General features: G+C 41.3%; 58 protein-coding genes (2 of these 58 cut by a window edge). 32 read left to right on the forward strand and 26 right to left on the reverse strand.

Annotated elements, in window-relative coordinates:
* Positions 1-682 carry the 3' portion of an SAM hydrolase/SAM-dependent halogenase family protein gene (locus SYN7509_RS0212350; RefSeq protein ID WP_009632370.1) on the forward strand. It extends 104 nt beyond the left edge of the window, so the window shows 682 of its 786 coding nt (coding positions 105-786); its start codon lies off the left edge, out of view; it ends in the stop codon at positions 680-682.
* 62 nt (positions 683-744) lie between these two features.
* Positions 745-1,548, forward strand: a complete 804-nt coding sequence (locus SYN7509_RS0212355) for a pantothenate kinase (RefSeq protein WP_009632371.1) — start codon at positions 745-747, stop codon at positions 1,546-1,548.
* On the opposite strand, the gene SYN7509_RS0212360 is transcribed toward SYN7509_RS0212355, so the two are convergent.
* The 3 genes from SYN7509_RS0212360 to trmD all read right to left on the reverse strand — a co-directional run bounded on the left by SYN7509_RS0212360 (position 1,540) and on the right by trmD (position 4,550).
* Complete coding sequence (locus SYN7509_RS0212360) at positions 1,540-1,995, reverse strand: NUDIX domain-containing protein (protein WP_009632372.1); 456 nt, start codon at positions 1,993-1,995, stop codon at positions 1,540-1,542. The genes SYN7509_RS0212355 and SYN7509_RS0212360 overlap by 9 nt on opposite strands.
* Positions 1,996-2,028: 33 nt before the next feature.
* Positions 2,029-3,510 carry a D-alanyl-D-alanine carboxypeptidase/D-alanyl-D-alanine endopeptidase gene (gene dacB, locus SYN7509_RS0212365; RefSeq protein WP_009632373.1) on the reverse strand — a complete coding sequence of 494 codons (1,482 nt, stop codon included), beginning with the start codon at positions 3,508-3,510 and terminating at the stop codon, positions 2,029-2,031.
* Positions 3,511-3,875: 365 nt separating this feature from the next.
* Positions 3,876-4,550, reverse strand: coding sequence for a tRNA (guanosine(37)-N1)-methyltransferase TrmD (trmD, locus tag SYN7509_RS0212370; protein WP_009632374.1), 675 nt, complete (start codon positions 4,548-4,550; stop codon positions 3,876-3,878).
* A gap of 328 nt (positions 4,551-4,878) precedes the next feature.
* Here trmD and SYN7509_RS0212375 point away from each other — a divergent pair, with 328 nt between their 5' ends.
* Together SYN7509_RS0212375 and cphA are read left to right on the forward strand one after the other, a co-directional pair.
* On the forward strand, positions 4,879-5,718 hold the full coding sequence (locus SYN7509_RS0212375) for a cyanophycinase (protein WP_369792310.1): 840 nt from the start codon (positions 4,879-4,881) through the stop codon (positions 5,716-5,718).
* Positions 5,719-5,883: 165 nt separating this feature from the next.
* Positions 5,884-8,568, forward strand: a complete 2,685-nt coding sequence (gene cphA / locus SYN7509_RS0212380) for a cyanophycin synthetase (protein ID WP_009632376.1) — start codon at positions 5,884-5,886, stop codon at positions 8,566-8,568.
* Positions 8,569-8,702: 134 nt separating this feature from the next.
* On the opposite strand, the gene tatA is transcribed toward cphA, so the two are convergent.
* A complete protein-coding gene (gene tatA, locus SYN7509_RS0212385) occupies positions 8,703-8,870 on the reverse strand; it encodes a twin-arginine translocase TatA/TatE family subunit (RefSeq protein ID WP_009632377.1) in 168 nt (55 codons plus the stop codon).
* 161 nt (positions 8,871-9,031) lie between these two features.
* Positions 9,032-9,175 carry a hypothetical protein gene (locus SYN7509_RS30130; RefSeq protein WP_009632378.1) on the reverse strand — a complete coding sequence of 48 codons (144 nt, stop codon included), beginning with the start codon at positions 9,173-9,175 and terminating at the stop codon, positions 9,032-9,034.
* A gap of 79 nt (positions 9,176-9,254) precedes the next feature.
* On the opposite strand from SYN7509_RS30130, the gene cbiT reads away from it, so the two are divergent.
* The gene (gene cbiT, locus SYN7509_RS0212395; RefSeq protein ID WP_009632379.1) at positions 9,255-9,857 is read left to right on the forward strand and encodes a precorrin-6Y C5,15-methyltransferase subunit CbiT; all 603 of its coding nucleotides are present in this window, start codon (positions 9,255-9,257) and stop codon (positions 9,855-9,857) included.
* Between the two features lie 135 nt (positions 9,858-9,992).
* On the forward strand, positions 9,993-10,856 hold the full coding sequence (locus tag SYN7509_RS0212400; protein ID WP_009632380.1) for a phosphatidate cytidylyltransferase: 864 nt from the start codon (positions 9,993-9,995) through the stop codon (positions 10,854-10,856).
* Here the strand turns inward: SYN7509_RS0212400 and SYN7509_RS0212405 are convergent.
* Positions 10,853-11,596: an LmeA family phospholipid-binding protein gene (locus tag SYN7509_RS0212405; protein ID WP_009632381.1), complete on the reverse strand. Its 744-nt coding sequence runs from the start codon at positions 11,594-11,596 to the stop codon at positions 10,853-10,855. The genes SYN7509_RS0212400 and SYN7509_RS0212405 overlap by 4 nt on opposite strands.
* A 17-nt stretch (positions 11,597-11,613) precedes the next feature.
* Between SYN7509_RS0212405 and SYN7509_RS0212410 the strand changes: the two genes are divergently transcribed.
* Both SYN7509_RS0212410 and SYN7509_RS0212415 read left to right on the forward strand, forming a co-directional pair.
* Positions 11,614-12,480, forward strand: coding sequence for a pseudouridine synthase (locus tag SYN7509_RS0212410; RefSeq protein ID WP_009632382.1), 867 nt, complete (start codon positions 11,614-11,616; stop codon positions 12,478-12,480).
* A gap of 12 nt (positions 12,481-12,492) precedes the next feature.
* Entirely contained in the window at positions 12,493-13,296 is an 804-nt protein-coding gene (locus SYN7509_RS0212415) for a helix-turn-helix domain-containing protein (protein ID WP_009632383.1), read from the forward strand.
* Positions 13,297-13,331: 35 nt separating this feature from the next.
* On the opposite strand, the gene malQ is transcribed toward SYN7509_RS0212415, so the two are convergent.
* Complete coding sequence (malQ, locus tag SYN7509_RS0212420) at positions 13,332-14,843, reverse strand: 4-alpha-glucanotransferase (protein ID WP_009632384.1); 1,512 nt, start codon at positions 14,841-14,843, stop codon at positions 13,332-13,334.
* Between the two features lie 155 nt (positions 14,844-14,998).
* Between malQ and SYN7509_RS0212425 the strand changes: the two genes are divergently transcribed.
* From SYN7509_RS0212425 to SYN7509_RS0212435, 3 genes are read left to right on the forward strand one after another with little or no spacing between them, the layout of a single operon-like run.
* The gene (locus tag SYN7509_RS0212425; RefSeq protein WP_009632385.1) at positions 14,999-15,430 is read left to right on the forward strand and encodes an NUDIX domain-containing protein; all 432 of its coding nucleotides are present in this window, start codon (positions 14,999-15,001) and stop codon (positions 15,428-15,430) included.
* A 6-nt stretch (positions 15,431-15,436) separates the two neighbouring features.
* Positions 15,437-15,826: a RidA family protein gene (locus SYN7509_RS0212430; RefSeq protein ID WP_009632386.1), complete on the forward strand. Its 390-nt coding sequence runs from the start codon at positions 15,437-15,439 to the stop codon at positions 15,824-15,826.
* A complete protein-coding gene (locus SYN7509_RS0212435; RefSeq protein WP_009632387.1) occupies positions 15,826-16,599 on the forward strand; it encodes an HAD family hydrolase in 774 nt (257 codons plus the stop codon). Before SYN7509_RS0212430 ends, SYN7509_RS0212435 begins: the two co-directional genes overlap by 1 nt.
* Here the strand turns inward: SYN7509_RS0212435 and SYN7509_RS0212440 are convergent.
* Both SYN7509_RS0212440 and tnpA read right to left on the reverse strand, forming a co-directional pair.
* Positions 16,580-16,897 carry a DUF4139 domain-containing protein gene (locus SYN7509_RS0212440; RefSeq protein ID WP_084610669.1) on the reverse strand — a complete coding sequence of 106 codons (318 nt, stop codon included), beginning with the start codon at positions 16,895-16,897 and terminating at the stop codon, positions 16,580-16,582. The two genes, SYN7509_RS0212435 and SYN7509_RS0212440, sit on opposite strands and share 20 nt — an antisense overlap.
* Positions 16,898-16,987: 90 nt before the next feature.
* Positions 16,988-17,395 (reverse strand): IS200/IS605 family transposase, encoded by a 408-nt coding sequence (gene tnpA, locus SYN7509_RS0212445; protein ID WP_009632389.1) that lies wholly within the window; start codon positions 17,393-17,395, stop codon positions 16,988-16,990.
* Positions 17,396-17,429: 34 nt separating this feature from the next.
* On the opposite strand from tnpA, the gene SYN7509_RS0212450 reads away from it, so the two are divergent.
* Positions 17,430-18,701: an RNA-guided endonuclease InsQ/TnpB family protein gene (locus SYN7509_RS0212450; RefSeq protein ID WP_009632390.1), complete on the forward strand. Its 1,272-nt coding sequence runs from the start codon at positions 17,430-17,432 to the stop codon at positions 18,699-18,701.
* Positions 18,702-18,765: 64 nt separating this feature from the next.
* On the opposite strand, the gene SYN7509_RS0212455 is transcribed toward SYN7509_RS0212450, so the two are convergent.
* Complete coding sequence (locus tag SYN7509_RS0212455; protein ID WP_009632391.1) at positions 18,766-19,578, reverse strand: SDR family NAD(P)-dependent oxidoreductase; 813 nt, start codon at positions 19,576-19,578, stop codon at positions 18,766-18,768.
* Positions 19,579-19,969: 391 nt separating this feature from the next.
* Between SYN7509_RS0212455 and crtW the strand changes: the two genes are divergently transcribed.
* The 4 genes from crtW (at position 19,970) to SYN7509_RS0212475 (ending at position 22,722) form a co-directional block, all read left to right on the forward strand.
* Positions 19,970-20,719, forward strand: a complete 750-nt coding sequence (crtW, locus tag SYN7509_RS0212460) for a beta-carotene ketolase CrtW (protein ID WP_369792312.1) — start codon at positions 19,970-19,972, stop codon at positions 20,717-20,719.
* A gap of 10 nt (positions 20,720-20,729) precedes the next feature.
* Complete coding sequence (thiD, locus tag SYN7509_RS0212465) at positions 20,730-21,530, forward strand: bifunctional hydroxymethylpyrimidine kinase/phosphomethylpyrimidine kinase (protein ID WP_009632393.1); 801 nt, start codon at positions 20,730-20,732, stop codon at positions 21,528-21,530.
* 148 nt (positions 21,531-21,678) lie between these two features.
* A complete protein-coding gene (locus SYN7509_RS0212470) occupies positions 21,679-22,185 on the forward strand; it encodes a hypothetical protein (protein WP_009632394.1) in 507 nt (168 codons plus the stop codon).
* Between the two features lie 198 nt (positions 22,186-22,383).
* Complete coding sequence (locus SYN7509_RS0212475) at positions 22,384-22,722, forward strand: P-II family nitrogen regulator (protein ID WP_009632395.1); 339 nt, start codon at positions 22,384-22,386, stop codon at positions 22,720-22,722.
* A gap of 33 nt (positions 22,723-22,755) precedes the next feature.
* Here SYN7509_RS0212475 and rdgB read toward each other — a convergent pair whose 3' ends face one another.
* The 3 genes from rdgB to SYN7509_RS30135 all read right to left on the reverse strand — a co-directional run bounded on the left by rdgB (position 22,756) and on the right by SYN7509_RS30135 (position 25,063).
* Positions 22,756-23,340: an RdgB/HAM1 family non-canonical purine NTP pyrophosphatase gene (gene rdgB, locus SYN7509_RS0212480; RefSeq protein WP_009632396.1), complete on the reverse strand. Its 585-nt coding sequence runs from the start codon at positions 23,338-23,340 to the stop codon at positions 22,756-22,758.
* A gap of 1 nt (position 23,341) precedes the next feature.
* Positions 23,342-24,781 carry a phosphoglucomutase/phosphomannomutase family protein gene (locus SYN7509_RS0212485; RefSeq protein WP_009632397.1) on the reverse strand — a complete coding sequence of 480 codons (1,440 nt, stop codon included), beginning with the start codon at positions 24,779-24,781 and terminating at the stop codon, positions 23,342-23,344.
* Positions 24,782-24,892: 111 nt separating this feature from the next.
* Positions 24,893-25,063 (reverse strand): hypothetical protein, encoded by a 171-nt coding sequence (locus tag SYN7509_RS30135; RefSeq protein WP_158506150.1) that lies wholly within the window; start codon positions 25,061-25,063, stop codon positions 24,893-24,895.
* Between the two features lie 102 nt (positions 25,064-25,165).
* Between SYN7509_RS30135 and SYN7509_RS27650 the strand changes: the two genes are divergently transcribed.
* Positions 25,166-26,797: a Dyp-type peroxidase gene (locus tag SYN7509_RS27650; protein WP_009632398.1), complete on the forward strand. Its 1,632-nt coding sequence runs from the start codon at positions 25,166-25,168 to the stop codon at positions 26,795-26,797.
* A 228-nt stretch (positions 26,798-27,025) separates the two neighbouring features.
* Positions 27,026-29,605 carry a 3-keto-alpha-glucoside-1,2-lyase-like domain-containing protein gene (locus SYN7509_RS0212500; protein WP_009632399.1) on the forward strand — a complete coding sequence of 860 codons (2,580 nt, stop codon included), beginning with the start codon at positions 27,026-27,028 and terminating at the stop codon, positions 29,603-29,605.
* A gap of 51 nt (positions 29,606-29,656) precedes the next feature.
* Here SYN7509_RS0212500 and SYN7509_RS0212505 read toward each other — a convergent pair whose 3' ends face one another.
* Together SYN7509_RS0212505 and SYN7509_RS0212510 are read right to left on the reverse strand one after the other, a co-directional pair.
* Positions 29,657-30,949, reverse strand: a complete 1,293-nt coding sequence (locus SYN7509_RS0212505) for a phospholipase D-like domain-containing protein (RefSeq protein ID WP_009632400.1) — start codon at positions 30,947-30,949, stop codon at positions 29,657-29,659.
* 66 nt (positions 30,950-31,015) lie between these two features.
* Positions 31,016-31,507, reverse strand: coding sequence for an orange carotenoid protein N-terminal domain-containing protein (locus SYN7509_RS0212510; RefSeq protein ID WP_009632401.1), 492 nt, complete (start codon positions 31,505-31,507; stop codon positions 31,016-31,018).
* 231 nt (positions 31,508-31,738) lie between these two features.
* Here SYN7509_RS0212510 and SYN7509_RS0212515 point away from each other — a divergent pair, with 231 nt between their 5' ends.
* From SYN7509_RS0212515 to SYN7509_RS0212530, 4 genes are read left to right on the forward strand one after another with little or no spacing between them, the layout of a single operon-like run.
* On the forward strand, positions 31,739-32,527 hold the full coding sequence (locus SYN7509_RS0212515) for a TIGR00266 family protein (protein WP_227501498.1): 789 nt from the start codon (positions 31,739-31,741) through the stop codon (positions 32,525-32,527).
* Between the two features lie 40 nt (positions 32,528-32,567).
* The gene (locus SYN7509_RS0212520; RefSeq protein ID WP_009632403.1) at positions 32,568-33,245 is read left to right on the forward strand and encodes a TIGR00266 family protein; all 678 of its coding nucleotides are present in this window, start codon (positions 32,568-32,570) and stop codon (positions 33,243-33,245) included.
* A gap of 24 nt (positions 33,246-33,269) precedes the next feature.
* The gene (locus SYN7509_RS0212525; RefSeq protein ID WP_009632404.1) at positions 33,270-33,974 is read left to right on the forward strand and encodes a TIGR00266 family protein; all 705 of its coding nucleotides are present in this window, start codon (positions 33,270-33,272) and stop codon (positions 33,972-33,974) included.
* A gap of 9 nt (positions 33,975-33,983) precedes the next feature.
* Positions 33,984-34,790: a M48 family metallopeptidase gene (locus SYN7509_RS0212530; protein WP_009632405.1), complete on the forward strand. Its 807-nt coding sequence runs from the start codon at positions 33,984-33,986 to the stop codon at positions 34,788-34,790.
* Between the two features lies 1 nt (position 34,791).
* Here SYN7509_RS0212530 and SYN7509_RS25845 read toward each other — a convergent pair whose 3' ends face one another.
* The 6 genes from SYN7509_RS25845 to SYN7509_RS0212560 all read right to left on the reverse strand — a co-directional run bounded on the left by SYN7509_RS25845 (position 34,792) and on the right by SYN7509_RS0212560 (position 44,204).
* Positions 34,792-35,871 (reverse strand): carotenoid oxygenase family protein, encoded by a 1,080-nt coding sequence (locus SYN7509_RS25845; protein WP_009632406.1) that lies wholly within the window; start codon positions 35,869-35,871, stop codon positions 34,792-34,794.
* On the reverse strand, positions 35,855-36,418 hold the full coding sequence (locus SYN7509_RS0212540) for an IS630 family transposase (protein ID WP_038022430.1): 564 nt from the start codon (positions 36,416-36,418) through the stop codon (positions 35,855-35,857). Before SYN7509_RS0212540 ends, SYN7509_RS25845 begins: the two co-directional genes overlap by 17 nt.
* A complete protein-coding gene (locus tag SYN7509_RS25850) occupies positions 36,396-36,809 on the reverse strand; it encodes a helix-turn-helix domain-containing protein (RefSeq protein ID WP_051482582.1) in 414 nt (137 codons plus the stop codon). Before SYN7509_RS25850 ends, SYN7509_RS0212540 begins: the two co-directional genes overlap by 23 nt.
* A 39-nt stretch (positions 36,810-36,848) precedes the next feature.
* Positions 36,849-37,961, reverse strand: coding sequence for a carotenoid oxygenase family protein (locus SYN7509_RS25855; protein WP_009630646.1), 1,113 nt, complete (start codon positions 37,959-37,961; stop codon positions 36,849-36,851).
* A gap of 14 nt (positions 37,962-37,975) precedes the next feature.
* Entirely contained in the window at positions 37,976-43,477 is a 5,502-nt protein-coding gene (locus SYN7509_RS25860; RefSeq protein WP_009630645.1) for a diguanylate cyclase domain-containing protein, read from the reverse strand.
* Between the two features lie 370 nt (positions 43,478-43,847).
* Positions 43,848-44,204, reverse strand: coding sequence for a hypothetical protein (locus SYN7509_RS0212560; protein WP_009630644.1), 357 nt, complete (start codon positions 44,202-44,204; stop codon positions 43,848-43,850).
* A gap of 226 nt (positions 44,205-44,430) precedes the next feature.
* Between SYN7509_RS0212560 and SYN7509_RS0212565 the strand changes: the two genes are divergently transcribed.
* The gene (locus tag SYN7509_RS0212565; RefSeq protein ID WP_009630643.1) at positions 44,431-45,447 is read left to right on the forward strand and encodes an SDR family oxidoreductase; all 1,017 of its coding nucleotides are present in this window, start codon (positions 44,431-44,433) and stop codon (positions 45,445-45,447) included.
* 143 nt (positions 45,448-45,590) lie between these two features.
* On the forward strand, positions 45,591-45,905 hold the full coding sequence (locus tag SYN7509_RS0212570) for a hypothetical protein (protein WP_009630642.1): 315 nt from the start codon (positions 45,591-45,593) through the stop codon (positions 45,903-45,905).
* Positions 45,906-46,025: 120 nt separating this feature from the next.
* Here SYN7509_RS0212570 and SYN7509_RS0212575 read toward each other — a convergent pair whose 3' ends face one another.
* On the reverse strand, positions 46,026-47,093 hold the full coding sequence (locus SYN7509_RS0212575) for an acyltransferase (RefSeq protein WP_009630641.1): 1,068 nt from the start codon (positions 47,091-47,093) through the stop codon (positions 46,026-46,028).
* Positions 47,094-47,239: 146 nt separating this feature from the next.
* On the opposite strand from SYN7509_RS0212575, the gene SYN7509_RS0212580 reads away from it, so the two are divergent.
* The gene (locus SYN7509_RS0212580) at positions 47,240-48,430 is read left to right on the forward strand and encodes an MFS transporter (protein WP_009630640.1); all 1,191 of its coding nucleotides are present in this window, start codon (positions 47,240-47,242) and stop codon (positions 48,428-48,430) included.
* Positions 48,431-48,454: 24 nt separating this feature from the next.
* Complete coding sequence (locus tag SYN7509_RS0212585; protein WP_009630639.1) at positions 48,455-48,850, forward strand: VOC family protein; 396 nt, start codon at positions 48,455-48,457, stop codon at positions 48,848-48,850.
* Between the two features lie 98 nt (positions 48,851-48,948).
* Here SYN7509_RS0212585 and SYN7509_RS0212590 read toward each other — a convergent pair whose 3' ends face one another.
* Both SYN7509_RS0212590 and SYN7509_RS0212595 read right to left on the reverse strand, forming a co-directional pair.
* Positions 48,949-49,533: a (2Fe-2S) ferredoxin domain-containing protein gene (locus tag SYN7509_RS0212590; RefSeq protein WP_009630638.1), complete on the reverse strand. Its 585-nt coding sequence runs from the start codon at positions 49,531-49,533 to the stop codon at positions 48,949-48,951.
* A 37-nt stretch (positions 49,534-49,570) separates the two neighbouring features.
* Entirely contained in the window at positions 49,571-49,813 is a 243-nt protein-coding gene (locus tag SYN7509_RS0212595; protein WP_009630637.1) for an Asr1405/Asl0597 family protein, read from the reverse strand.
* A 246-nt stretch (positions 49,814-50,059) separates the two neighbouring features.
* Between SYN7509_RS0212595 and SYN7509_RS0212600 the strand changes: the two genes are divergently transcribed.
* From SYN7509_RS0212600 to SYN7509_RS0212610, 4 genes are all read left to right on the forward strand, one after another.
* A complete protein-coding gene (locus SYN7509_RS0212600) occupies positions 50,060-50,614 on the forward strand; it encodes a DNA starvation/stress protection protein DpsA (protein ID WP_009630636.1) in 555 nt (184 codons plus the stop codon).
* Positions 50,615-50,646: 32 nt separating this feature from the next.
* Positions 50,647-50,814: a hypothetical protein gene (locus SYN7509_RS30140; RefSeq protein ID WP_158506151.1), complete on the forward strand. Its 168-nt coding sequence runs from the start codon at positions 50,647-50,649 to the stop codon at positions 50,812-50,814.
* A 423-nt stretch (positions 50,815-51,237) separates the two neighbouring features.
* Complete coding sequence (locus SYN7509_RS0212605) at positions 51,238-52,800, forward strand: esterase/lipase family protein (protein WP_009630635.1); 1,563 nt, start codon at positions 51,238-51,240, stop codon at positions 52,798-52,800.
* Positions 52,801-52,891: 91 nt separating this feature from the next.
* Positions 52,892-53,614, forward strand: a complete 723-nt coding sequence (locus SYN7509_RS0212610; RefSeq protein ID WP_028954283.1) for a hypothetical protein — start codon at positions 52,892-52,894, stop codon at positions 53,612-53,614.
* 27 nt (positions 53,615-53,641) lie between these two features.
* On the opposite strand, the gene SYN7509_RS0212615 is transcribed toward SYN7509_RS0212610, so the two are convergent.
* Both SYN7509_RS0212615 and SYN7509_RS29210 read right to left on the reverse strand, forming a co-directional pair.
* The gene (locus SYN7509_RS0212615; RefSeq protein ID WP_028954076.1) at positions 53,642-54,148 is read right to left on the reverse strand and encodes a transposase; all 507 of its coding nucleotides are present in this window, start codon (positions 54,146-54,148) and stop codon (positions 53,642-53,644) included.
* A gap of 20 nt (positions 54,149-54,168) precedes the next feature.
* Positions 54,169-54,465, reverse strand: a complete 297-nt coding sequence (locus SYN7509_RS29210) for a hypothetical protein (protein WP_202807209.1) — start codon at positions 54,463-54,465, stop codon at positions 54,169-54,171.
* A 113-nt stretch (positions 54,466-54,578) separates the two neighbouring features.
* Between SYN7509_RS29210 and SYN7509_RS0212625 the strand changes: the two genes are divergently transcribed.
* Complete coding sequence (locus SYN7509_RS0212625; protein ID WP_009630497.1) at positions 54,579-56,414, forward strand: choice-of-anchor X domain-containing protein; 1,836 nt, start codon at positions 54,579-54,581, stop codon at positions 56,412-56,414.
* Between the two features lie 109 nt (positions 56,415-56,523).
* Positions 56,524-57,671: the start of a carbamoyl-phosphate synthase large subunit gene (gene carB / locus SYN7509_RS0212630; protein WP_009630498.1), read on the forward strand. Its footprint extends 2,134 nt past the window's final position; the window shows 1,148 of its 3,282 coding nt (coding positions 1-1,148); it begins with the start codon at positions 56,524-56,526; its stop codon lies beyond the right edge, outside the window.

A 57,671-nucleotide genomic window follows, 5' to 3' on the forward strand; every position in this document is an offset into this window, starting at 1 on the left:
TTCTGTACCGCCATTTAGTACCTTAGCTACAGGCTTTTGGATTGCTCAACTAGGGCTAAATCCGGGAGCAGAAAATCGCTTGATTTACCACAACTGCGCTCCTCGTCAAGATGACTCCGAACCGAGAATAGATAATGAAGGGGAAGGGCTTACTTATGCGCTTTTGCCAGGGGGAGTCAAAGTAGTAGGAGTAATTGCAGGTTATACCCTGTCATTTATTAAAGATTATGCTGAAGTTATCCACACAATAAAAGTGTCGCGTGGTGGTTCGCAATTTCGCTCCCGCGATGTTTTTCCCACCGCAGCTATAGCGATCGCCAAAGGAGACTTTAGCTTATTAGGCGACAAGTTAAACCCTAACCAAATACCAGACGCACCAAGCGATCGCATAGCTTGGATTGATGGCTACGGTAATATCAAAACTACCATCTCAAGCGATAGTCTCAATTTATTGCCCAATTCTAAAGTAGTAATTAGAGTCGGGGATGTAGTCAGCGATGCAGTTTATTCTGATGGTAGTTTTAAAGTCCCCGAAGGAACTTTAGCATTTTCTCCTGGTAGTTCCGGTTGGGAAAAAAAAGGTCAGCCTTTACGGTGGATGGAATTATTTTTGCGCGGCGGAAATGCTTGGGAACGTTTTGGCAAACCACGAATTAATCAAGTGGTGACGATCTTAAATTAAATTTATTGAAGAAGACAAGAGACAGGTAGAAAAACTGACTTTGTCCCCCTAATATTAATAGGATGGTCAATAAATCTATTTGGCTGGCTTTAGCAATTGGTAATTCCCGATTACACTGGGCTTGGTTCAAAGGCGAAGAACTTTTTTGTACTTGGGATACGGCTTACTTGGCAAATAACCATATACAGCAGTTAGCAAAATGTCGAACTTGGGAAGACTTACCGCTAAAACTAGCGTTACCCGAACAAATACTTAAAGCAGATTTTATTTATCCCATCCCTTTGTACTTGGTTTCGGTTGTACCTAACCAAACAGAACTTTGGCGAAATTACCCAAATTTACAGGTAATTACTTTAGATAATGTACCGCTTAAAAATAAATATTCTACCTTGGGTAGCGATCGCGCATTGGCTTTGTGGGGTGCAAAAGAAACTTGGGGAATGCCAGCATTAGTTATTGATGCTGGTACAGCACTTACTTTTACAGGCATCGATGCAGATTTTGCTTTAATCGGTGGGGCAATTTTACCCGGATTAAGCTTACAGTTTCAAGTTTTAGAGCAAAAAACTGCTAATTTATCCAGCGTCGAACTACCTCAACAATTACCCCCACACTTTGCCAGAAATACCACCCAAGCAATCCAAAGTGGCATAATTTATTCATTAATTGCTGGCATGGAAAACTTTATTAATTCATGGTGGGAAATGTATCCCCATAGCCAGGTAATATTGACTGGAGGCGATCGCCTAATTCTATTTAACTATCTTTATTGTCAATTTCCGCAGCTAGCCAAGAAAGTGAAGTGCGATCGCCATTTAATTTTTTGGGGTATGCAAGCTTATCGAAAAGCCCAAAATTTAAGCTAAAGTTGTCAAATTATCAAAATAATCTTGCAATTGTCGCCGATGATCGTGAGCTAGTTTACCATTGGGCAAAGAATCTAGCTTAAAAGCTTGAATATTTAACACTTCGTTTCGATCTCGAATTGCCATTACGCCTGTAACTTCCGCTTCCACAACAATACAAATTGAGTGCATTCTGGGATCGCGATCGGGTGCAGAGTATACTCCTACTAAGCGGCAAATTTTGACAACATCTAGTCCCGTTTCTTCGGCTAATTCGCGCTTTACTGCCGTTGCGACATCTTCACCCCAATCAACTATTCCCCCTGGAAGCCCCCACAAGCCATTATCGCGCCTTTGAATTAAGACAATCCGACCATCAGGTAGAATTGGAATAATACTCGTGCCAGTTATCGGGTGACGAATAATTAACCCCAATACCGTCCGAATAATTTGCCATATACGGCTCATAGTTTAAAACAATCCACTTTTATTTAAGCTACCCTAACAACGACGCAAAGATACAAGCAACAAAACAATTTCATCTACAGCTTGTCTAATTGTTGCCGCGTTTTGGTCAGATTGATTGACAATAATACTAAAAACAAGCGGCTCGTAGTTCGGCGCATTAATATATCCAGATAGAGCGATCGCCCCGCTTATTGTGCCTGTTTTGGCACTAACAACTCCTTGAGCCGGGGTATTTTTCAACCGATTAGTCATAGTACCACTTACCCCCGCTACAGGCAAGGAAGCCCGGTAAATAGCCGCATAGGGAGAAGATCCCATAGCGCTTAAAGTTTGAGAAATCGCTTCAGGGCTAACTAAATTATGCCGCGACAAGCCCGAACCATCAGCTAAAACGTAACCCGCCGGATTTACCCCCAACTGCGTCAGCGTCTGTTTGACGACTTCCAAACCTTTTGTAGCCGCCGTTGATTGAGGCAAATACACCTTAACGCCTAAACTCCGCAATAAAGCTTCCGCATACAAATTATTGCTATTAAGGTTTGTTTCTAATAACAATTGCGATAAAGGTACTGATTCTACCGCCGCTAATTCTGTAATAAAAACAGCTAAAGGCGGTGCAATAGATTTAGTAGGGACATTATATTTAATTTTCTCCGTAACCAATGCTTGACGCAAATGTTGTAAAAAGTTTGCCACAGGATCGATAACTGCTAAACCAAAAGATTCCGACGGCGCATCAATACTTAAATTACCGCTAATTTTGAGCGTAGAACCATTAAGAGCGCGGCTAACATTAACCGTCGTTGCTTCTCCCGGCTTAGTTGTCAACGATTTATTATCAATTTGCCATTGCTTGGCGGCGCTAGTAGAACCCCAAACAACGCCCAGAGGCTGACCTATTTTTTGCGGAAACAACTGTAAACTAACAGCATTTTGATTGACAATTAAGCTATTAATCGGTGCGCCGTAATCTGCTTGCACGTCTTCCCATTCCCAACTTGGGTCAACGATATCGTTACCTTGAAAATAATTATCATCAGCAATTAGTTGAATTACTTGATTGACTCCTTTTTGCTTCAACTGCTGGGCTAGTTGTTTGAGTTGCACATCTGTCAAACTTGGATCGCCGCGCCCAACAATTCGTAAAACCCCGTTACTTGTGCCGTAAATAGATGTACGGATGCGAAAATTTGCCCCTAATTTGTGCAAAGCCGCCGCCGTTAGTAATAGTTTGACATTAGAAGCAGGAATAAAATATTTTTGAGCATCGCGGCTGTAAATAGTTGTCGATGGAGATAAAGTTTGTACAACAATTCCCCAGCGTCCCCGGCTAAATTGCGGACGATTGGTAACTGTTTCTATAGCCTTACTCAGTTGGGCGGGACAAATAGCCCGATTAGCTTCTCCATTGATTCTTGGCTGCGGGTCTGTTTGTGCTACTGCTTGCCTAATATTGAATTGAGCAGAGAACAAAATTATGATTAATCCAGTTCTTTTAATAATCGTAGTTAGCATGAAAAATTAGTAATGTTTTTGGTGGCTTTGAAACAGGGTCTAAAAGTGCCGCCCAGGGGCAACGGAGCGTAAAGTTGAAGGGTGTTAAATTAGCGCTTGAACAAATTACAAAATTCCTCAGCGCCATGCTTACCCAGAAATTCCCCTGCGTGTAGAGTCGTAGCAAAATATTGAATCGCGTCAATAGTTTAAAGCTTTAGTTAAGCAATTTTTTAACTAAAATAACAATTATAGCGATCGCCCAAACCCTAATTAGTTTCTTGTTTAGCAGTCAACTAGCGCACACTAGCTAATCTAAGTTTTACTCAAATAATTGCAGTGCGATCGCCCTCTATAGCAATATCAAAACACTATCAGCTTATTAATTAGTTTTCCAGTAAATCCGGGCGACATCGGCGGGTTTTTTGTAGTTGCTGTTCGTAACGCCACTTAGAAATCGCCCCGTGATTTCCCGATCGCAAAACTTCCGGCACTTTCCAGCCGCGAAAATCCGCCGGGCGAGTATATTGCGGATAATCCAACAATCCCGCCTCAAAACTTTCCGCGCTTAAAGATTCAACTTTGCCTACAGTCCCCGGTAGCAAGCGCACTACGCCATTAATTAGCGCTAGTGCCGGAATTTCTCCCGCCGTCAGCACAAAATCCCCCAAAGACACCTCACGAGTCACTAAATGCAATACTCTTTCGTCTACTCCTTCATAGTGACCGCAAATAATTACTAATTGATCGTAATTCGTTGCAAATTCTTTAAGTAAAGGCTGATTTAAAGTTTGTCCTTGGGGTGTCATCAACAGAATTTCTCGGCGAGGTAAAACAGGTAACGACTCCACCGCCGCAAAAATTGGTTCGGGCTTTAACAACATTCCCACACCGCCGCCATAAGGCTCATCATCAACTTTACGATGTTTGTCCGTCGTAAAATCGCGGGGATTGACTAGATGCACTTGGGCGATCTGTTTTTCTAAGGCTTTACCCAAAAGCCCTGAACTTAGGGTAGAAGTAAAAAAGTCAGGAAACAAGCTAATAATATCAAATCGCACTGTTTTGTAGGAGAAAGGGAAGGATGATAAAGAGAAGATCGATCGACTCTTTGCAAAAGTTATTTTAATTGATTAAATTATGTTTAAATATTGTGACATCTTGCGAATTATTTATGCTCCAGTGTTAATCATTCAAGAGATATTGAGCAAGCCTCAGCCAAAAAGCTCGTAAGTGCCAGTTTTGTCGTGCTTAGGGGGATATTTTGAGGTAAAGTTAGCTCCCATTATGTCAAGCAAACTACCCTAATCAAAAATACTGGAGTGTTACATTCTGCTGAGGCTACTGAAAAAAATTATGCTACAACTAGAAGCTCAACTACTAGAAATGATGACACCCCAAGCAACGAAAACCGCAGTTATGGTTATTGGTGGGGCAGAAGATAAAGTTCACGGTAAAGAAATTCTCCAGACTTTTTTTTGTCGCTCCGGCTCGTCGGAAGCTCACATTGCAATTATTCCCTCTGCTTCCCGCGAACCAGGTATTATCGGCGAACGATATACAAGCATTTTTGCAGAGATGGGCGCAAAACAAATTGATGTTCTCGATATCAGAGAACGAGAACAATGCGACGACGAGGCAATTCAAGCTTGCTTAGAAGCTTGTACGGGAGTATTTATTACTGGTGGCGATCAATTGCGATTGTGTGGAGTATTAGCCGATACTCCCGTAATGGAGATTATTAGACGAAGGGTACAAAAATCGCAAATAACCCTAGCCGGGACAAGCGCTGGAGCCGCTATTATGGGTCATCATATGATTGCTGGTGGCGGTAGCGGTGAGTCTCCCAACCGATCGCTGGTAGATTTGGCTACGGGACTAGGAATTTTACCGGAGGTGATTGTAGACCAGCACTTTCAAAACCGCAACCGTATGGCAAGATTAATTAGCGCGATCGCCACTCACCCCGATCGCTTGGGCCTTGGGATTGATGAAGATACTTGTGCCATGGTAGAAAGTGATGGTTGGCTGCAAGTTATGGGTAAAGGTACGGTGACAATTGTTGATCCTGGTATAAAATATTACACAAATCAACCTAAAGTTGGTGCTACCGATCCCCTGAGCCTGCACAACTTAAAGCTACACGTCCTTAGTCATGGCGATCGCTATCATCTCAACCATCGTACAGTTTTAGCCCCGGTGCATCAAATTCCTACCCAACTACCGTAAACTAGGCATTAATAGCCAGAAAATCATCAGTTTTTTTCTGCTTACAGTTAGTTGACAAACCGAAGCATAAATGCTGACATGAAAACTGTTATCCACGAACAGTTAATTAGTCAAAACCAAGTGGAAACTATTTAATTGGTGGCGAATAAACAAACGCATATAGACATGAGAATATTAAAAATCCAGACGTTACGCGGGCCCAACTATTGGAGCATTCGACGACACAAACTCATAGTCATGCGGCTCGATTTAGCAGAACTTGCACAATCGCCCTCTAATGAAATTCCTGGCTTCTATGACGGGCTAGTAGTGGCGTTGCCAAGTTTAGAAGAACATTTTTGTTCTCCAGGCTGCCGGGGTGGTTTTTTTAGTCGAGTGCAAGAAGGGACGATGATGGGACATATCATCGAACACGTAGCTTTAGAACTGCAAGAATTAGCAGGAATGCAAGCAGGTTTTGGTCGCACCCGCGAAACCTCAAGCGAAGGCATATATCAAGTAGTATTTGAGTATCAAGACGAACAATCTGGGCGCTACGCAGCTAGAGCCGCCGTGCGTTTGTGTCAAAGTATTGTGGAAACAGGTAGTTATCCCAAACAAGACCTAGAGCAAGATTTGCAAGACTTGAGAGAATTGGCTCAAGATGCCTCTCTAGGCCCAAGCACAGAATCGATTGTTAAAGAAGCCCAACTAAAGGGTATTCCCTGGATGGCTCTCGACACTCGCTTTTTGATTCAATTAGGGTACGGAGTTCATCAAAAGCGATTGCAAGCAACAATGAGCGATCGCACAGGCATATTAGGGGTAGAACTTGCTTGTGACAAAGAAGGCACTAAGCGTATATTAGCCAGTGCCGGCGTACCAGTCCCCAGAGGGACAGTAATTAATTACCTAGACGATTTAGCTCAAGCCATCGAAGATGTGGGCGGTTATCCCATTGTGATTAAGCCTCTTGATGGCAATCATGGCAGAGGGATTACTATTGATATTCGTGCTTGGGAAGAAGCAGAAAGCGCTTATGATGCTGCTAAAGAAGTTTCCAAATCGGTAATTGTCGAACGTTATTATGTTGGGCGTGATCACCGAGTGCTAGTGGTCGATAGTAAAGTCGTAGCAGTGGCCGAGCGCGTACCTGCCCATGTAATCGGCGACGGCGAAAATACGGTAGCTAGACTAATTGAAATTATTAACCAAGATCCCCATCGCGGTGAGGGACACGAAAATATCTTAACGCGCATTGAAGTAGATCGGACAAGCGAGGCGCTACTAGAAAGACAAGGCTACGAGCTAACCTCTGTGCTACCTAAAGGTGAAATATGTTACTTACGGGCAACAGCAAATCTAAGTACCGGAGGTGTTGCGGTAGATCGTACTGATGATATTCATCCCGAAAATGTCTGGCTGGCGCAACGAGTAGCAAAAATTATCGGTTTAGATATTGCTGGGATTGATATTGTGACCACCGATATTAGCAAACCATTACGCGATGTAAATGGCGTAATTGTGGAAGTAAATGCTGCCCCAGGCTTCAGGATGCACGTAGCCCCTAGTCAAGGTATACCCCGTAATGTAGCCGGAGCGGTGCTAGATATGCTGTTTCCCCCCGGAAAACCTAGCCGCGTGCCAATTTTGGCTGTTACCGGAACAAACGGCAAAACTACGACTACTAGGTTGCTGGCGCATATTATGAAGCAAACCGGGCAGACAGTAGGTTTTACAACTACCGACGGTACGTATATCGGTGATTATTTGGTGGAGCCAGGCGATAATACAGGGCCCCAAAGCGCCCAGCTAATTTTGCAAGATCCCACCGTCGAAATCGCTGTATTAGAGTCAGCACGAGGGGGAATTCTTCGCTCTGGATTAGCTTTTGATGCCGCCGATGTGGGGATAGTGCTAAACGTAGCGGCGGATCATTTGGGAATCGGTGACATTGACACTGTAAACCAAATGGCGCATCTAAAAAGTGTAGTAGCGGAAGCTGTAACCCCCAATGGTTATGCGGTATTAAATGCTGATGATGAATTAGTGGCCCAAATGCGATCGCGCGTTAATTCTGAGCTTGCCTACTTCACCATGCACTTAAATAATCCATTGGTGCAACAGCACATTGGGCAAGGCGGTTTGGCGGCGGTATACGAAAATGGCTACTTGTCGATATTAAAAGGCGATTGGACGCTGCGAATTGAGCAAGCGGTGAACGTACCCTTAACGATGGAAGGACGAGCGCCCTTTATGATTGCTAATGCTTTAGCCGCTAGTGTGGCAGCTTTTGCTCAAGGAGTAACTATTGAGCAAATCCGCGCGGGTTTAACTACCTTCCGCGCTTCGGTAAGCCAAACCCCCGGTAGAATGAATATGTTTGATTTAGGTGGCTACCACGCCCTGATAGACTACGCTCACAATGCCCACAGCTACGAAGCCTTGGGCGGCTTTGTTCGTAATTGGCCGGGGGAAAGAGTAGGAGTCATTGGCGGGCCAGGCGATCGCCGCGATGAAGATTTTGTGACTTTAGGCAAACTATCGGCACAAATATTCGATCGCATCATCATTAAAGAAGATGATGACAGGCGGGGACGGGAACAGGGATCGGCGGCCCAATTGATTGCTAAAGGGATTGTGCAAGTTAAACCAGATTGTAATTACGAAGTGGTTTTAAATGAAACTGAGGCAATTAATAAAGCTCTAGATGAAGCTCCGAGCGGTGGTTTGGTGGTATTTCTACCCGAAAGCGTCAACCGCGCAATTAGCTTGATTGAAGCGCGTCGCCCGGCGGTGCAAAATGGGCAAACCAACGGAGCGGCGGTTGAGTCTAGCAGTGTTAAGTCATCTGTTGCCAATATTGTCTAATAAGTTCTGGTTTTGGTAGACGATCCCCCTAATCAGCCTTAAAAAGGAGGATTAGGGGAATCTCCGATCAAGGGCAAGTTGCTAACTATTTTTTAAAAAAGCTTTATGCACGGAAACCACCCCCAGACTTTTTACTATTCCTTGTCTTCCTCATCTCTAGAATCGTTGCCTTTGAGTTCTTCTTTAAAACCGCGCAAAGTTTTGCCTAACGAGCTACCTAGTTCGGGAATTTTTTTAGTACCAAAAATAAAAACTGCCACTATACCAATTACACCTACTTCCAGCCATCCTAAACCGAACATATTAAGTCTCCTGTAAAGTCCTCTGATATCTTCTAGGCTACTTTACTCGGAATCAATTTATAATCCCAACAGATTGAGTGTTACCCTAAATACTGAAAAACAGCGCTATTTGAAAGAGATTTTAGAGTTTTTGCTTCTCTTTCAAAGAATTTGAGATCCTCCTACTCAAAATCGCTGCTAAAAAATACTAACTTTACTACTAATTCTAAACTGCGCAAATCTCGACACAGTAAGGTTTTTCGCCCAGCCTTTTTAGCTATTTGCCGCTCTACCTGATAAAAATCACCTAATATTTGAGTAGTCATTGCCTATGTCTGGGACTTATACCTCTTTTATAACTTTGGTTCTAATTACAAGCAAACGGATACTTTATTTTTAAATAATATGCCTAGCCAAATATGGCCCTACATTACTTCTGGGATTCCTGATGAGTTATTTGAGCGTTTACCAGGAATCCCCCTCACAAAGCGCGAAACTCGACTATTACTAATTGCTCAATTGCGACTGCAAGCCGATTCTGTATTGTGGGATATTGGCGCAGGTACAGGAACGATCCCCGTAGAAGTTGGGTTGTTATGTCCCCAAGGTCAGATTATTGCTATAGAACGAGATGAAGAAGTCGCAAACCTAATTCGGCGCAATTGCGAAGTCTTTGAAGTCAAAAATGTTGAAGTTGTTGTTTCTAGCGCTCCAGAGTGCTTGTCACAATTAAAAAAGCCCCCAGGACGAGTTTGCATTGAAGGCGGTCGTCCAGTTAAAGATATTTTAAAAGCTGTATGGGAGTATTTGCCAGTCCAGGGGCGCGTTGTAGCTACTGCTAGTAGCTTAGAAACTTTGTACGCGGTGTCTCAAACTTTGGCAGAACTCCAAGCCCGTAATATAGAAGTAGTGCAATCGGCGGTCAACCGTTTAGAGACGCGGGGGACACAACAAACCTTTGCGGGGGTAAATCCGATTTTTATTCTGAGCGGCGAGAAGCTAGACTAAAGCGAATATGAAAGAAAAAGCTAGATGTATAGTTTTCAGTTTTAAATAAAAAATAAAATTGAGCTATACAACGATCGAAGTAACCATTAGTTACAGCTTTTAAGCTTGAAGTTTTGCCTTTTTTGTCTAGTGCTTATGTCTTGGTCACGACTGATTAGTGGAATTATTGCGATCGCTCTAGCTTTAAGCGCTACTCTCCTTGGTGGGTGGTATTTTACCTTAATGTTTTGCGCGATCGTTTATTTAGGTCAATTAGAATACTTCGATCTAGTACGCGCTACAGGTATTGCTCCCGCCGCCAAAACTACTTTAGTTGTTAGTCAATTACTACTGATTGTCGCTACATTATCTCCCAACTTAGCTGATGTTGTCATGCCTGTAGCCGGGACATTTATTTGTTTTTACCTGCTATTTCAACCCAAACTTGCCACGATTGCCGATATTTCTACTTCAATTTTGGGGCTATTTTATGGCGGCTATTTACCTAGCTATTGGGTAAGAATGCGTAGTCTAGATGCGGTAAGTAATTTACCCTTGGGTGGTTACTGGGCGGAAAACTGGACAAACTTACAAGCATTACCTCAAGGCTTCAAGGTAACTCTACTTACTTTTTTGTGCATTTGGGCGGCAGATATTGGCGCTTACTTCATCGGCAAATTTTTCGGCAAAACCCGGCTTTCCGATATTAGCCCCAAAAAAACCGTTGAAGGTGCGGTTTTTGGCGTGTTTGGCAGCGTAGTTGTCGCCATAACTGGAGCATGGTATTTAGATTGGTCAAGTTGGCAATGGACGGGTTTAGCCTTGGGGTTGATTATTGGGATTGCAAGTTTACTCGGCGATTTAACCGAATCAATGATGAAGCGCGATGCTGGGGTCAAAGATTCTGGGCAGCTAATCCCCGGTCATGGCGGTATACTAGACCGTGCCGATAGCTATGTTTTTACCGCCCCTTTGGTTTACTATTTTGTGACATTGCTATTACCTTTATTGCCAACTTAAGGCAAAACATTAATTTTGCCCCTACAGATAATTTTACCGGAATGCAAAGTTAGCTCCCCTAGTTCCACGTCTGCGCCTAAGTCAATTTTGAAACTATCAAGGTTGTTGGCTAAACTTACTCCTTGGATTTGGATTATTGGCTGCATAATCTCTAATTCTTGACTTGTAGATAATTTTAAACCCGCTTGGAGGATAATCTGTTGGCGATCGCCGATAGTTGCATTTAAGCTAATGCCACCATCGTTAACTATAACTTTGTCCCACTGCACGGGTTTATCGGCAACCATAGGAGCTAGTTGTAATAATAACTCTGTTAAAGCATTAGCTAATAAGGGCGATCGCAAAGAAGCATTAATATCCGCCTGATGCAGTTGCAACTTGCCCATTACAGGTACTTTTTCTAATAGCTTCAACGGTTGACCTTTAATAACTTGACCTAAATTAATCGCGATACCTGAAGCACATAGGTGAATTTCTGCTACGTGCAGCCCTTGATAAACTGCATTAATCGCTACTATAGAAACGGACGGGATATTTCCCGTCAGGATTTGGCGACTTTTTCCTTCTATCTGTACCTTGAGATTATCTACTTGCTGAACTTGGGATCTTAGCCACAACTCAATTGCTGGCGAGAGAATTTTGCCAATCAGTCGGCTGTTTTTTTTTGCAGGAGAATTATCAGTAATCAAAGTGTTCAAGTCTAAAAAAGAAGGGTAGAATCCCTGTGTACCCTCTGTCAATATATAGCTAACTTAGTATGGAGGAAAGGTTACAAAAAATTCTCTCCCAATGGGGGATCGCGTCTCGTCGTCAAGCAGAGGCTTTAATTGTCGCGGGGAGAGTGCGCTGCAATGGCGAAGTCGTAAGCCTGGGGGCAAAAGCCGATCTCGAAATAGATAAGATTTGTGTAGATGGTAAACTCCTTCAACCCCTATTTCGCCCCCAACTAATTTATTTGTTACTCAACAAACCCAAGGGAGTAGTTTCTACCTGCAACGATCCCCAAGGACGTAAAACAGTTATCGACTTGCTGCCAAAAAACTTACAAATAGGTACGGGAATTCACCCAGTAGGGCGTTTAGATACCGATTCCACCGGAGCATTGATCCTGACTAATGACGGCGAACTCACAAATAAGCTCACTCATCCCCGCCACAGTATTCCTAAAACTTATCAAGTTTGGGTAAAAGGTCATCCGCCCGAAACCGTGCTACAACAATGGCGACAGGGCATTATTTTAGCAGGGAGAAAAACACGTAACTGCTCATTGCGCATCATTGCAAACGAGCAAAATTCTGTCCAAACCACTTGTTTAGAAATTATTTTAAAAGAAGGGAGAAATCGACAGATTCGGCGCATAGCCGAGCTTTTAGGATACCCAGTAATTTCTTTGCATCGTACCGCCATTGGGACGATTGGATTGCAACCGTCAATAGAGGTGGAGTCTGTCGGAGGGAATCCTCCCAAGGGCTTGCTTCACGCGCTGTTACCTAAAGGTTGCTATCGTTACCTTAAAGATTCAGAAATTTACTTTTTGCAAAAGGGCGAAAAGTTGGGAGAAGTGAAAAACCTTCCCCAGCAAATTGTGAGCATTGCATCGGTTGAGGAGCCAGATGCTTTTTAGGAGTTGATCAAAATGAAGTGGTGTGGGAAAAGAAACAGTGAGTCGATACGTCGTCCAATTGCCGAACAACAAGCCGAATTACTCCGGCACATAGGGGATAAACTACGCCAAAAACGTCTGGAACAATCTTTATCGCTCGAAAAAGCCGCAGCAAAAACCTTAATTCGCCAACATTTATTGGTAGCAATTGAAAAAGGTTTATTAGAGGAATTACCAGAGCCAGTATATATTCAAAAGTTTATCAGACAATATGCTGAAGTCCTAGGTTTAGATGCAGAGCAATTAGCTAATAGCTTTCCGACCGACAAGCACGATCGCCCAGCGAATAACAATCAGCCTGCTTGGAGTTTAATATTACCTGTAGTACAGTTGCGTCCAATTCATTTGTATGTACTGTATATAGTTGCGATCGCTCTAGCTGTAAGTATGCTATCGCGATCGTTAAGCCGTAATCAGTTGCAAACTAATAGTCCGTTGCCTGAGTTGCCGATTGTTGCCAATAGTCCAAAACCTGTAGCACCCACAGACTCGAACAAAGTAGAGTCGGTTAGCGCTACTCCTAAAATTAACAACCAAATCCAAATTGGCGTGACGTTAAAAGCGTCGTCATGGATTCGAGTAGTAGCCGATGGTAAAATCGCCTTTCAAGGGCTTTTACCATCGGGAACTCAGCGCACTTGGGTAGCCAAAGATAATTTAACGGTATTAGCGGGTAATGCTGGCGGCGTATTGCTAACAATCAATCAAAAAGAGTCTAAGCAAATGGGCAATTTAGGCGAAGTTCAAGAGCTAACCTTTGCTGCACCAAGGCTTTAAGGAGTGGGGAGACAAATTGTCTCCCTAATTTAATGTTACTCTCCGGCAACCATTGGCGATCGCCCATATAACTGAACTAAAGTTTTTAGAGCGTCGCTCAAATCCTCTGTCAAATCATCGTATTGATAGCGCCATTGCCAATTGCCATCGCCAAAGCTAGGTACATTCATTCGCGCCTCAGTACCTAAACCGAGCAAATCTTGCATGGGAATAATTGCTTGATTGCTTACGGAACTTAAAGCTAACCGAATCAAATCCCAGTGGATGCCATCAGGACTAATACAACCTAAATAGCGCTCTACTACTGCTTTTTCATGGTCTGACAGTTCGTTAAACCAACCTACCGTTGTATTGTTGTCGTGAGTGCCAGTATAAACAACACAATTGCGCTGGTAGTTGAAAGGCAAATAAGGATTACCAGGATCGGAACCAAAAGCAAATTGCAAAATTTTCATCCCTGGAAACTCAAATTCATCGCGCAAAGCATCGACTTCGGGCGTAATTACTCCCAAATCTTCCGCCATCACAGGCAACTTACCGAGCTTGTCGTTTAATACTTTAAATAACGCCGATCCGGGGGCTTCAACCCACTTACCATTTATTGCTGTAGTTTCACCCTGCGGTACTGCCCAGTAAGCCTCAAAGCCCCTAAAATGGTCAATTCTGATGATATCTACATAGTCAAGCATTGCTTGAAATCGCTGTACCCACCATTTAAAATTTGAGGCTTGCAATTGCTCCCAGTTGTAGACCGGATTGCCCCACAATTGCCCAGTTTCGCTAAAATAATCTGGTGGAACTCCTGCCATTTGAGCGGCATTGCCATTTTCATCTAAGCAAAAATTTTCGGGATTCCCCCAAACATCGGCGCTATCGTGAGCTACATAAATGGGAATATCGCCGACAATTTCAATTCCGCGCATATTGGCGTATTGCTTCAATGTTGACCATTGACGGAAAAACTCAAATTGAGTGTATTTGTAATAAAAAATTTTGTCCGCCAGTTTGCTGCGCCATTGTTCCAAGGCTTCGGGTTGTTTTTTAGCTAATTCTGACTCCCAAGTATGCCATCCGGCGTTTTGTTTAGCTTCTCTAATTGCCATAAATAAAGCATAGTCATCCAGCCAGTAAGCTTTAGTTTCGCAAAAGCCGGAAAACTCTTTTTGCTTTACGGGAGCGGCTTTAGTTTTAAAATTCTCGCAGGCTTTTTTCAACAACGGCATTTTGATGTTGATTACCTGCTCAAAATCAACTTTTTGGCTGGGAAAATCAGGCAAATTAGCAAAATCTTCCTCTGCAAGTAATTCTTGTTCTAGCAAGGCTTCGGGACTAATTAGTAAAGGGTTTCCCGCCATCGCCGAATAAGACATATAGGGAGAATTGCCGTACCCTGTGGGCCCTACAGGTAATACTTGCCAGTATTGCTGGTTGCTTTTTGCCAAAAAATCGATAAACTTGTAAGCTTCTAAACCCAAATCGCCAATCCCAAAGCGACCGGGAAAAGAAGTCGGATGAAGCAAAATACCACTGGATCTAGGAAAAGGCATAACTAAAATTGCGCTCTTAAAGCGATCGCCAAAAATTTATCATGGTACAAACCACTTGGAAACTATCTTAAGACGTGGCGATCGCCCGGTTAATATAAATAACCTTAATCCCGTTCCCAAAAATATTGAATAATAGTAAAAATTCTCTTTTCCTAATGACTTACCGCAATCCCGCTCCTACGGTTGACATTATTATTGAACTTGGCGATCGCCCCCATCGACCAATTATCCTTATAGAACGTCACAACGAGCCTTTAGGGTGGGCAATTCCTGGAGGTTTTATCGATTATGGGGAAAGCGCTGAAGTTGCAGCGAGGCGCGAAGCCTTAGAAGAAATTGGCTTAGAAATCGAATTAATCGAACAATTTCAGGTATATTCCGACCCTAAACGCGATCCCCGCTCTCATACAATGAGCGTAGTATTTTTAGCAACAGCTACAGGAGATCCCCAAGCGGGAGATGATGCTAAAAGTTATGGAATCTTTGAATCGTGGCGAATTCCTGCTAACTTATGCTTTGACCACGATCGCATTTTAAAGGATTATTGGCGTTACAGACATTACGGTATCCGTCCCCGTTTATCTTAGAAATTTATGAACAAACAAGTTATCAACACAGACCTTGCTCCCGCACCAGTAGGCCCTTACAATCAAGCAATCTCTGCAAGCGGACAAATGCTATTTGTTTCCGGGCAAATTCCCCTCAATCCCAGTAACGGCGAACTTGTCGGCGATGGTGATATAACGGCGCAAACTCAGCAAGTGCTAACAAATCTTAAAGCTATACTTACCGCCGCCGGATTAACCTGCGAAAATGTGGTAAAGACTACAGTGTTTTTGGCAGATATGAATGATTTTGCCACAATGAACACTGTTTACAGTCAATACTTTACTGAAGCTACCGCTCCCGCTCGTGCTTGCGTGCAAGTTTCTCGTTTACCCAAAGATGTATTGGTAGAAATTGATTGTATTGCGGTAAGTTAATGGCTGAGAAACTTCAAGCTTCCGGCGATATTAGCTTAATTGCTACCGATATGGATGGGACTTTAACCCAAGGAGGAAAATTTACCCCAGCTTTACTTCAAGCTTTTGCAGATTTAACAGCCGTAAATATTAAAATTATAGTTACAACGGGGCGCTCGGCGGGTTGGGTAAGCGGACTTGCGGCTTATTTACCTATAGATGGTGCGATCGCCGAAAATGGCGGTTTGTACTACCATAATGGGGAGCAATTACCTGTACTCCTAAGCTCCATAACTGATTTAACTAGCCATAGACAGCAGTTAAAGGGGATTTTTCAAAAACTCCAATTAGAATTTCCTTCTATCCAAGAATCGGCGGATAATCGTTTTCGTTTAACGGATTGGACTTTTGATGTAAAACCTTTGCGGGTAGAAGAATTACAACAATTAGGACAATTATGTATTCAATTGGGTTGGGGTTTTACTTACAGCAACGTGCAGTGCCATATTAAACCCCTCAGCCAAGATAAAGCCGCCGGATTAATTCAAGTTTTGCGCGATTATTTTCCGCAATTTAGCTTAGAACAAGTTGTGACCGTCGGCGATAGTCCCAATGATGAAAGCTTATTTAATCCCAGCTATTTCAAGCATTCTGTTGGTGTTGCGAACGTGCGAGACTATGCAAACCAAATGCAGCATCAGCCTACCTACATTACAAACGCCGCCGAAGGGGAGGGATTTTGCGAATTAGTTGCTTATTTAGTCAAAAATAAACTTACATATCTAAACCAATAATTGCAATATCTGGTGAATGCTCTACAGTAAATTGATAAGATAATTCTTGCTGAGATTGTGCTGGTAGTGCGATCGCCCATTCTAATACACCCATTTCCCCTAATTGAATCTGCGGATTGCTACGGTTGAGACGTACTTTAATTTGTTCGTTGCGGCTAACTGGTAATTGCTCAGTTATTTTTAGATTTGCAGCTCGTTCCAATAAATTTGTAACTTTTAGCCTGTAAGCATAAGTAATCCGCCGTTGGCTACCTAACAACTTTTTGTCTACCTGGCGTTCCACTAAATCTCGTTCTATTTTTAGCTAATTCACCGGAATCCCCTCGCTGTCTCTTAGCAGCGTCGGGATGGATAGGTGGTTAAATGTAATAGCTCGATGCTATTACATTTAACACTTCATTGAGTCCTGCTGTTGTACATATTGCTTTAACTGCTCTACCGTTACTCCGCCGCAAGAAGCAATAAAGTAAGCAGAATGCCAAAAGACAGATTGCAAGTATTCTTTGGCTACAACATCCGCAAACTCCTTACGAATATATAGACTACTTACAGTTTTGAGATTATTTACAAACTTGGACAATTGCATTTGTGGGTAGTAGCCAAATAACAAATGCACGTGGTCTTGTTCGCCGTTAAACTCCACTACTTCACAACCCCACTTTTGGCAAAGCTGCTCAAATATCTCGCCCAAGCGGGTAAGCATTGCCGCGTTAATTACTTTACGTCGATATTTTGTTGTAAGCACTAGATGCGCTTTAAGGTCTGAAACTGCCCTAGAGTGTGATTTATATGCCATTTACATTTTAAGCACCAGTCGATAAGATTATGACATGAATATATCGCACCAGTACAAATTACTTCCAACCCAAGCGCAAAAAGCCATCATGAATAGATGGCTAGATATGTGCAGAGCGGAATATAACTACTTGCTGGCAGAGCGGTTTGATTGGTGGGAGAAAAACCGAAATGATGTAAATAGTTGTCCTTTAATTTGTCATCTTCCCGAACTAAAAGATAACCCCAACTACTACTCTCAAAAACGCGCTCTAGTTACTTTAAAGCAAGAACGCCCTTGGTATAAAGACGTTCATTCTCAGGTACTTCAAGACTGCGCAAAACGAGTTAAATTAGCTTTTGATAGGTTTATCAAAGGCGATTGTAACGGGAATCGTAGCGGTAAACCACGTTTTAAAGCACTGAATCGTTATAGGTCATTTACCTATACGCAAATAACTGGCGGGGATATTACTGGAAATGCGATTAACTTGTCTAAAGTAGGCAAAGTCAAGTTAATTCTGCATAGACCTATCCCTGATGGATTTATAGCTAAGACTGCTATCATCAGCAAAAAATCTGATGGATGGTATGTAACGATCTCTTTGGCTGACGAATCTGTGCCAGATATCAAAATAGATGTTACCCCCACCAAAGAAAATAGTGTTGCCTTAGACCTAGGGTTAGAGAAATTTGCGGCTTTGAGTACGGGTAAATTTATTGATATACCGCAGTATTTTCGGTGCAGCGAGGATAAATGTGCTTTATTGCAGCAAAAAGTTTCTACCAGAAAAAAAGGTAGCAGGGCAAAGAAGCTATTGAACCGTAAGGTTGGCAAGTTGCACCAAAAGATTGCAAGACAACGCAAGCAGTTTCATTTTGAGGCGGCGGGTAAAATCCTTACGAATGCTGATGTAGTTTTCGTTGAAAATCTGAAAGTTAGAAATATGTCCAAACGCGCCAAACCTAAGCAGGACGAAACGGGCAAGTTTCTGCATAATGGTCAAGCGGCAAAGTCTGGACTGAACAAAAGTATTGCTGATGCTGGATGGGCAAGTTTTCTTGATATTCTATCTTTCAAAGCTGAAAAAGCTGGTCAGAAAGTTGTCAAAGTTGACCCCTACGGAACTTCACAGCATTGCTCAACTTGCCTGAACAAAGTCCCGAAAGACCTATCGGAGCGTTGGCACTCCTGCCCTAGCTGCTCTTTATCAATCGACCGGGATACTAACAGCGCAATTCTAATCAAAAAACTGGGGCTGGATGTCTCCCTCAGTATAAAACGCTCAACTCGCAAGGGGAGAGAAGCCCACGCTGTCCTCTCTTAGAGGCGGCGCTGGGAGTACATCACCTTTAACAGCATAGCTAAGGTTTTTTACTAAAATAGGCACGTTACGTTTTTTGTTTAAAACCTTGTCTAAATACCCACTGCATCAACCCAGGAAACAAGCTGTAAGCGACGGTTGACAACTTCGCTGAACCTACCAAAACCTCAGAACGTTGATTTTTAACTCCATCCCAAATTGCTTTGGCTACATCCTCCGGCTTTTCGACTACAGGAGTGCTTAGAACTTGGTTAAGTTGATTTCGCCGCGCTTCAATATCTTGCGCGTCTTTTCCTCTAAAAATCGCCCGTTCCATTAAGCTACTTTTAATTACACTGGGATAAACACCGCAGACATGAATGTTTTTGGGTTTCAATTCCGAGTGCATTGCGTCCGTTAAACCCGCAAGCGCAAACTTGCTAGTAGAGTAAGGAACTAAATAAGGAATTGGCACTTTACCGCCAATAGAAATTACATTTACTATTGTGCCGCTACCTTTAGCAATCATCGCTGGGAGTAGAGCATGAATTGTATGAATATATCCCCATAAATTTGTATCTATAGTTTGATGCCAATCTTCTAAAGAAAAATCTTCCACAGTCCCCGAACTATAAATACCTGCATTATTAACTAATACATCAATGCTGCCATATTCTGCCAAGGCTTTATTAGCTAAATTAGCTACTTGTTGAGGATCTTTGACATCACAAGAAATACTTAAAACTTTTTGACCTAAAGCTTGCACTTCCTGCGCTGTAGCAGTTAAGATTTCTACTCGCCGAGAAGCTAGAACAAGATTATAACCGTTTTGGGCAAATAAAATCGCCGTTGCTTTGCCGATTCCTTGGGAAGCACCAGTAATTAAAACTGTAGGAGACATACCTATACAAATATTTGTTCTACTAATATCTAATAATTCCTGGCAACTTCTTTCTACCTCTCTCCCTTGGTAGACTTTTTAAATTATGGTTGATTGAGTATTGATGTTTTTACTTGTTACTTTTATCTAAGCCTATATTGTTAACTCTGAAAATCGTACTTTATTGATTTATTGCAAATTATGTAGTATAAGTATATACTTACACCGAGCAGCCAAAACCTAAATAATTAATTACTATCCTAAGCTGACTTCAAACTATTTTATAGGTTCAAGACTTTGAAAGCTAAGTAGGGATTGTTTGGGAAAATAGAAAATGAGTGTACCTCAAGGCAGACAATTAAGTATGGTTGCCAAGATAAGATAATAAAATGATAAAATTTATCCTGCAATCATAGAAAATACGCGAATGGTAAGTAGTAAAAATTCGTATAGTGGGCTTTTGGTCGCTTTTACCGTTATTGGTATATGGGCATCAAGCTGGTGTTTATTAATGTCTATCGATGTATTGGAAACTAATAACTTATTACTTTTACCACTAATTGCCTTACAAACGTTCCTTTATACAGGGTTGTTTATAACTGCTCATGATGCCATGCACGGAGCGGTATTTCCTAGCAATCTAAAAATAAATAACTTTATTGGTGCTTTATCAGTAGGTTTGTATGCACTTTTTGATTACGAAAAATTGCAAAAAAAACACTGGCTTCATCATCATAATCCCGCCAGCGAATTAGATCCAGATTTTCATAACAGCAAACATAAAAACTTCTTTGCTTGGTACTTTTATTTTATGTTGCGTTATTGGAGTTGGACGCGGTTATTATCATTAATGGCTTTATATAATGTCATTCTTTTTACATTCCATATTCCCGAAAAAAACCTAACTTTATTTTGGGTTCTCCCCTCAGTTTTAAGTTCTGTGCAATTATTTTATTTTGGGACATTTACACCCCATAAAGAGCCAGAGGGCGGCTATAAAAATGTTCATTGCGCTCAAACAAATCCCTTACCTACCTGGCTATCATTTATTACTTGCTATCATTTTGGCTATCATTACGAACACCACGAACACCCTGCTGTTCCTTGGTGGGGATTGCCCAAAGTTTACCAAAACCAGCGCGAAAAAGTCTTAAGTATCTAACTAAAAATTTGTGGTAAAAGTTGCTTTAACAATTGCCGGATCTGATAGTGGCGGGGGTGCAGGGATTCAAGCCGATTTACGCACCTTTGCTGTTCATTGCGTACACGGAACTAGCGCTGTAACGTGCGTTACCGCGCAAAATACTTTAGGAGTCACCCGTGTAGATGCTTTGCCTGTAGAATCGGTAGTAGCGCAGATGTGGGCAGTAGTAGAAGATATTGGCGTACAAGCGGCGAAAACAGGAATGCTGCTAAATCAAGAAATTATTGCCGCCGTAGCCGAGCAAGTAGAAAGTTTAAAAATTGCTAACTTAGTAGTAGATCCGGTAATGGTGTCGCGGACTGGGGCGCAGTTAATTGATAATAGCGCGATCGCATCTATGCGCGATCTTTTAATCCCCCAAGCAATCATAGTTACACCCAACTGCTACGAAGCCCAAATACTGACGGGTTTAGAAATTCATACTCTAGACGCGATGCAACAAGCCGCTAGAAGCATATACAACCAAGGTGCAAAGGCGGTATTAGTCAAGGGTGGAGGGATGAAGGGCGACTTACGCGGCGTTGACGTGTGGTTTGATGGACAACAGATGGAAACTTTGACTACAAAAGCTGTAGATACAAATAATACTCATGGTACAGGGTGTACATTGTCCGCAGCGATCGCCGCTAACTTAGCTTTGTCTCAGGATTTGTTCACTGCGGTAGAAAGCGCGAAAAGTTATGTTACTACTGCTTTGCAACACGCGTTGAATATTGGGAAAGGACAAGGGCCTGTAGGACATTTTTTTGCCCTTTGTGGCGAAAAGTAGGAGAAAGTTTAAAAATTTCTACATTTTTAGCAAAATAACGTTTAAATTGTGATGATTTCCAGTATGGTTGGGCATAGTCTTAAAGACTAGCTGTAGTTAGTTCCAAATCTAGCCATAGCGTGATATCTACCTATAAGCAAATTCATAAATGCGATCGCGCCCTACCCCCGAAGATCAAAACTTACCGCAACCTAATGTAGCCTACGCGCCCTCTATACCCGTCTCGGTGTATAAAGAATTAGCCATACAATTGCAAGCGTCTAAAGCGTTGTCTGAGGCTTTAAATGCTCAAAATCAGCAATTACTAAGACAAAATCAACAATTGCAACAAGAACTAAATAAAGCTATCGAGTCAGTTGTGTATTGGCGACAGATAAATAACGCTCAAAAAACTCCCGATCGTTCTTTCGAGCAAACCCAATCAGTTGACCATAATTCGTCGCCATCAGCTTATGGTTCATTACCTTTTCTCCCCAAACCTACCAAAATAGCTCCTGTAATTAGCGAACAAGAACAAGGGCGCTATCGTCGTCCATCGCCCGCAAGTGACGCAAAAATTAGCAGTTGGTCCTTGGCGATCGCGATTGGATTAATTATGGTGACAGCTTTTGGCGCAGGCTATTTTATGATGCGTCCTTTGGTGCGTAGTCGATAACTTTAGACAAATTGTATTAGTTGTTACGCATTGCTTACACGATTGAATGATATTTAAGTCCAAGAGTATTAAATAGGCTAGGACTAGCGCGTTTAATTTATCACAATTTGGATTAGAGAAATATTCTAGTATTGTACCGATGGAAATACTTGGTAAACTCTCATAATAAAGTGCTACACGCAGTAAGGAGTGAAGAAATTGAAAAAGGTTGAAGCTATTATCCGACCCTTCAAACTAGATGAAGTAAAAATTGCTCTAGTCAACGCTGGAATTGTGGGAATGACCGTTTCCGAAGTTCGGGGCTTTGGACGACAAAAAGGACAAACCGAACGCTATCGCGGTTCAGAATACACTGTTGAGTTTTTGCAAAAACTTAAAGTAGAAATTGTCGTTGAAGATAGTCAAGTAGATATGGTAGTCGATAAAGTAATTGCGGCAGCAAGAACTGGAGAAATCGGCGATGGCAAAATCTTTATTTCACCTGTAGAGCAAGTAATCCGTATTCGTACAGGGGAAAAGAATTTAGAAGCCGTGTAAGAAAAATGCCCCCCAACCCCCAATCTTGGGGGGCTAAAAACTTAGGCGCAAGGCTTGCAACTGGGGAATTAATTCCTGAAATGCTTGCCCGCGATGGCTGATTTCGTGTTTTACTTGTTTAGGCATTTCGGCAAAAGTCTGTTGATAAGTTGGGACGTAAAAAATCGGATCGTAACCAAAACCACTTGTCCCGCGAGGACTACCGAGAATTTCACCTTGACAAACTCCCACCGATTGCAAAGCAATTTCTCCATTAGGAGCGGAAATCGCTATAGCACAAACAAATTGTGCTTGCCTATCTGTGGTATCTCCTAACTCTGCGAGTAGGCGCGAAATCCGCTCAGAGTCAGTTTTGGCATAACGCGCCGAATAAATGCCCGGTGCGCCATTTAAAGCCATAACTTCTAAACCAGAATCATCGGCGATCGCATAGTTCCCAGTAGCAATGGCAATTTGAGAAGCTTTGAGACAAGCATTTTCGGCAAAAGTTGCCCCGGTTTCCTCAATTTCTAATTCATCGGGCTTTAGTTGCAATTCCCAATCTAACCCCGTCAAATAAGCTTGCATTTCCTGCAACTTACCAGAATTTCCCGTAGCGACTACAAGGGGTTTTTTCATATTATCCTGCCCACTGTTTCGCCCAAGCGAGAGTTTGATGTACTTGTTGAATGGTGGGGGCTTCGCAATATAGGCGCAAAACGGGTTCTGTACCGCTAAAGCGAATCATTAGCCAACTATCATCAGCTAAACGATATTTGTAGCCGTCAATGCTGAGACAATCTACCACCGATTTACCAGCTATTTCTTTAAGAGGCTGAGTTTGTAGTTGGTTTAATAGCCGACTACGCACGTCCATACTCGCTAAAGGCAAGTCAATGCGATCGTAAGCAGAATAGAAGTCTGTCCTAGCTTGCAAGCCCTTGTAGAGTTCGCTTAAGTCTTTTTCCTCCGCAGCAATTGCTTCTAGCAAATACAAAGCAGACAATAAACCATCGCGTTCGGGAATGTAGTCAGCAAAGCCAATTCCCCCCGATTCTTCACCGCCTAGCAAAACGTTACTTACTAGCATTCGGTCGGCTATGTACTTGTAACCAACAGGAGTTTCAAATATTGGCAAATTGTACATTTTGGCAACGTGGGAGATCAAATCAGAACCGCTAACAGTTCTGACAATTTCTCCAGTTAAACCGCGTTTTGAAGCTAAGTGTTGAATCAAAATCGGAATTAATATTTGGGAAGAAAGAAAATTTCCTTGCCCATCCACAGCAGCAATGCGATCGCCATCTCCATCAAATACAAAGCCCACCGCTATACTACCTGTGGCTTTAGAGCGGTTGTGAGTCCGCATCGTGCGAAATAACTTAGATAAGTAGCGGGGTAATGGTTCCGGCGCACCGCCACCAAATAACGGATCGCGACTACTATTTATTTCTTGTACGGGTACGTCCAATATCTGCGCCATTCCTCCGGCGGCGGCTCCGTGCATTACATCCACAAATACTGTTAACTTACCAGACGTAATGCTACTTCTAATTTTGTCTATATCTACTTTTTGGCTCAAAGTCTGGCAATAATTAGCCCAAGGCTCAAACATTTGCAGCGTTCCAGCTTTAGCCGGGGGAGAGGATGGGACAGACAATAATTCCTCAATTTGCTGCGTCACTTCTGGCGGTACAGAACCTCCAAAAGCACCTTTAACTTTTAGCCCCAAATAGCTACCAGGATTGTGACTTGCAGTGATCACCAACGCCCCTAGGGCGTTGTAATGCTTAACTGCCCAACTAAAAGCCGGAGTTGAGGCGTAGCCCCCAGCAAGTAGTACGTCAAAACCTGCGGCGACGACTGCATCGGCGGTTTTTTGGGCGAAAGTTTCTGCCATAAAGCGGCGATCGTAGCCCACAATAATCATGTTATTGTTAGCCGTTGCCCCATAAGTCTGTGACAACACTTTCGCCGCGATCGGCGCGACCAATTTTAAGCGATCAAAAGTAAAATCATCGCCAATTATTCCCCGCCAGCCATCTGTACCAAATTTGATTTCCTGTGTAGCTACTGGCATCCATTTTCCCCTACGTTTCTCAGGCAGGATTTTAACATTTTTGCAGCAATTAGCGCGGGTCAAATCTCTAGCAACTACTAGCTAAAAATTTCCTATCCTAGTCTAATACCCTCAATTAGCTTTTTTGAACTCCTCAATCAATCTGCACTTAAAGCGCGATCGCATTTCTCCTTTCTCTTCATCGATGCCTTTGACGGCAAAGTTTTTTGTTAAGAAATGTTGCAATATTTCTCCAGCTTCCGAAAAAAAAAGCTGTGCTTCTGAGTAATAGCTTGTAACCAAAATCTTAAGTTGGAAATCTGCGGTTACAGATAAATCAGCTATTTTATAGCGAGTCTTTTGATCGTTTTGTTGTTCTTGTCCTTTGATATTTAGGAATAAGTCATGCCACTAAGTCTTAACAGTAATTTTGAACCAATCGACCAAAATCAACCAATTTATCAAGATTTTCTGGAGGATCTTCAGGGAAATATTCTCAATGGACATGGACGTGACCATGCAGTTCACATTTTTCTGAGCTTTAAACCAGAAAAGAAACCCGAAGTAAAAACATGGATTGCCAAGTTTGCGACGACCAAAATTACTTCAGCAAAAAGTCAGTTAAACGCTTCCGAGGAATACAAAATCAGTAAAACTGATGCCGGATTATTTTATCACTTTGCCCTATCAGCATCGGGCTACAATTATCTGGAAGTGCCTAAAAGCAAGCAGCCTCATGGCTCTAAACTTCAAAACCGCCCCGACACAGTACCGTCTCCCACTGGAGAACCTGCACCATTTTATGCCGACAGCTTTCAAAAGGGGATGAAAAGCCGCCAGGAAGTGCTTTTAGATCCATCGGTTGACACCTGGGACGATGGATTTAAAAACCCTATTGATGCGGTGATTATTTTAGCGGCGGACAGTCCAGCAGATTTAGCTAACGCGCAACTAGAAATTAGTAAAGAGTTAGCAGACATTGGAGCGATCGCAACTATCGAAACTGGATTGACCCTGCGGCGCAAGTTTGAGACTACAGTAAATGGCACGGATATTCAAAAACAATTTGGCAATGTCGTCGAGCATTTTGGCTACGCCGATGGTGTAAGCCAACCCGCCTTTTTGAAAAAGCAGCTTGAAGGAGTCAGCAAGAAATACTGGCAAAATCCTGGAGCGCCGCTTAAACTGGTGTTGATTGACGATCCCAATGGTACGCCATCGGTAAGTTTTGGTAGCTTTTTAGTTTTCCGCAAACTCGAACAAAATGTCAAAGGGTTTAAGACCGCCGAAGCCAAACTCGCCCTTAGTCTAGGCTTACCAAAGGAACTAGGCGGAGCAATGGCTGTCGGGCGTTATGAAGATGGGACACCTCTAGTTTTGCAACCCGGTGATGGTGGTTGGGCAGAATCTACCAACCCCACTATTCCTAATGATTTCAACTATAGTGGCGATCCCGATGCTCTCAAATGTCCTTTCCATGCCCATATCCGCAAGAGCAATCCCCGATTAGAATCGGTAGGATCTTTTGCCGAAAGTAACGAAGTAGAACTGGGACATCGGATTGCTCGTCGGGGGATTACCTACGGCGGACCCTTAAGTACAAGCTCCGATCTTGAGGAGCTACCAACGGGCGGTGTAGGGCTACTATTTATGTGCTATCAGTCCGATATTTGGGAACAGTTTGAGTTTATTCAACGCTTGTGGTGCAATAATCCTAATTTTCTCGAACCAGGAAAATCTGACATTACCAGTACGCCAGCTAATCCCAACTACGACAAAACTGGGCTTGATGCCGTGATTGGACAACAGCAGGGCGAAAAGTTCGATCCAGTAATTGGTGAAGCACCGCGATCGCCCCAAAACTGGCCCAAAGAATGGGGAAAACCAACCCATAAGCCAACCATTGAACCAGAAAATCAATTTGGTCAATTTGTAACCCTCAAAGGTGGCGAATACTTCTTTTCTCCTTCAATTACATTTTTGAAAACCTTACCAAGTTTGACCTTTGAGGAAGAACCGTCAGAAATAGATTGTTGAAAATCAACAGATACTATTCTCCCAAGACGTAAACGAGAAAAAAATTTCACTTACAGCAATTTGCGCTTAGGTAAACTACTAGGCTTTACTTCAGCGCAAAGCGCTGTAACTTGGGGCTAAAAACTGCAAGGAGCTTTTTAAACACCTCTGAGATTAGGTCATAAATGCAACGAGTAAGGTTTTCGTATTCATTAGCAATTCCATAATCGCCTTGAAGGAGAAACAACTATGCCATTAAAAAAATTAGTTACATCTAACAATCCCAATCAAGACAATTCGGCAATTGGTGACATTCAGGAAAACACATTTTCTCGCGATGCTCTATCTAGATTTGTGTTTAACACTCTTGAAGAAGCTCAAAGTGCGGCTCTTGAAGGTTTTGATCTTATTGTGGTAGGAGCAGGTATGTATGGGGCTTATTGTGCAACCAAATTATTTAACTTCACAAAGAACCTACCTGGCTATCGTCCTCGGATCTTGGTACTTCAAGAAGGCCCCTTTTTAGTTCACGAACATTTCCAAAATCTGCCCAGAGGACTAGGTAGTTTATACGATATCCCCCTCGCGCCCCTACTTCCTGAAGGGCAATACAAGATTATTAACTCCGATGGTACGCCCGAAGGTCAAGGGGTGCAATTTGGGCGTGACTTTGCCGGAAAATTTCGTCCTCATCATCGCTGCGTTGGTGGAAAAGGACTATTTTGGGGTGGGTGGACACCCTCTTTAACTACCGCCGATTTAGATCAATGGCCCGCCGCCGTTTCAGCTTTTCTCAATAGTCCTGATGGTTACTCTTTTGTTAGTCAGGAAATTGGGGCAGATTACGATATCGATCGCGATGGCAAAGAAAAAGATTTTATCTATGGAACTTTGTACGAGTCTTTGTTAAAGCGTAGCCGTACAGTAGTCCCCTTTAGTTTAGCTAGTGAAAAATACTCTATAGATCGGGTGCTACAACCACCGATCGCCGTGAAAGTTGAAGCCGAATTATCGGGAATGTTTAGCCCAGATAAATATAGCAGTTTGCCGGGCTTAATTGAGGCTGTTCGTGAGGATATTGGTTTAGCCGCAGGAAGCGATCGCAATCGACGGCTTTTTGTTGTCCCCAATGTCAAGGTACTAAACTTTGTTACTCAAGATGCGGTAGTGCGAGGAGTACGAGTTGCCGTTAACGATCCCGTCGGACAAGGGGAAGTTGTGTGGAATAACCCTTTGCCTGTATCGGAGCAAGGGATGGTAGTTTTGGCGGCTAACTGCATCAATTCAACTCGTTTGGCTCGCAACTCCTTTCCACGTCCGGCAATTATCACCCCTGAGCGCATGGGAGCAAATCTCATGGTTCACATTCGCGGTAACTACCTCTGGCAAGTTCGCCGCACTATTCTTGAGGCTATCGATCCGACATTAGTTAATCAACTATTTGAGCAAGCAGCATTACAAGTTGAAGGAACAGCCGTTGACTTAGGTAATGGCACTACGGGGCGTTTTCACTTCCAATTTTACGCCGCCCCGAATGCTGGCGGTAATGCGGAAGAATATCTTTATCAAATGATGCCCGATCGCGATGACCTCATTGAAACGATTGAAAAACTTAGAGGAGTAACAGACGATCTTGAATGGGTTACTTTTGGTATCCGTACTTGTGGAGAAGATTTTGGCGATCGCAATGCGCCCGTAGAATTTGGTCTAAGTAGTTCTCGTAGCCCCAATACAAGTTGGATGGATACAAGTCCCTTAGCTCAAGATCAATATGGCATTCCTCAAGGTTTTGTGCAACTTGTGGAAACTCAACAAGCATTAAATCTTCGCCAAGCGCAACGGGCGGCAGCTTTTCAGTTTATTGCGCGTTTAGTAAATGTCTCTGTGGCAGAAGTTGGCAATAGTGACAGTAATCCAGACGATCCTAATCTTAAAGTTCGTTTAGTCTCGGCTGTTGAGGATGGGCTAGGGACAACTTACCACGAGTGCGGCACTCTCTGGATGGGCGACGATCCTGAAACATCTGTAACTGATGCTAATGGGCGTTTTCACCATGTTGCCAATGCTTACTGTGTCGATCAAGCTTTATTTACAACGGCGGGTTCAGCTAATCCAGTTCCTACAGGGTTGGGACTTGCCCGAAAAGTTGCCCGCAGTATTACAAAGCGTTATCAAGAAGAACTACCTTTTGCTGATGACGATGCTGGTTTTCTAAATTTATTTAATGGTAGCTTTGCCGGAATGTGGCGCACGGCTGGAACTGCAAATTTTCAAGCCATCACTTTACCAGGTCAACCGCCCATAATTGAGGCAGGACTTGCAGGAGTAGATAGCGGACTGGGAATACTATACTATACGCCCAAGCAGTTCAAGAATTTTGTCCTGCGCCTAGAATGGAAAGCATTTTCGATTGATGCCAATTCCGGCATTTTTCTTCGCATTCCTAACCCCGATGGAGTTGCTCTCGATAATAATTTTTATGCCGCCTGTACTGAAATCCAGATAGACGAAACTGGCAAAAATTTCTTAGCTAGCCGCTCTCCACAATCAGTATTTGGTGGATTTCTAGAAAAAACTGGGGCTATTTATCAACTAGCGCCAGCAACTCAGGGAATGAGTAAAGCTATTCGACCAAGATTTTCCGCCGAGGGAGCATGGAATGTCTACGAAATAACTGTACAAGATACAGCGATCGCCGTGGCTTTAAATGGTGTTGAAGTTTCTCGCACAAATATTGCTCCTCCTTTGCAAACTGAAGGATATTTAGCAATTCAATGTCACACCCAAATCGTTCAGTTCCGCAATATTCGCATCAAGGAGCTACCTTAAAACAAATCTTTTTATCATTCGTCAGCTATTGCGGCAATAGCTGACGAGTTGCTACAACTGCGATTGGAAAAACAACACTACGCGCCCTAATACTCGCTTCCAAAGCGATCGCTTACTCCAATCCTTTTTATTTATTTGCTTGCACCTTGAAAAGCCTGTAATAAATAGGTTTTCGATATGTTTTACTAATTCTGGCTGGGCGGTGGAAATATCAAGCTCATCATTATGGAAAAAGCTGCGGGGGTCAAAATTCGCGCTTCCGGTACTAATCCAACAATCATCAAGTAACAAGGCTTTGGCGTGCATCATACTGGGTTGATATTCATTTATTTCAATTCCAGCAGCTAATAAATCGCCGTAGAGTTCGCAGGAGGCGTAATAAACAAACTTTTTGTCACACTGAGAGCCATTAGTTAAGATGCGAACTTCTACCCCTTTTTTCTTGGCAATAATTAAAGAGGCTCTTAAATTGCCGTCGGGTAAAAAGTACGGGCTAGAAATCCAGATTCTTTTTTTAGCAGCGTGAATACTGGTTAAAAATAGAGCTTTTACCGATGAAGAACGATAAGAAGGGTCATCCCCCGCCGTTACCATCATTACCGGATCGTCTGTAGGTTGGGGATTAAAGGCTTTTATATTGAGATCCGCAGTCCCATGAACATACGTCCAATGCTGCATAAACATACCTTGCAAGGCGGCGACAATTTCCCCGGTAAAACTCATCTCAAAATCGTACCAAGCCCCAGTGTCTTTAATATTGTCTACTCCATCCCAAAAATCTGAAATCCCAGCGCCGCCAATCAAAGCTTTTTTGCCGTCAATTACTAATAGTTTCCAGTGAGTGCGGGCAAAATAATCAATCGGTGCTTTCCAATTAAATTTATTGAAAAACCGGATATCTACCCCGCAAGCTTTTAATCTCTTCCAATAACGTTTTGAGAGCTTCTTTGAGCCGTGATGGTCGATAATCATCAATACTTCGATTCCAGCAGAAGCGCGATCGCATATAGCGTCTGCAAACTCTGTCGCCCGCCTTCCTGGAGTCATGAAAAATGTTTCAAAATGAATGCTGTGTTGGGCTTCCTTAATCGCTGCAATCCTAGCGGCGTAAATATTTTCAGCTTCAACCCAATGCTCGGTACATTTGCCTGTTGTAAATACAGAGTTTGACAACGTTGCCAAAGCTAGGGGAAAACGGGGATCGTCGGGATTGGGAACATTAATTAATTTGTATTCAATGCGATCGCGAAAGGTTCCCCGAAAGTATAAAACAAATACTATTACAGCAATAGCGGCGAGAATAACCCCGCCGCTCCACCACAGCACCATGAAAATATTTAGCATAGCTACACCTCTATATTTTAGGATAGAGGCGATCGGCAACTTTATCAGTCTGCTTTATAGCTAGGTTTAAATATCCGAACCAGCTTTTGCTTCTGCACCCATTGGTCCGACATAATCACGGAACAAAGTTATTTGTTGCTGAAATTCCATGCCTTTAATTTTGCCAAATAATTCTTCAGCTTGAGCGGAAATTTTGTAATTTGAAGGCATAGGAATGATTTCGCCGCTATCCATTCCTTGAGATAAACGATACCAAAATAATAGCTTGGTGGTATCGCTCATCGAGCCATACATCCGGGTGTATTGATTATCCGCATTATTAATCAAGTCTCGCTGTAGCTGCAATTGCTCTTCATGAGACAATTCTTTGACTTGATTAAATAAGCCTTCTGCGATATCTGTTCCTACGGTACTCGCACCAGGTGCAGCCGGAGTAATTGAATGACCCATTTCTTTATAAATAAAGTAGAACAATGCTAGTTGGTCGTCTACTTCCAAGCTTTGAAATGATTGAACAGCTTGCTTAATATCTGGATCGTTAGTTTGAGTAAATGTCATAGTAACCTCTGCTTAATTGAATAACTACAGTCTTTTTCAAATTGATTGAAAAAACTATACTGTGTTGGATTTAATACTTAGAAAATGTCTAAAATGACAACTTCCTATGAAGGTTAACAAAGGCAGAAACGACTATTAAACCCACTATAGACAGAGGTATATAACCTAACTCAAGATAGAGGTAGCGATCGCGTCGTTTATCAACAGCAAAATAAATAATCTGAATTTCCATTGGTATTTTTTTATGATTTAGCCCAGCAAATTATCTCAAAACTTCTAATTTCTTTACGAATACTGGACGATCGCGTTACTCTTAGCGCATATTGTATGCGTCCCCCTAAAGAAGTAAATCAACTTGTGAAAACTGAAATTCGCTACAAACCAGCGTTTGCGACGATTTTTTTGACTCTCAACCCTGGCGAAACTATCACGGCGGAAGCTGGGGCTATGACTAGCATGGATTCGCAATTATCAATGCGAACCGAGTTTTCGGGTGGGTTAATACCGGGACTATTAAAAAAGTTTTTTGGTGGCGAGTCTTTGTTTGTGAATGTTTTTACCAATCAAACTAAAGATCCACTGAAGTTAACTTTAACTCAATCTACGATTGGCGATATTGACAGAATCGATCTAAATAACAGTGAAATTTGCTTTCAACCTGGGGCTTATATTGCTCATACTCCGGGGATAAATATGGGAGTGCAATGGGCAGGATTTGCTAGTTTTTTTGCTGGAGAAGGACTATTTAAACTGCGACTAAGCGGTAAAGGTAGAGTTTTTTTTGGTGCTTATGGTGGAATTACCAAAAAACGCATTAGTAACGAGTTTATAGTTGATAGCGGTCATTTAGTCGCCTACGAACCACAAATTAAAATGAGCATTAAGCTTGCCGGCGGTTTGTGGGGTTCGGTTACGTCTGGTGAAGGAATAGTAAATAGACTTTCTGGACAAGGGGAAATATATCTACAATCTCGTAGCGTTGATGGGTTAGTTAGATATTTACGTCCCAAACTTCGCTAGAAAAAATATTTATTAGTAAAAATTGCTGGATTTAAAGACGATGAATGTAGAAATTGTACATCAACCAGATAGCGCGATCGCCCATGTAACCCTAGAATCTGGTGAAGAATTAGTAGCCGAAGCTGGGTGCATGATTGCCATGAGCGGTTATATCAATGCTAGTACCACTTTACGGCAAGGTAAAGGGGGCGGAATTTTAGGCGGACTTAAGCGTTTAGTTGCCGGAGAATCGCTATTTTTAAGTGTATTTCGTTCGCCTACTTCTGGCGGCGAGGTATTTCTTGCACCTAAATTCATGGGTGATATTTTACTGTACAAAGTAGTAGGAATGGGGTTAGTTGTCCAATCAACTTCTTACCTCGCTAGTGAATCAAACGTCGATATTGAGCTAGGTTTTCAAGGCTTTAAATCAGTATTTTCTGGAGAGTCAGTTTTTTGGCTAAATATTACTGGTAACGGCTACGTTATTTTGAGTTCTTTCGGCGCAATCTATGAAATAAATGTTGATGGCGAATACATTGTAGACACGGGACATATTGTTGCTTTTGAGAAAAGTTTAAGCTTTGAAATTACTAAAGCAGGTTCTAGTTGGATGGGAGCTTTTTTAGGTGGAGAAGGCTTAGTTTGCAAGTTCAAAGGACAGGGGAAAATCTATTGTCAAAGTCATAATGGTGGGGCCTTTGGTCGGGAAATTGGCTCAAAATTGCCAGCTAGATAAAACAAAGTATTTGGAAATAAAAAAATGACTGTTAAAAATAATGAGATTGCTTACGAAATTACTCATGCGCCCGCTTACGCTTCCTTAAAGTTGTGCTTGCAACCAAATCAAACCGTATTTGTGGAATCGGGGGGAATGGCAGCAATGGATACTTGGATAAAAATGCAATCTAAGGTACAAGGCGGGCTGATGAAGGGCTTGGGGCGAATGTTAGGGGGTGAATCGTTATTTATCAGCGAATTTACTGCCGTTGGGAAAGCGGGAGATTTATATATATCTCCAGGAGTACCGGGAGATATTCAGCATTACTATATCGACGGTAGTACAGGGTTAATGATTCAATCTTCGGGGTTTGTGGCTTGTAGCACCACCGTAGAAATCGATACTAAGTTTCAAGGATTTAAAGGCTTTTTTAGTGGCGAATCCTTGTTTTTAATTAAAACCACTGGACGAGGTGATATTTGGTTTAGCTCTTATGGAGCAATTATTGAAATTCCCGTCGCTGGCGATTATGTAGTCGATACGGGTTACATTGTGGCGTTTGAAGATACTTTAAACTACAGTGTTGAGGCTTTGGGCGGACTATCTTTTAGAGGGCTAAGAACGGGCATTTTAGGCGGAGAAGGGCTAGTTTGTCGGTTTCGAGGAGAAGGGCGATTATGGGTACAATCTCGTAATCTCTATACTTTAATTAACTTTTTAAATCCCTTCCGTCCTACGAAAGATTAAACAGCGATTATGTCCTCAGCAAATTACAGTAGTCGCAACCAGCCTCCTAGCAATCGTCAGTTATTAATTTTATTGGGCATTTTTGCCGGATTTACCATCGGGATTATTTGGTTAATTGGTTGGATTGCAAGTAGCATAGTCTGGCTAATTCCCCCCAGTGTAGAACAACAGTTAGGGGCGGTAATAGTTCCCGTCTACGATCGCCTAGCACCCCCATCACCCGCCCAAACTACCCTAAACCAACTATTAGACCGCTTAGAGGCACAGTTGCCCCCCCAGCAGCGCCAAAATAGAGATTATCAGGTGCTGTACATTCCTGACGATACCGTTAATGCTTTAGCAATTCCTGGCGATCGCATTATTATTTATGCTGGCTTAGTCAAACAGGCACAATCAGAAAACGAATTAATGATGGTATTGGGGCATGAATTGGGACATTTTGCCAACAGAGATCATTTACGCAGCTTAGGACGGGCGGTAATTGTCCAACTTGCGATCGCTTATTTTATTGGTGATGTTGGCTCGATTGGCTCTATAGCCGTCTCTGGAATTGAAACCATCAGCAATGCTCAATACTCCCAATCCCAAGAAACTCAAGCCGACGAAGTTGGTTTAACTTTATTACAACAAACCTACGGTCATGTCGCCGGAGCAACAGATTTTTTTGCGAGAATGAGTGAAAAACAAGCATTAGATATAGATTTTTTGGCAACCCATCCCGCACCAGCGAGGCGGGTTAAAGAGATCCAGCAATTAATCAAACAGCGCAACTATAAAATAGAACAAAAGTTACCTTTACCGCCTACTTTGTCCTAAATTACGGCTCTTTTTGCGGATATACCCAGTCGTTAAACAACTCTTGAATGTATTGCGGTTGCTGACTAACAACAGCTTGGTAATCTTCCCGCACTGGAACGTTATAACTTGCAGTGCGGCGAGCAATTTTTGGCATCCAAGTTGTGTGTACTGTAAAGCCAAAATTCATTTGCGGATGGTAAAGCTTGCAGACTGCACCGCCACTGAGATTTTTTGCGTCAAAAATCCAGATTTCTTTACCTGTTTCAGTGTCGTTATCTGGTTCGTGGTACACAGTACAGACAATATAACCATCGGTTGAACCTTCTTTACCAGCAATGGGGACAAACTGCGGCGATGTCCCGAAGTATCCCGCCTCAAACTCATACACATCTTGAATTTGCAAGCGATTTTGACCTTCTACAATGCTGTCAATAGGTGCAATGTGTAGCCGCAAAACATTAGCTTTTATACCTTGTTGGGTCAGTTTGCGAATTTCATCAACGGGTATGGCTCGATATTTATACTTACCATACATATCAATGCTATGTTCGCTTAATAATTCTTCCCACGCACCCAAACAACTCCAATAAATGTTTTCTAGTCTCCCCGATGGCGGATTTTCCTGATAGGCATACAATTCAGGGCCCCAAGTGTAAGCAGAATAACTGTCATCATCGCCACTTACTGGCGTAATATCTCCTCTAATTATTTTGCCTTTCTCTGCATCAATTACATAACATCCCAAACGGCTGATATCCATTGCGCCGATAATGACTCCATACAGCCGTTGCCAGCTATTATTGCTGTCATCTTGCCAATCAATAGTACGCAGCCACTCGGCGGGATCCCAAGCGCACATATGGGCTATATGAATCGTGATTTGGCGATCGCTTGATTTGTAATCGACTAAAAAATGGGCAGTTTCGCGGGGAATTACAACTTTACGCGCCACAACACGCTTATTTTCTGGCGTTAAATCGGCGCGACGAACGATATAAATGTTGTTATCTGGTAGTTGTGGCGTATCTATTAAGTTTCTGATAACTCTTTCTACATCTACAGATTTTTTACTACAGCAGTTCTCAGTTGGGTGAAACATAGCAACAGCAATGGGTGAACCAGCCAATAATGTCTTGGAGTGTCACCGCAGCGAGAGCATCGGTAATTGCTTGGTCTAACTGAGCATAGGTTCGTGCCGCTCTGGCACGCAGAAACTCTTTGACTTTTGACCAACAGTTTTCAATTGGTGAAAAATCTGGCGAATAGGGGGATAAATAAATGACTGTTGCGCCTACCGATTCAATTGCCTCACGGATACCATTAACTTTGTGGGCGGGCAAATTATCCATAACTACACACGCGCCTGTCCAGAGATTAGGCACTAATACCTGAGTCACATAGGTCTTGAATGCTAGAGCATCAGTTGCACCGGGAAAAGTAATTTCACCTACCAGCCCCCGTAGCGCCATTGCACCAATCAATGTTACATTTTGTCCGCGCCCGTAAGGAGCGTGGTTATAGGCGCGGCTGCCTCGGACAGAACGGGCATAACGCCGTGTCATTGCTAAGTTGGAGCCTGTCTCATCTACAAACACCAAATCCTCCAAGTTGACTGCTCCAATTTCATGCCAATATTCTACCCGCAACTGTTGTACTCGTTCGCTGTCTCGCTCCGTTGCGCGCAGAGTTTTTTTTTCTGGTAAGTTTGAGCTTTTGGACGTATCGTCCCATCGTAGCTCGACTGATCCTTACTCCAACACGTTGCTCCAGTTGGTCGCATAACTCTACCAAAATGGCATCATTATTTTCGTCTACTAAATCAGCTACTACCGCCTCTTGTTCGGGGCTAAGTTTAGCTACTTGACCTCCTCCATGCGCTCTGGGTTCAACGGTTCCATCGGTGCGATAACGCTTTAATAAATTCTCAATAAATGTCAAACTGACCCGAAACCTTCTTGCCAACTGCCTCTGGGAACTCTCTTTTTGGTTATACGCATCAACTATTTTCTGACGCAGGTCTGTAGAGTATGCTTTCATTTGTCTTCCATTCCAGTTTCATCTTTAACTGTATCTTGCTCAATCAAGAACTGCTGTATCTTCGGCAGGTAAAAGCTCCTCAATTAAAAACTTAAAAGCCGTATCCATCAACACTATATAGTCTTCAGTAATGCCAATTTGGTGCATACTTTGCCTAATCTTAATCGGGCAACCTGTAGGGTGTACTACTTCCCACTTTTGCAGGCGACTTTTACCATCCCAACGGATCACATAAACAAAGTTGGTAAATATATTAAATATTTGCAGTAAATAGTGCAGAAACTGAACGATTTTTTTAAAACCATTGCCTAGTTTTGTCCAAAGGCTTGTAGGAGAAGGCGGCGAAGTAAAAACTTTGCGTAACTTACTAGGTTCTCGTAATACTTTAATAATCGCCAAAAACCCATAAATTAAGGGGCGCAATTGCGAAATAAAAGAAGTTAACGATCGCCCGCTATTGACGGTAAACATCTCTTTAGTATTGACATCAAAACACGGATGAGCCGAGCTTTGAATTAATTTAAACGGAAAAGGTGGCAAAAAAGGAATATCTGCAAGTACCGGATTTATCGCCCGCCATTCATCATTCCAACCTACGGGAGTAACAAGTTCTAAGGTTTGCAGATCGATTTCGTAAGGTCGCCCAATATCCCATGTTACCAATAAGCGATCGCCTCCTTCGCCAAAATTCATCGGCAAAAAGGCTGTATTTAACTGGTTGCGAACTCCTAATTTTCCCGACATTCGCGTAATTCCACGATTATCAAACTTACAATCACTAGCAACTTGACTTGTCGCCACATCTGCGTAATAACAGGGTGCTTTAGCTATTCGAGTTGTTAGCTTTACCTGAAAAGGGCGATCAAAATCTAGCCGATAAATCATCCCATCGCCGTTAAACAACGGTGTAAAACCATCACTAGAGGGATTGACAATATCGGAATTTGGGCAACCTTTTGAGTTGTAAGACCCCACTGGCCCCACAATAAATACATGACCACTGATATCTGCGGGTAATGAACCAGATTTAACTATTAATTCTAGGGGTGGTTTAGCATCAAGATTATCTTCTTTTAGCCCAAACTCCTCTCTACTAACCGATAGTATTGAACGCGGAAAAGGTTTATTTTTATTTTCTAGTTCTGAAATCACTTAAATTAATGCTCCTAATTTGATGTTTCTTCTAGCAGATAAGCGGGAAGCAGCTTTTTAGCAACGGCGCGATTTCTCCCCTGTTTTTTAGCTTCGTAAAGTCCTTTATCAGCTACCGCAAACAATACTTCTGGGGCGTATTCTGAACTAGGAATTGTACTAGCAATCCCGATGCTTAAGGTTATATACTCACTCACCGCAGATGTATTATGAACAACTTTGCTTTGTTGGATTTCCTCAGCTATATTTTCAGCTACGGCGATCGCACCCAGTTCATCAGTATGGGGCAAAACTACCGCAAATTCTTCACCGCCGTACCTTGCTACTAAGTCGGCGGGACGCTTAATAGCGCGGCTAATGGCTTTAGCAACAACACGCAGACACTCATCTCCAGCTTGATGACCGTAAGTATCGTTATAGAGTTTAAAGTAGTCAATATCGCAGACAATCAACGCTAAAGTTTCATTTTCTCGCTCTAATCTTTGCCACTCCAAATTTAGGTACTCGTCAAACTGGCGGCGATTGGCAATTTGTGTCAATCCATCGGTGACGGCGAGGCGTTTTAAATCTTGATTAGCTTTTTGAATCGCCGCTTCAGCTTGTTTTCGTTCGGTAATATCGCGAAATGTTGCCGCAAACCCATCACCCAACTTAACAGCGACAATCTGAAACCAAGCTTGGATAGTGCCATCATCATAATAAAGTTCTTGTTCTTGAGGCTTAGTTGTTTCTACTACTCGAACATAAAAATCGAATAAGCCTGTATCTCGATTAGTAGGCATTTCTACAAGTAAATGCTTGCCAATTAATTCGTTGGCAGTACGTTTTACTATGTATTCGGCGGTAGGATTGACTAAAAGCCATTCAAAGTCGGTAATACTACCGCGATTATCTCTAATAGATTTGAATGCCATAATCCCATCAATGGAACTATCTAATACGCTCGAAAGTAGCAATTGAGAATGCTGTAACTCTTGGGTTCTCTCGATTACTTTTAATTCTAAGTTTCGTGAATAGTTTGCTTGTACTTCATACAATCTAGCATTGTCTATCGAAATTGCAGCTTGAGAACAAAGCACTTTTAAAACTGTTAATCTTTCTAAAGTAAATGCGCCATTTATCAAGTTATTTTCTAGGTAAAGAATGCCTCTAAGTTGATTTTGTGATTGAATTGGGACGCACAAAACAGATTTGATTTGATATTTTATAATATAAGGATCTTTAATAAATAATCCACTATCAGTAGCATCGTTTAGCAACACACTTTCTAAAGTTCTAGCGACGTAATTAATTATAGATTTCGGTAAACAGTCGCTATTTAAAACGGGTAATGATTGCCGGACTGCTACTATTTCAGAACTAATTGCTGCCGCTTCTATCAATAACTCCCCATCAGCCTCTAAAATTAAAGTTCCCGATTGCGCTCCAGCATTTTCTATAGCAATTTCAATCAGTTTAACTAATAATTGATCGAAAGCTATTTCACTGCTAATTGCTTGCGAAGCTTTAGTTACAGTAGCTAAGTCTAAAGATTCTGAACTTGCTACAGTAGACGTTTCTAATTCAAATTGATTAAGTAATATTTCTTGAACAGGTATTTGGAGCGATTTACTTATTAACTGGGGATATCGTGTCTTTAAGTCGGCTACTTTTGCCGTCGCACCCCATATTGTATAGTAATAAACAGCTTCGCGCATATAAGCTTTAGCGATCGCTTCTTTTTTTTGTTGTAAATAAAACTTAGCTGTCAGTTCCTGTGCTAAGGCTTCTTCATTAATATAGTTATTTATTTTTGCTTGGTCTACTGCGCGGTCGTAATACTCTATGGCTAAATCGTTTTGACCTTGAACGCGATAGATTTCGGCAGTTACTAAGTAAAATTTATGTAAATAATTTGTAGGTGAGTAATGCGCCCACTTCTCCAGCTTTTTTTGAGTAATCGTTACTTGTTTTAGCAGGCTTTGTTGCGATAATTTTCCTAAGCGATCGTATATTGCTAACTTTGCTAGAGATTCATAAAAATAAAATAATGTTTCAAACAATGACCCAATTACTCCATTCAAATATTCCCTTGCTAAATCGGCATTTTCCACCGCTAAAGCATCCTCTCCAAATAGGTAACAAAGAATTAGCTTATGAAAGTAAAAATAAAAAATTGTTGTCCGGTCGTTGGCTTGCTGATGCTGTAAAAACATTATGTCTTCATCGTAAGCCTCCCCTCTCAACTTACAAGGGTTTTCTGCTTGTCCTAACAAATTAAGAATTACTTGACGATAAAGTTTATTTTGATGAAGTGATATAGATTGACCTATTCTGTGCAAAACTTGGCTATATTTAACCATTTCTTTCTCTAGCGTTACCAAATCTTTACCACAAAAATAAGCATAGAAAGAGTAAGTATTTATTGCATAACCGCTATAGGCTAAATCTCCTACTTCCAAAGCTTTATAATGAAGTTCTAAAGCAGGTTTTAGAGTTTGATTTAGCGGATTTTCCCAATGATTGAGGTAGGCATAAATTACAACTTTTGTTTTAGGAGCAAGTTCAACAATATTCAATTTATTAATTAACTTTAGGGCGACTTGTCCCATTTTACAAGCGCCGCTAATATTTTTTGCTCTACTAACTAAAATTAGGGAATATTGAGCATAAGCGAAGGGAGAATTTAAGCTGTTTCCATAAACAAGTGATAATTTTACTTGTTCTATTATCAATATAAAAAACAATTTCGGATTAGTTATATAAGCAGCCGTTGATACCTTCGCTAAAATATTCATAGCTGCTATTTTATTAGGCTCGATCATTAATGGCAAAGCAATCAACTGTTCATTTTTTTTGAACGCCAAAATTATTCGCATTTTCCACAACGCCAACATTACTTGCAATTTATTAGGATATTCTGGCAAGTTTATACCTAGTAAATTCAATGCTTCTAAGGCTATTTGTATAGCGGCTTTAAATTCATTTTGGGCTTCAGCAGCTTGAATTAATACTTCATATATTTTTATTTTGTCGTTGAGCGATCGCGCTTGCTGCATAATTACCGCAGCCAAAGTTCTCATCTGCTCAAAATTGGTTGATAAATAAGCTATTTCTGCGGCTTCCAAATATAAGCTTAGTGTTAGCTCATAACAGGACTTCCAACTGCTTTTTGGTAACAAAATTAAACCAGTTTTTAAGTATTCGTAGGCTGGTTGATAAGCAGCCGTTGCTTTAGCTTTTTTTGCCGCTATCAAATTCAATCTAGCTATATCGATTTGCTGGGATTGCAAACTTATAAGTTTGCTTCCTAAGTTTAACTGATTAACAATATCAAATATTTTCTGTTCTAAGGCTTTAATTGAAGTGTGTTTTAATAGAAATTTACCTACTTGTAAATGTACTCTTGGTTTATCTTGCTCAGATATTAATGAATACGCGGATTGTCGAATTTTGTCATGAGAAAATTTATATTCGCACTCAATCCCTAAATGTTTTAATAAATCTGTGTCAACGATCTTACAAACCTTATCATCTAAAGAAAAAATCAACCCGACGGCGACTGCTTTAAGTAAATGATTGTTAGTTTCTAATAGTGTTTGATTAGCAACTATCGCTAACATCTCTCTTCCAAAAAGATTGCCGATTGCTGCTGCAATCTTTAACAAATTTTGTGTTGATAATGGTAGTTTTTGAATTTTGTTTACCATTAGTTCAACTACATTATCTGTAATATCCTGAGCTTGAATTTTATTAATATTCCATTGCCATTTTCCTATTTGATTGTCAAAAGACAAAAGGTTTTCTGTATAAAGTAAATATAAAAATTCATTAATAAAAAATGGATTTCCTTGGGTTTTTGTGTTAACTAATTGGGCTAAAGATAAACAGTCTGCCAGCGAACATTTAAAACTATCAGCAATTAAATGATTTATATCATTCAATGTTAAAGGAGATAAATTAATCAAACTTATACTTGCTATCTTTTCTTTAGTAATTTCATTAATTGTTAAATGTAGAGGGTGGGTGGCATTTATTTCATTAAAACGATAAGCTCCCACCAAAAATAAATAACTGTTATTACTTGTAGATAGGAGTAGTTTAATTAATTTTAATGAATCTAAGTCTGCCCACTGTAAATCATCTAAAAATAAAATTAATGGGGTTTCGTTAGTAAATATAGAAATAAAATTTTTGAATACTAAATTAAAACGATTGCTTGATTCTAGTGGTGGTAAATTGTTGATTGTTGGCTGTTCACCAATAATTTTTTTCAGATCAGGAATTTCATCAACAATTACCTGAGCATTATTTCCTAGAGCTGTAATTATTTTTGTTTTCCATGACTGCAATTGGACTTCACTTTCTGTCAAAAGCTGTTGGACTAAATCCCCAAAAGCGCTGACTATTGCACTATAAGGAATATTGCGCTGATATTGGTCAAACTTCCCGGTGATAAAATAGCCTTTATATCTCGTAATTGGTCGATAAAGAACTTGTACTAATGTAGTTTTACCAATTCCAGAATACCCAGAAACTAATACAATTTCACTTTGGTTTAGAGCAGTTTTTTGTTCTATTGCTGTCCCTAACTTTTCAAAAGCTGCGATTAAAGTTTTACTTTCGTTCTCTCGTCCATATAGCTTTTGAATAACTTGAAACTTATCGGATATATCCGCCGTGCAAAGAGGAAACATTTGAATTAAACCATTATCTTCTAATTGCTCCAAACATTTTTCTAAATCGGCTTTAATTCCTCCAGCACTTTGATATCGTTCTTCTGGGGTTTTTGCTAATAATTTCATCACTATAGATGACAATACTAAAGGAATTTCGGGCTGAAGTTTACGCGGTGGTTTTGGTGTTATCGCTAAATGACAATGAACTAATTCCATTGCATCTTTAGTATTAAATGGTAGTGAGTTGGTTAATAGTTGATAGAAGGTTACTCCAATTGAATAAAAGTCCGTGCGGTAATCCAAGGAGCGGCTCATTCTCCCGGTTTGCTCTGGAGATATATAAGATAAATCGGCTTCTAAATTATTGGGATTTTTAATTGTGTTGTTTTCGCTCGTTAAAACTGTAGCAATACCAAAATCAATTATCTTTATTTCTCCAGTTTGAGCGTTCAAAACTATATTAGCTGGATTGAGGTTTTTGTGAATTATATTTAAGCTATGAAGTTGCGCCAAAGCTTCTATAATCTTGATGGCAATTTTTAAAAAATTATTAATATTAAGCTGCTCTTTACTAAGCAGAGTTTTTAAAGATTCTCCTCCAAAATCTTCAAAGACTATTGCTAAAGTATTTCCACATTTTTCTATGCTATAAGCTTTGATAACTCCAGGAATATTTAAGGATTTTATAAGCTCATATTCCTGCTGATAACTAACAAGATTTTTTGGTAGGGGATAGTCAATCTTGAGGATTTTGAAAATAACCTCTTGGCGATCGCATTCTCGGATACCTTGATAAACTAAAGAGCGATCGCTTTCGTAGATTTTTGTTTTAACTGTAATCCCTGGAATCACTATCATAATTAGCAATGGTTTAAGTAGCTCAACTAATTTTAGTCAAACTTATACTTCTGAAGGTAGATGTAAAAACTATTAACTCACTATAACAAAGTTACTGCTAACGAAGGGGAAAGTTTAGTTAGTTCTTTGAAGATAAGCCAGCATAAAACAGACAAATTTCCGTTGCTAATTAAAGCAATTCTATTTTAATAAATGTGAATTGAATAGGTGGATCGCAATCCAATTAATGTTAAAAAATATTTGCAATTAATTTGGAAGTAGAGACATTGTGTTTGTTGTGCTATGTATCTCTTGGGTCTAGGCGGCGGCTAATTGACTAATAGCAAAAACTATTGCGGTAGTTCACCTAATTTATTCGGCTTCAACAAGATTAAAACAACAAACTACTAATTAATCTTTCTTTAATAACTGACAATCTGTTTAGGCGGCTGTAACGATAGGCGATCGCACTAATATTAGTGATTAAACAACCGCTAGAAAGCCACAACAGCACGTAGGTAGGAATCATCACTACCCCCACCTCAAACCACGTAAATACGTGCCACAGCAGCACCACAGCAAAAATACTTGCAACTCCTGCTGACTGCCATACTCTAATTTTTGAACGCCGCAACGCCGCCAGCACCATCGTTAAACCAGTAGCAACTAAGTTAGCTGGAACTAAAAAGGCACAAAGAGAAATGCAATGCGTGCGTGACAGTTCAGATAAATTAGTTAAGTCCAACATCAGCTTTTTACTTTAATGGGCAGATTTCTCTTATCCTCTCCCTAGAAACTCAATCTTGACCTCTACAAATTACATTTCTTGATATTTCCAAGAGTGGAATCTAAAAAAAATCTAAGTTTTATTACCAAATTCGTCAACCCTGCGGCTGATGTAATCAAGGGAAAAATTGACTTAGCTTATTAATAAAAGTTCATATTTATAAGCATAATTTTTAGGAGTAGAATTCATGCAACTAAAGCCTATTAGCCAACAAGTAGTTGCTATCGTTGGAGCTTCTAGCGGTATTGGCAGAGAGACAGCCTTACAATTTGCCAAAAAAGGCGCAAAAGTAGTAGTTGCAGCCCGCAGTCAATCGGGTTTAGAAAGCCTTGTAAGTGAGATCAAACTTTTTGGTGGTGACGCAGTAGCCATAGTTGCTGATGTGAGCGAATTTGACCAAGTAAAAGCGATCGCCGATAAAGCTGTGGAAGTATACGGGCGGCTCGATACTTGGGTACATTCTGCCGCTACAGGCATCCTTGCACCTTTTGACCAAATCACCCCAGAAGAATTTAAACGGGTAATTGATGTCAACCTCAACGGACAAGCTTACGGCGCAATGGCGGCTTTACCTCACCTCAAAAGAGAAGGGCGAGGGGCGCTAATTCATATTTCTTCGGTAGAAGCTAGGCGATCGATTCCCTTGCAAAGCCCTTACTCGGCTTCTAAGCATGGTGTAGAAGGCTTATTAGATTCATTAAGGGTAGAATTGCAACATGAAGGTTGGCAAATTAGCGTTACAAATGTCATGCCTTCGGTAATTAATACGCCTTTTTACAACAAAGTTCGTACCAAGTTGGGTGTCAAACCCACCGGAGTACCCCCTTATTACCAGCCGAGTATAGTAGCTGACGCAATTTTGTATGTAGCCGAACATCCCACCCGCGATTTTATTGTGGGAGATGTCGGGAAAGTTTTGGATGTTATGCAGCGCGTTTCGCCAGCATTGGTTGATAATTTATTACTACTAATCGGTTTTGCTGGACAACGGACAGACGAGCTAAAGTCCGAGGATGCGCCCAATAATGTATTTGAACCAATCGCAGGTTATGACACCGTAGAAGGTGATTTTGGTAGTTTAACAATCCCCACCTTTACAGATTGGTTAGATATGAATCCACCGATCAAATGGGGTGCGGTGGCGGTAGCGGCGGCTTTAGGATTGGGTGCGCTATTGGGTGGATTGCCGGGTAAAGATGCTTAAAACAAAACCTATTTCACCGCTCTAGATATCTGTCTCAAAACCTACACAATTTAATCCTCACGAAGGAGACAAGCTAAATACAAACTAGGATACTTTTTTAGAAATACCAAGATAGTCGAGAAACCTAAAAAGCGAGATTAGACATGAGTAACGAACCAAATCAAGTATTGCCAGAAGATCCCACCGAAGCCGAACCCGGTAGAGGTGCGCCCGGAGACAACCATTATGGCGTGCAGACAGCACAAACAACCGCCGTCAATGCCCCCGATGCCATCATTCCTTCTAATGCTCCGACAGAACTTAGCGAACACCAAGTAGAAGCTTTAGAACAGGAAGAAGAAAAGGAATTTGAAGGTATTACAACTACCGACGGCTACGTAATTGATGAAGCTGGTTTGTTAAACAACTTTGCCGTTGAGCCACCTATGTATATTGAAGGCGAAGAACCTAAAGTTTAACTTTGAAGCTGGGAGCAGTTAACTATAATCTGTTCTCAGCTTTGAAGCTCGTGCGATCGCTTGCTTTAAGTAAAATATGTTACTAGCAGTTGTGATTTATCTAAATCGCCACCTCTGAAATTAAGCAAAAAATAGAAATCTCGAAATCCATTTAGCTTTCATTAAGTACAGCGTCACCACCCAACTTATTAGAAAAGCAACACTAGCACTAATTAATAGTGTCAGCACAGTTATAGATCCAGGAAATACTTTATAAACAAAAGGCTGCACAACTGCAAGGGAAATAAAATGTATCAAGTAAATGCCAAAAGAGCATAACCCCAAACTTGTTACCGTGCCATTTTCCTTAAGCAAGTTTGATAAAGCTATACCAAAAAGCAAAGCAAAATAAGCTGTGGCAACTTCATTTATAGCTACTGGAAGATTTAAAATATTGAAAACATCAAGAGCATTAATACTCAAAGATATAATAATAAATATCAATGCGTACTTAATGTTAAAGCTAGAAAACCTCTGTTTTATAGATGGATGATTTAGAACCATCGCTACAAAAATATAGGGTAAACATCTTACCATCCAAGCAATTACTACTAATATCACCCTAGTGAAAGCATTTGTATCATCATCCATTATTAAAGTAGAACTTTGTAAATTCTGCGATAATAACTGGTTTACAATAATACTTAGAATGATTAGTAAGCCTGAAATTTTAAGATCGATCGGCTTTTTAAACAACGGCTTCATGACTACAGTAACTAGAAAAATTCCTGAAAGTAAAAGTGGAATGAAATAAAGTTGACCTGAAGCGCTGCCAAAAAAGATAAGTGCAATTGGATCGCTAAATAATTCTCTTAGTTTAGTTAGATCGTTGTTAATTAAATGTTTAAATCCTCTAAAAAATAAATAGATTAAGCTCCAAACAATGTAAGGTACGACAAGACGATTAAATCTCGATTTAAAAGAGTAAAAAATACTATCATTAGAGTAAATTTTCTGAATCATCAAGTAGAAAGATGCCGCGAGAAAAAATGGCACAGCAAAATTATCAGAAAATTGAACAAGTTGTTCCGCCCAATAAACAGGGTTTCCCGAAGGTACAGAGCCAGTTTTGGCATGAATAACAACCACAGCAAAGGCTGCAAGACCTTTTAATAAGTCTATTCCTGTTAACCTAGGCTTTTTTTCCATTGTTTTAAGAAGGTATTTAAAATTACTTGATTATAATTTAAAGGCTGGCGAAATGGATGTTTTGATTAGAGGAGGGACTACGAGCAATTTTGTACCTGTAAAATAATAATTAACATAAAAGCAGCGATCGCACTTACAGGAATCTTGTGAACTCAATCAAAACTGACAAACATAGGGCAGATAAAAATTTATTTCAAGATCCAAACTTGTTAATTATTTTTGCCATCTCTCTAATTGCCATTCTCGGAGTATCCAGCGTTACGCCAACGTTTCCCAGACTAAGAGAAGCCCTAAATGTACCTGTAGAAAGAATTGGCTTGCTAATTACAGTCTTTACTTTTCCTACTCTAATACTAGGCCCAATTATTGGCGTTTTTGCCGATCGCATTGGCAGAAAAAAGATCCTTGTCCCTTCCCTTTTATTATTTGGTATCGCCGGATTTGCCTGCGCCTTTGTCCGCGATTTTAACCTGCTACTTGGCTTGCGTTTCTTACAAGGAGTTGGCGCAGCATCTTTACTTTCTCTTAGCGTTACTTTAGTGGGCGACTTGTATACAGGCGATAAGCGCGTCACAGCTATGGGTTACAACGCTAGTGTCAGCAGCATTGGTACAGCCCTTTATCCCACCATTGGCGGCGCACTGGCAACTATGGGGTGGTATTTTCCCTTTATGTTGCCTATAGTTGCTATTCCCGTTGGGTTATTAGTTTTATTTGGACTCAAAAACCCCGAACCCCAAGGACAACGAAACCTTAAGGTATATTTGCAAAATGCTTTAAAAACTGTCAAAAATCGGCAGCTATTTGGCTTATTTATTGCTAGTGCGGCTAATTTTGTGCTTTTATACGGCGCTTACGTTACTTATTTGCCGAGTTTAATTGCTGACAAGTTTGGTGCAGAACCTTTTACAATTGGTTTGTTTTTGTCTAGTGTTTCTGTCGCGATCGCCTTTACTTCTTCTCAGCTTGGCAATTTAGCTAGACGTTTTTCGGAAACAACTCTAATTCGAGCTTCTTTTGTATTTTATGCTGTAGCTTTGGCGATCGTCCCTTTTGTATCATCTCTGTGGTTGCTGTTAATTCCCACTACAATTTTTGGGATTGGTTTAGGGATAGGTTTTCCTAGCATTCAAACGCTTTTAGCTACTTTAGCTCCTAAAGAATATCTAGCGACAGTTATATCTGTTAATGGTACGTTTTTCGGATTAGGGCAAACTTTAGGGCCGTTACTAATGGGTATAGCCTATGGTATCGGCGGAATTAATAGCGTATTCTATGCAGGGGTAGCTTTTGCTTTGGCTACATTAGTTGTGTTTAGATACTGTACTTGTTTGTAACGCCGGAAATTATTGGAGCATTTTATGGATATCAAAACTTCCTACACGCGGCTATTGGTAAATGACTTAAAAGCTTGCTTTGAATTTTACCGAGATGTGCTGGAATTTACCGTAGTTACGGAAGCCTTAGAAGATGGTTATGCAGAATTTAGCATCTCAGGGATGAAATTATCGCTATTTCGACGGCAAGAAATGGCTCAAATGATTGGCAGCGATCGCCCTCCCGTGACTGTAGAATGTCAAGATCAAGTCTCCCTCATCTTCACCATAACTAATGTAGACGAGGCGTATCACCACCTGAAAGCCAAGGGTGCTAACTTCGTTACCGAACCATTAAACAATCCCTATTACGCCCTCAAAACCGTCTACCTGCGAGATCCTGATGGCACTTTAATCGGGCTATTTCAACCGATGATGTAAATGTTCGTGAGAAAGCTCTAGGAACTTTTAGAGCTTTGTTCTTGCCAATAACTTGCAAAAATACCTGCTTATGCCAAGAGTAGTATTAACTAATTTTCTCAATTAACTTTAACTAGGTGATTTGCAATAATATCTGATTTGTCTTTAGCAAAATGCTTGTCAATTAGCGCTGGAATTTGCGATGCTTGAACTTTTGTATAACGCTTTTTGTCGGGCATCATCACAATATTAGGGCCGGCTTTGCAATCTTTTAGACATCCCGTGCCTTTAATACTTACTTGCTCCGCTAAACCGCGAATTTTTAAGGCTGTCTGCATTGCCTGACACGCTTCTTTACCACCTCGTTTCATGCAGCTAGACTTTTGACAAACTAATATAGTTGCTTTATTCTTATCGGCTGGAGTGGTCGCACTGCTAGGCTCTTGACTAACAGTGCTAGGGATAATTTGTTCGGCTTTCAGCTTCAGCTTACAAGTTTTGCTGTCAAACTGTTTTTCCCCAGAAACTTGCACCCAATCACCAATTATTAAACGTAACTGAAAGTTATATTGCAAAGATTTTGCCAGCTTGATCTTAGACTCACCTTGAGAAGTCGCAACTATTAACTTTTTTGGTCTACTACCTTCAAATTCAAAACCAAGAAATCGCCCTTCAATGCTAAAACTTACTGCTTTTTTACTCATTATCTGACTCCTCATTTTTAACAGCAAACAAAAATCCCTAAACCAAGTACCAGCAACGCTCTAAACACTCCACTAGGTTTTGCCTAGAAGTATTTAATTGCCGAGAAATGCTCCAAAGTTGAATTGCTGCCGAAATGCTAGTAATTTGCACCTGCAAAGGTTGGTCTATAGCACAGGAACAAGGAATCGCTAGTTGCTGTAAGCGCTGGTAAACGTACCACCTATCTGCCCAACTTACTTCAACCATTACGCTTGCGGCTTGACAGCTAAAAGACTTCACTAGCAATTATCTCCAAACAAGTAAGACCTTTTTGTAGCCAATGTACAAATTTAGTAGTTCGGCTACTTGTTTATTAGCATACATCTAATTGCAAATAATTCTCATAAAGATTCTAAAAAGTTTTAGCTGTATTAGTGGAGACAGAGCGATCGCACTGCTTGGGCTTAAACTAATAAGTGTTAATCGCTAAATAAATTTTTGGGCAGTCGGAAAATACTTTTAAGCTGCCCAAAACAGAGGCTAACTATGTCAGAATCTCAAACCCAACTACGGAATTTCGGTCAAGTCTACGATAATCCAGTAATGCTGGATCTCAGCGTCACAAGCCCAGTTTGTGAAGGATTAAACGTAGCCTTAGCAAGTTTTCAAGCGCTGTACTTGCAATACCAAAAGCATCATTTTGTAGTAGAAGGTGCAGAATTTTATATGCTGCATCAGTTTTTTGGAGAAAGCTACGAACAAGTACAAACTCACGTCCACGACATCGGCGAACGCTTAGATGGTATTGGTGGGGTACCTGTGGCAAGTTTTAGTAAATTAGCTCAACTATGTTGTTTCGAGCCAGAAGCCGACGGAGTTTTCAACTGTAGAGCAATGGTAGAACACAATTTAGTTGCCGAACAAGCAGTGATTGGTTTAATTCGTCGCCAAGCTAACCAAGCCGAGAGTTTAGGCGATCGCGCAACTCGTTATTTGTACGAAACAATTCTCCTCAAAACCGAAGAAAGAGCCTATCATCTAGCCCACTTTTTAGCTCATGACAGCCTCACCTTGGGGTTTATGAGCAATGGCAAAAATTAGCTAGAAGGGCGCATCGGTAGGGTGCGTCTTACATGAAACATAAATATAGTAGAGCGATCGCACTGGGGGATTTTACAAGAGTGCGATCGCGGAGTGTTCGCTCTGCGAAATCGCTCTTTTTTATTTGCGATGCAAAATATCCGGTAATAACTACTATTTCCTACTTTTGTAATTCATTTATTCAAAACTTTTTATATTAATATTTATTCTCAAAAAACTATCTACCTATAATTTACTCTTTAACGCAAATTTCCTAGTAAAAAGTTATCAGAAAAGAATAACATTTATAAGTTTTTAATAAAGTGTCAGCCTATTCACTAGGTTAAAAGTTTCCGTGAAAATACCCTTGAAATAAGCATTAAGGGGGATTAGATTATTGTCATGTAAGTGTTTTAACTTGCAGGTAGGTTTTTTGATTAATAGCAAAACTTACAGTGTTCCAATATTTGTATTACTGCTGCTATCTGTTTGCACTACTATTTTGTATTGAGATATTACCAAAATTTATGTGTTTGACTGCCTAGGATTTTAGCCGCGTAAGCTTGCGATTTTGGCACTAATGCTCCATCGATTTTTAGGGAATTTGCGAACAACTCGATATTTAATTTAATGGAGAAATATTTATGTCAATTAAATACTGGCTACCTCTAATGGCGGTATTATTATTAATACCAAAGCCAGTTTTTGCTGCTCATTCTGGTTCAGCACCGACAGATCCACAAGCAGCAGATGATGAGAACTTTGTCCTAGATACAGATCCCGGATTAGACACTGGCTGTACTTTCCGTGATGGAGATCCTTTGATATTTAAAGTCAAAATTGACCGATATGTGGGGGAAACTAACGGTGACGGCACTCTCAAAGAACCACAAAAGCTGATTACGAATAAAGTAGTATCTACCGCCGCCCATTTGAAAATGCCAGCCTATGATATTGACTTGAGTGATGGAGAAATAGACGAAGTTTATTTCAACGGTCGCAAGTTGGACACTCCCTTGCAGGGTTCAGATGGCACTTGGCAGGAAAACGAATTTACAATACCGATTGAGTGGGTCAAATTTCCCACAGCTAGGGGTATAAATGGTGAGAAGCCCATTGCTGCTGAAAATGAAATTCGGGTGGATATTGATACTAGAAATGCAGGTTGGTGTACTTCTATTGATTGGGCAGAACTTCATTTTAAGGCGATTTCTCCCCTGATTTTAATTCATGGTATTGGGGCAAACCCACAAGCTGCCTGGGAAGAACTACCTGGTGTTACTAACTACTTAACAAGTTTGGGAGTCCCCTTTGAACATAGAATTCCTATTGGTCCAAACGATAGGATACTTCCTTTGAGGAATCGACAGGGTCAAGTTACTGAACCTGGTAACGCCGATGCTTTAGAGCGAGAAATTCGCCGCACTGCTGCAAGCTTTGGTGTCCAAAAAGTACATATAGTAGGACACAGTAAAGGTGGACTAGACAGTCGCGGCTACCTTGCTCAAAACTATAACCCTAAAGAAGTTAGAGTATTGTCTCTTCATACTATAAGTACACCACATCAAGGTTCTGTCCTATCTGATATCTCCTTTGAGGCACGTACTAGGTTACTTAGACCAATGCCGCAACAAGGAGATGATGAAATGTTCGCGTATCTTACTAATGACTATTATTATGGGGAGTTAATCGGAGGAGCTTTGGGAAGAGGACCTCAGCTTCCTGGGCTTGGAGAACTACGGACTGGAGCCATGCGAGATTTTAATAGAGAAAATGCCATTCCCAAAGACGTAAAGTTTTATACCTATGGGGCTGATGCAGATTTAGATCGCGATGGGAATATTACTGTAGTTGAGGCAGAACCCTTGCTTCCTAATCTACCTCTTGTCGGCTTTGACGCAGGTGAACAAGGTACTGTGCTATACCACCTTTTACGTGATGTTACCACTGTTACTCTTAATGAAGAAAGAATACCCTTCCTCCCTAGGCTCGTTTTTAGGCGAGAGTTGGTTCGGGTTCCTACAACTTCAATTCAACTCAACGATTTAGCGGTTACAGACAGTAGTTCTCAGCATCCAAGCCAGTTGCAGCATTTTGGACCCTCTTCAGAAAATAGGTGGTTATGGAGAAATCATAGAAACGTTAAGCATCCAGGAGTGATAGATAACATACTGAACAAAATACGCAGAGATTTTCCATCAAATTAGCACTCTTTAATTGGGCATAATGTTCAAACTTATATCTGATTTTTTTGGTTATCTTTTTCTCCTGTTCTTGCGGCTAAAACCATTGTTTCTCATGATAGCAGCTTTGCTAATTTGGAAAGGATCTGGCGCTATCCGAATTTTGGGGTGGCTGTTACTTCTAATGGTTGCATACTACCAAATTAGCTGGGTTAGCCCCTGGTTTGTTATGGGCAGAGCCGAGATTATACAAGAATTTAAACTGCATGATGTTCCCTTCGGGTCAAGTCCTTCCGTGCGCTGGATAGAGAGTTCCAATCAATTGTTATTAGTGCCAGACGAAATGGTGACTTTTCATCCTGAACCACCAGAATACAACCATGTTTTGGTAGTTGACCCAGAAGCACGAACATCTCATTGGCGACCAAAGGCTGAAGTAAATATTGATGCAGCCAGATTAATTGAGTATTTGCCTATTATTCCAAATAAGCTTGAAAAGAAATCTGACTATAGCTCTGTAGGATTTAGCTTGCCAGTTCTGTACTACAAAATACCTTGGGTCTTTAGTGAAACTTCTGGATGGCGATGGGAGAAAACTTACTTTGGGTTGGTACGCGATGTTGTATGGCTATCTGAGACTGGTTCAGACGTAGTGAGAATGACCCAAATAGTTTTCAATGCACCGCGAAATTTAGCTGGAGCTAGTAGTAGATGGGTAATGGATGGCAAGTTTTTAATATTTGAACCGCCAGCGTACATAGATCGCCGCGTCATCGTACTCGGTCCCTTTGGGACTTCACAAACCACTCAATCTCAACTAATAGATAAAAATAAATAGGAAGAATTTATGCAAAACTACAAGAACCTATCCCAGTAATAAAATTCTGTTAATCCAAATGTGAATTGTTGCAAGGGAAATAAAAGCATTAAAGCAGGCAGAAATTCTTTCCCATCGAACAACAAGTCTACGGTATTTCCGTTGAAACCATGCAAAGCAGCGCTCTTGTTGAAAACGAGGGACTGACATTTTTATGGGTCTACCTCGATTTCTTTTAGTTTTCCAGGCTCGCTTCGGCAACTGCGGTCTAATACCACGTTTGCGTAAAGCCGCACGCAAATCTTTGGAGTCATAGCCTTTGTCCCCAGCCAGCACTTTGACCCGTTTACGGGGTCTGCCAGGAGAATTAGTTTTGACAGTAACGCTATTCAATAGCGGCATCACTTGTTCTCTTTCACTACCATTAGCTGCGGTCGTGCAATTAGCCAGAGGCATACCATTACCGTCGGTCAAAGTATGAATTAAAATTCCTTTGCCCTTATAGCCATAAGCAACGTCCTCACCTCCTCCTTTCCCAGGGGGAAAAAGAGCCATCGACCGCACCATGACTCCAGTTAATTAATCCTTTTTCCGAGGCGATGCCTAATATCCTTGCTTGTAGTCGCTCTAGCGTTCCATCTGCTTGCCAGCTTTTTAGCCATCGGTGGGCTGAACTTTTTGATGCCCAAACTTCTCCCTTCGGTACATCGCACCAACGGCAGCCCGTAATCAATTGCCTTCATTAAGGTGTTGATTACATGACGGAAAGGCGCATGGGGCATTCCCCGTCCCCGTTTTTCTCCTTTCTCGCCGATCACATCCTCAAACAACTTCCATTCTAGATCGCTTAATCCCTCAAATCTTCCCGCCATATTCTGTAGGACTTAATCACTCTGACAATTAGATTATCACCTTTTGACCTTAGTGGGATAGATTCAAACGTTTAGGATTACTGCTAGTTTTATTTGTAGCAGCAGTAGCGCCAGTGGTAGCTCAATCTACTAGCCCATCTCCAAACTCACAACCAGAGCCACTCAAATTTGATTTGCTTGCTCAAGTAAATCGCACTCACCTACTGACTCCTACACTTCCAACAGTTACGGATACTATCAATATCGATGATGCTGATGAAGTAAACATTGGTTTTGGCAGCCCTTCCAAGACTCTGAAAATAGAGCTAATCTCTCCTAGTGGTCAGCGTTTTTCTAGCGGCAATATTAATACTGGTGGGGTTAAAAGCCGCATCTTTCCAGATCCGAATGATCCAAGCACTACAGGTTTAAATTATATATTTGTGCTAACTCGACCTCAAGCCGGAAAGTGGACTTACATCATTGCTGATACAGTCCCTCTAACCAAAAATCGCGGCGTACTAATGGATATGTTTTCCAGTAGTCTTGTCCGCGCTGGGATGTTGAGTACCTATTTCAACAATCGAGCAAACAGTGATGTTTATCTATCTTTAACCGTTGCAGACGATCAAAACATTCTCAAAAATCCATCCATTAAAGCTACAGTAGCGAAAGTTGATGACTCTAACTTTTCAGAAGCTACGGTAAACTTTCTTGATGATGGTGCTAATGGTGATGCAACGGCTGGTGATGGTTTATTTACTGCCTCATTCAAATCCCAAGTTTCGGGGGAGTTTCAAGCTTTTGCAGATATAACGGGAACAACATCAAGGGGTACTGCTTTTCAACGCAACGCTTACACTGCTTTTAAAGTTAACCCAGACCTAGCGCATTTTTTAGGTTCTTTTACTAATCGCGGTATCGATACAGATGGAGACGGATTATTTAATCAAATAGGTATTTCTCCAACTGTTCAAGTGCTAGAAGCTGGAAAGTATGATGTCCAAATGACGCTTACGGCTAGTAATGGCGAATCAATCACCGCCCACAAATTATTCGATTTACCTACAGGTAATGTTACTCCAGAGGTGACATTCAACTCAGAAGATGTTAAAAATTTCCTCAAAGTCAATGGTGCTTATGTAGTTAGTAAGGCATTTATATTTAGTTACAACGATCTGGCTATATCTGTCGATCGCGCCTACAACCTAGGTAACACCGAACCCTACCAAATAGCACAGTTACAGCGCGAAGCAATCGAAGCCTCTGGTACTGGTAGCGCCGTTGGTATAGATACAAATAGCAATGGTAAGTTTGATTATCTTGATGTCACTATTTCTACAAATCTCCTCAAGGATGGTGACTACAACTGGAGCGCTCGTCTAGTAGATCAAAACGACAATCAAATTGCTCTAGCCTCTGGCAGTGATTTTTTAAGTGCGGGTAATGCTAGTGTCAAACTACGATTTAACGGTGCAGCTATTGGCAATAGTAAAGCCAACAGTCCCTACTATGTCAAAAACTTAATTGTCTATGGTGGGGGTCAATCCTTAAGAGCAAGCGACGCATTAACAATTCAAAACTTCACCGCTTCGCAATTTGAAGGGTTTGTTTCTCCTGATAATGAACCACCAAAGCTAAGTGTAAGCGTCACTCCAAATACACTTTATCCGCCCAATCATCAAATGGTCGAAATTAAAGTCAATACTACTGTCAGCGATAATATCGATCCCAACCCCACCGTCAGTTTGCTATCGATTACTAGCAATGAAGGACAAAACGTTAGAGGGGATGGTAATACATCAACAGATATCCAAACTAAGCCTAACGGACAGGTATTTTTACGCGCCGAACGTTCGGGGACAGGTACAGGGCGAATTTATACGTTAACTTATCAAGCTACCGATGCGGCAGGCAATATTAGCCAAGCTACGGCGGAAGTTAAAGTGCCACACAATAAAGGTAAATAGAGGTTCTAACTATACTTTTTTAGCAAAATGATAAATAAATAGCAACGAGAAATACAATAGACGCGTAAAATAGTCAAGATTTGCCTATTCGTACTACGAATTAACTACTATGCCCCGTCGTGACGACCTCCATAAAATTTTGCTGCTTGGCTCTGGGCCAATCGTAATTGGACAAGCCTGCGAATTTGACTATTCCGGGACTCAAGCTTGTATTGCACTCCGAGAAGAAGGTTATGAGGTGGTACTCGTCAATTCCAACCCTGCCACCATTATGACCGACCCGGAAACCGCCGATCGCACTTACATCGAGCCACTAACACCGGAATTAGTCGAAAAGGTAATAGCTAAAGAACGTCCCGATGCTTTATTACCAACAATGGGCGGACAAACGGCTCTCAATATAGCTGTATCTCTAGCAAAAAGCGGCGCGTTGGAGAAGTACGGCGTAGAGTTAATTGGCGCAAAGTTGCCAGCCATTGAAAAAGCTGAAGACCGACAATTATTTAAAGAAGCAATGGATCGCATTGGGGTAGCGATGTGTCCCTGCGGTACAGCTTCAACGGTAGAAGAATCAAAAGCCGTAGCCCGCACTATTGGCTCTTACCCGTTAATTATTCGTCCAGCCTTCACAATGGGCGGTAGTGGAGGTGGTATTGCCTACAATCAAGAAGAATTTGAAGAAATGGCGCAAGTAGGCATTGATGCAAGTCCCGTTTCGCAAATTTTGATCGATAAATCTTTGCTCGGTTGGAAAGAGTACGAACTAGAAGTAATGCGCGATTTGGCAGATAACGTTGTAATTATCTGCTCCATTGAAAACCTCGACCCAATGGGCATTCATACCGGAGACTCTATAACCGTTGCTCCGGCTCAAACGCTTACAGACAAAGAATATCAGCGTTTGCGAGATGCGGCAATTAAAATTATCCGCGAAATTGGCGTAGAAACGGGCGGCTCTAATATTCAATTTGCGATTAATCCAGTAAATGGCGATTTCATTGTCATTGAAATGAACCCCCGCGTCTCACGTTCTTCGGCTTTAGCTTCTAAAGCTACAGGTTTCCCCATTGCTAAATTTGCGGCAAAGTTGGCGGTAGGCTACACCTTAGACGAAATTACTAACGACATTACCAAAAAAACCCCCGCATCTTTTGAACCAACCATTGACTATGTAGTTACAAAAATTCCCCGGTTTGCTTTTGAAAAATTCCCCGGTTCTGAACCCGTGCTAACTACGCAAATGAAGTCTGTAGGCGA

Origin of the sequence: Synechocystis sp. PCC 7509, assembly GCF_000332075.2 — a bacterium.
Classification (GTDB): domain Bacteria; phylum Cyanobacteriota; class Cyanobacteriia; order Cyanobacteriales; family Chroococcidiopsidaceae; genus Aliterella.

Bases quoted from the DNA above. Each gene is read 5' to 3' on its own strand.
- SYN7509_RS0212355 (WP_009632371.1), top strand. From the start codon at position 745: ATGGTCAATAAATCTATTTGGCTGGCTTTAGCAATTGGTAATTCCCGA.
- SYN7509_RS0212360 (WP_009632372.1), bottom strand. From the start codon at position 1,995: ATGAGCCGTATATGGCAAATTATTCGGACGGTATTGGGGTTAATTATT.
- dacB (WP_009632373.1), bottom strand. From the start codon at position 3,510: ATGCTAACTACGATTATTAAAAGAACTGGATTAATCATAATTTTGTTC.
- SYN7509_RS0212375 (WP_369792310.1), top strand. From the start codon at position 4,879: ATGACACCCCAAGCAACGAAAACCGCAGTTATGGTTATTGGTGGGGCA.
- cphA (WP_009632376.1), top strand. From the start codon at position 5,884: ATGAGAATATTAAAAATCCAGACGTTACGCGGGCCCAACTATTGGAGC.
- tatA (WP_009632377.1), bottom strand. From the start codon at position 8,870: ATGTTCGGTTTAGGATGGCTGGAAGTAGGTGTAATTGGTATAGTGGCA.
- SYN7509_RS30130 (WP_009632378.1), bottom strand. From the start codon at position 9,175: ATGACTACTCAAATATTAGGTGATTTTTATCAGGTAGAGCGGCAAATA.
- cbiT (WP_009632379.1), top strand. From the start codon at position 9,255: ATGCCTAGCCAAATATGGCCCTACATTACTTCTGGGATTCCTGATGAG.
- SYN7509_RS0212400 (WP_009632380.1), top strand. From the start codon at position 9,993: ATGTCTTGGTCACGACTGATTAGTGGAATTATTGCGATCGCTCTAGCT.
- SYN7509_RS0212410 (WP_009632382.1), top strand. From the start codon at position 11,614: ATGGAGGAAAGGTTACAAAAAATTCTCTCCCAATGGGGGATCGCGTCT.
- SYN7509_RS0212415 (WP_009632383.1), top strand. From the start codon at position 12,493: ATGAAGTGGTGTGGGAAAAGAAACAGTGAGTCGATACGTCGTCCAATT.
- malQ (WP_009632384.1), bottom strand. From the start codon at position 14,843: ATGCCTTTTCCTAGATCCAGTGGTATTTTGCTTCATCCGACTTCTTTT.
- SYN7509_RS0212425 (WP_009632385.1), top strand. From the start codon at position 14,999: ATGACTTACCGCAATCCCGCTCCTACGGTTGACATTATTATTGAACTT.
- SYN7509_RS0212430 (WP_009632386.1), top strand. From the start codon at position 15,437: ATGAACAAACAAGTTATCAACACAGACCTTGCTCCCGCACCAGTAGGC.
- SYN7509_RS0212435 (WP_009632387.1), top strand. From the start codon at position 15,826: ATGGCTGAGAAACTTCAAGCTTCCGGCGATATTAGCTTAATTGCTACC.
- tnpA (WP_009632389.1), bottom strand. From the start codon at position 17,395: ATGGCATATAAATCACACTCTAGGGCAGTTTCAGACCTTAAAGCGCAT.
- SYN7509_RS0212450 (WP_009632390.1), top strand. From the start codon at position 17,430: ATGAATATATCGCACCAGTACAAATTACTTCCAACCCAAGCGCAAAAA.
- SYN7509_RS0212455 (WP_009632391.1), bottom strand. From the start codon at position 19,578: ATGTCTCCTACAGTTTTAATTACTGGTGCTTCCCAAGGAATCGGCAAA.
- SYN7509_RS0212470 (WP_009632394.1), top strand. From the start codon at position 21,679: ATGCGATCGCGCCCTACCCCCGAAGATCAAAACTTACCGCAACCTAAT.
- rdgB (WP_009632396.1), bottom strand. From the start codon at position 23,340: ATGAAAAAACCCCTTGTAGTCGCTACGGGAAATTCTGGTAAGTTGCAG.
- SYN7509_RS0212485 (WP_009632397.1), bottom strand. From the start codon at position 24,781: ATGCCAGTAGCTACACAGGAAATCAAATTTGGTACAGATGGCTGGCGG.
- SYN7509_RS27650 (WP_009632398.1), top strand. From the start codon at position 25,166: ATGCCACTAAGTCTTAACAGTAATTTTGAACCAATCGACCAAAATCAA.
- SYN7509_RS0212500 (WP_009632399.1), top strand. From the start codon at position 27,026: ATGCCATTAAAAAAATTAGTTACATCTAACAATCCCAATCAAGACAAT.
- SYN7509_RS0212505 (WP_009632400.1), bottom strand. From the start codon at position 30,949: ATGCTAAATATTTTCATGGTGCTGTGGTGGAGCGGCGGGGTTATTCTC.
- SYN7509_RS0212510 (WP_009632401.1), bottom strand. From the start codon at position 31,507: ATGACATTTACTCAAACTAACGATCCAGATATTAAGCAAGCTGTTCAA.
- SYN7509_RS0212520 (WP_009632403.1), top strand. From the start codon at position 32,568: ATGAATGTAGAAATTGTACATCAACCAGATAGCGCGATCGCCCATGTA.
- SYN7509_RS0212525 (WP_009632404.1), top strand. From the start codon at position 33,270: ATGACTGTTAAAAATAATGAGATTGCTTACGAAATTACTCATGCGCCC.
- SYN7509_RS0212530 (WP_009632405.1), top strand. From the start codon at position 33,984: ATGTCCTCAGCAAATTACAGTAGTCGCAACCAGCCTCCTAGCAATCGT.
- SYN7509_RS25845 (WP_009632406.1), bottom strand. From the start codon at position 35,871: ATGTTTCACCCAACTGAGAACTGCTGTAGTAAAAAATCTGTAGATGTA.
- SYN7509_RS25850 (WP_051482582.1), bottom strand. From the start codon at position 36,809: ATGAAAGCATACTCTACAGACCTGCGTCAGAAAATAGTTGATGCGTAT.
- SYN7509_RS25860 (WP_009630645.1), bottom strand. From the start codon at position 43,477: ATGATAGTGATTCCAGGGATTACAGTTAAAACAAAAATCTACGAAAGC.
- SYN7509_RS0212560 (WP_009630644.1), bottom strand. From the start codon at position 44,204: ATGTTGGACTTAACTAATTTATCTGAACTGTCACGCACGCATTGCATT.
- SYN7509_RS0212565 (WP_009630643.1), top strand. From the start codon at position 44,431: ATGCAACTAAAGCCTATTAGCCAACAAGTAGTTGCTATCGTTGGAGCT.
- SYN7509_RS0212570 (WP_009630642.1), top strand. From the start codon at position 45,591: ATGAGTAACGAACCAAATCAAGTATTGCCAGAAGATCCCACCGAAGCC.
- SYN7509_RS0212575 (WP_009630641.1), bottom strand. From the start codon at position 47,093: ATGGAAAAAAAGCCTAGGTTAACAGGAATAGACTTATTAAAAGGTCTT.
- SYN7509_RS0212585 (WP_009630639.1), top strand. From the start codon at position 48,455: ATGGATATCAAAACTTCCTACACGCGGCTATTGGTAAATGACTTAAAA.
- SYN7509_RS0212590 (WP_009630638.1), bottom strand. From the start codon at position 49,533: ATGAGTAAAAAAGCAGTAAGTTTTAGCATTGAAGGGCGATTTCTTGGT.
- SYN7509_RS0212600 (WP_009630636.1), top strand. From the start codon at position 50,060: ATGTCAGAATCTCAAACCCAACTACGGAATTTCGGTCAAGTCTACGAT.
- SYN7509_RS30140 (WP_158506151.1), top strand. From the start codon at position 50,647: ATGAAACATAAATATAGTAGAGCGATCGCACTGGGGGATTTTACAAGA.
- SYN7509_RS0212605 (WP_009630635.1), top strand. From the start codon at position 51,238: ATGTCAATTAAATACTGGCTACCTCTAATGGCGGTATTATTATTAATA.
- SYN7509_RS0212610 (WP_028954283.1), top strand. From the start codon at position 52,892: ATGATAGCAGCTTTGCTAATTTGGAAAGGATCTGGCGCTATCCGAATT.
- SYN7509_RS0212615 (WP_028954076.1), bottom strand. From the start codon at position 54,148: ATGGCTCTTTTTCCCCCTGGGAAAGGAGGAGGTGAGGACGTTGCTTAT.
- SYN7509_RS29210 (WP_202807209.1), bottom strand. From the start codon at position 54,465: ATGGCGGGAAGATTTGAGGGATTAAGCGATCTAGAATGGAAGTTGTTT.